This window comes from Corynebacterium pseudodiphtheriticum, assembly GCF_023509295.1.
Taxonomy (GTDB): domain Bacteria; phylum Actinomycetota; class Actinomycetes; order Mycobacteriales; family Mycobacteriaceae; genus Corynebacterium; species Corynebacterium pseudodiphtheriticum.
Genome location: NZ_CP091864.1, coordinates 1,153,430 through 1,211,100 on the forward strand (window position 1 = coordinate 1,153,430; position 57,671 = coordinate 1,211,100).

Below are 57,671 nucleotides of genomic sequence, written 5' to 3' on the forward strand. Positions count from 1 at the left end.
AAACGGTATCGACGGTGTCGCTATCACCAAGCATGCCGATCTTGATGGCATCGATTTCGACGTCGTCAGAAACGCTAGCGAGTTGCTCGCGCAGAAATTCCTGTGGCGGGGTATGGATACTGCGCACACCCTGTGTGTTTTGCGCTACCAGGGCGGTGACTACGGACATGCCGAAACCGCCGGCAGCAGCAATAGATTTCAAATCAGCCTGAACACCAGCACCACCTGTGGGATCAGTGCCAGCAATGGACAAGATACGAGCATTCGTCTTCATGCTCACCAGGCTAGCGAAAATACTGGGAATTGTTAGCCCTGCACGGTGATTGTGACCGGAATATTGTTCAAGAATGCGCTCAACAATCTGCGCAGCAGTGTCTCAGCAGTGTCTCAGCAGTGTTCTCAGGAATGTTCCCAGCATGGAGTTCAGAGTATTTAGTGCCCCGCATAGCCTCCGGCTGTGCTATGCGGGCGTTGGGTTTTGCCTTGTGGCGTTATTCCGTTGCGGAGTTTTAGCCGATGCGCTTGGTGTCTTTAACTTCGACCGGTTGGTCTTTCTCATCAGTGCTAAGTTCGCCCAGCTTCAGTAGAGCGTTTCGGCCGTGACGCTGTTGCTCGGTGATCTCCAGGTTGCCCCGGTTGCGGGAAAGTACATTGCTGGTCCAGTTCAAGACGGTAAACAGGCGGTTACGCACACCAGTGAGGAACTGGGCGTGCACAACGAGCCACATTAGCCAGCCGACAAAGCCAGTGATCTCGCTGTTTTCCATTTTCACCACAGCGTTACCGCGGTTGATGATTGCCATCGAGCCCTTATCGAAGTATTCGAAAGCTTCCTTCGGATCCTGCTCGGAATTATCGCTGGTCTTGGCGTCGATGAGCTTGGCTACGTGTTTACCCGTTTGGATGGCAACCTGAGCCACACCAGGCAGACGATTCAGTGACATCATGTCACCGATGAGATAGACGTTGTCGTGGTCGCCAACGGTGAGGTCTTCGTTGACCGATACGCGGCCACCACGATCGAACTCGACATTAGCCTGTTCCGCAACCATCTTGCCCAACGGGGAAGCTTCCACACCAGCGGACCAGACCTTGGTTGGGGACTCGATGGTGTGCACGGAATCGTCGGCCATGTTCTTGTACACGACCTTGTCGTCATCAACTTCAGTGACCATGGCATTCAGACGTACCTCGATGCCTTGCTTCTCCAAGGTGCGCTGTGCCTTCTTGCCCAGTTTCTTACCGAACGGTGGAAGCACCTGAGGTGCGCCGTCGAGAAGGATGATCTTTGCTGATTCCGGCGAAATGTTCTTGAAGGCACCTTTGAGGCCGCGCTTTGCCAGTTCAGCCAGCTGACCAGCCAGCTCTACGCCGGTTGGTCCTGCACCAATGATTACGAATGTCAGCAAACGCGCGCGCTCTTCGGGATCATCGGTCAATTCTGCGCGTTCGAATGCTCCCAAAAGGCGTGAGCGGATCTCCAGAGCGTCGTCGATGCTCTTCATGCCTGGTGCGTGCTGTGCGAAGTGGTTGTTACCGAAGTATCCCTGCTTGGAACCAGCGGCGATAACCAGGGAGTCATAAGCGAAATCTTTCTTGATGTCACCCTGGGATGCGCTCACGGTCTGTTTCGCAATATCGATTGCAGTCACCTCACCGCGCACTACATCAACATTGTTCTGCTTACGCAACAGTTGGCGAGTTGACGGGGCGATCTCACCCGCGGAGACGAGGCCGGTAGCAACTTGGTAGAGCATCGGCTGGAACAAGTGGCTGTTGGTGCGGTCAATCAAGGTGATATCGACGTCAGCGTTGGCCAAACCTTGGACCGTGTTCAGGCCACCGAATCCGGAGCCAATGACGACGACATGGTGACGATCACCTGCGGGACGGTGTGCTTGAGACATAGATACCTCTTCGTAGAAAATGCGTGGCGTATTTGATTAAGTACACAGTTAAATATACGCCTACACACTCTAGTGGCCAGAAACACTTTGCTAAAATCATTGGGGCTGAACAGTTCCACCTACCGTCCCGAATCGTTGGCAAGGAGTAAGTGTGCACGAGCAACATTGGGCTCATCTTGCAGCGATCGATGCACAGGCGTGGCCGTCAATCGCCTCTGTGCCTGGTGGGGCCTTACTGTCGCTACGCGCACGTGTCGCGGAAGCGCACCTTGCTCGTGCCTGCCGGACCGCCGGCCTTGAGCTCGATCCAGATGCTTCACCGGATTTAATTATTGACCACGAGCTTTTGTTTCATCGTATCGCACACGCTGGTTGGTTGGGCTTCGCAGAATCCTATATGGCAGGAGAGTGGCGTACCCCAGATTCAACCGCCTTGGTTCGGGTGCTCACTCGTTTGCTCGCCACTGGCTATGCCCCACGTGCAAAGCAAAAAATCCCGGTTACGTTGTTTGACGGCGGGCAAATTCCGGCGGAGCTAGTTCGGTTATATTCCGCTGAAAAGAGTAGTGGTTTCGCCGGAATCTTTTCGACGGGCGTGGCGACGACGGTCCGGGAGTCCGTACCCAGTTATGTTCCTTCCCAGCACCGCGGGAGTGAGTCAAAGCAGCACTTTGTGGATGTTACAGAGATTTCCGAGCCGCAGAATGTGGAACGCGATGACTTCCAGGACGCCCAGGCACGCGCCGCACGGTTTTTGCTTGACGATCTTGGCGTGACTGCCTCCAGCCACGTGCTGGAGTTTCCTGCTAATGGATCCGTCACGGCGGAAGTTGCTGGCCGACGTAAAGCAGTCGTCGATGCCCTCAGCAATGACGCGGAACACTTGGCGGCGGTGCGCGAAGATTTGGTTCTTGCCGGGGTAGAAGACTTTGTGCACACACAACATATCGCGCATCCCTTACCGACGCCGAGTGACTGGCAAGGGCGTTATGACGCTATTGTGTCCATGGAAGCATTCGAATTCTTGGCGCCTGCAGATCGGGTATATTTCTTGCGGCATGCGGGCAGGCTACTGGCTCCTGGCGGAAAGCTGGGGATACAAACCTTGGTGGCGACTGATGGTATGACTGCATCTGCACGCAATGCCTTATTGGCCTTGCGGGCCTATATTTGGCCAGGTTTGGATTATTTCGATACCAATGGTCATCACAAACTCTTCGATCAAAAGTCTGGTTTGCGCATCATTAAGCAAAGCCATTTTGGCTCACACTACCGGAAGTCATTGCAACTGCAGCGCAGCTTTTTTGAAGGGCATTTGCGTGAAGCGGCGGCAAGTGGATTCGATGCCGTATACCGGCGGTTGTGGATATTCCAACTAGCTTTGCGTGAAACATTGCTGGACTTGGGCATGCTTGACGCTGTGCAGTTAACCGCAACCCACCGGCATCGCCGAGGCCGACGCTAAATATTTGGCGCATCGGCCATTGGTTTCGGTTGGCATTAGTGCAGCGGTAATTCACTCCACGGTGATTGCTTTGACGCTAATGCTCCAGCGGTGGAAGCCATCATGCGTTGTTGTAGACCGTCCACCTGGCCACTTTCACATAAACGGCCAACTAAGAAACCATCGCCATAATCACGCCAGTTGGTGTGATGCGCCTTCGCTAGTTTTGCACCTTCTGCGGCGAATGCATTGGCTTCGTCCTCCGTGAACAATTCGGTGGCATAGCCCATAGCTGCTAGACGTACCCCCTGTGCAATTCGCCAGCCTGCTAGTGAGGTGGGTAGATTTTTCGGCAGGAAAAGGTCGATGTCTTCGAGTGATAATAAGACGGCCAACTGTCCAGCGGCTGCGCTAATTTCCTTGTCGGCGCTCTGCGGGTCTGCGGCGTGGGCATATTCGTCTCGCAGGGCAGTGATAATTTTTTCTAAGCCATGTGCCTGTCGTTCGTCGAGTTCCCAGCCTCGGATTTCTTGCAACACAGTACGCACTGCCCGGTAAGCCTCGTGATCTGGATCATTGAGATATTTGCTAATAACAGCGCGTAAGCTCGTGGCATCCGAGACCTGGTGCTGCTTCTCTAAGTGCTTCCAGATCTCTTGTACGCGTTGCTCATCGTAGCTAGCTGGGGCATCCAGCGGAATCTTGCTGCCAATCAAATACGGTGCTTGTAACGACCAGCCCAGGCGCAAATCGTCGGCAAGCTTACCCATAACTGCGACAGGAAGCTGTTGCGCATTAGCTTGCATTGACGAGAAGATCTCTTCATAGCTGTTGGACTTAATCGGTGGGAAAGACTCAGTGTGCAAGGGGAGTTCTACCCATGGAGAACCCGGGTCGGTAAGCATCGCAGCTGCATTATGGAAAATGAAGCGGAAGTGCTCACCAATTTTGCTGGCCATCATGGCTTCACCATAAACGAGGGCAGCGACGTATTCTTCCCAGGTGTCGTAAGCGCGCGCGATACCGAGTACGCATTTCACGATGATTGGCCGAACCTCATCGGGTTTAATTAAGCCGGCACCTGCGCCCAAGTTGAGCTGGCGCACCGCAGCAGCGAAATAGAACCCGGCTAAGGTGTGAGGTAGTTGCTGCGGAATTAAGAGTTCGGCCTCCGGATTAAGCAGGGGTTTTAATAGGCGCTGCGCCTCGGTTTCCAAAGTGGCGAAGGGAACTTCGGGAAGTGCGCCGGATAATTCGTTAACGAGCACACTGCTTTGCCCGGAACGCTGGTTTAAAGGCAAATCGCGGATCTGTTGCAAAGTGCTTCGAGCCACTTCATAAGCACGGTCGTGGGTGCGCTGAGAGGCTTGTTGCGCTGACTTCAGCAGATCTTCGCGGCTATTAATATTCCAGGCCTTCGATAAAAATTGTGCGAGCTGCGGGTTTGCAGTCGCCTTGATGATGTTGCCTTCTTCGTCACGCTCGATTTTCGGCATGGCTGGCAGTGGTCCATCCGGAGCGATGTTGGGACGCAAGAAATATGGAGCGACGACTGACCAGCCGCGGCGGAGCATTTCATCCTGTAAGCCAGATTTCTTGAGTTCGAAATCAAAGCCGCGAGCTTGGGCTTTAGAGAGGTAATCCTCGTAACTGGAGGCCTCGGACAGGGCAAGTGCGTCAATCTTTCGTTCAGCCATGCTTGTCATCATACCCGTGGTAGCTGAGCCACCAATGATGCTGAAGTTTGCCGACAATAGTCGGGAATAAGGGAGAGACCTAATCGCTAAAGTGACATAATGTCAATTATCGGACAATTGCAGAAGTGGGCTTTACCCACCGGTTGTGAGCCAAACTTGTGCGGACCGCAACCTAATCGTCCGCTGTCTAATGGGTCGTTTATTTATTTGTCCGTTTTCGCGAAACTCAATCGAATGTCCACCGTGCCTGTTTCCGCAATCTTCGCAGCGATCAAATCTGGTGAATGCACGCCAAAGTCTTCGCGGTTGATCTCTATCGTGCCGGAAACGACGAGCAGCTCGCCATCGCGCAGAGCTTGGAATCGTGCCTCAACAGGTTCGGAGTGATCTTTGATTGTTAATTCGCCAGCGACATCGATCTCTCCCGCAGTGCCATCTTCTGGTAGTTGTGAGACGTCTACTGGTTCAGTGAGAGTAAACGTGGATATCGGAAATTTGCTGGTCTCAAAAAGTTTGTCTTTCATGTTGACATCGCGGACATCACGATCAGTGGTCAACTGATTCATGTCTACCTCAACGGTTGCAGAGGTCAATGTCTCATCACTAATTTGTGCTGCACCCGTGACATAACCTGTAGAGCCGGAAGTTACGCGTTCGTCACCAGGCAAAATCTCCGAAAAAGTAAAGCCTACCGAGGTGATATTTGGGTTCTTTCCTTCGACGATTTCCCAAGTGCCATTCACCGGAACGGAGGCTGCTGCCGCACCTGAATCATTCAAGGCTTCAGTCTTGACGCCCGGTCCAGTGATGAGCCGGTATAGCAAAGGAACGACGCTAAGCAATGCCAACAGAACAATGAGTACGACGAAAACCGCGATGACAGATTTACGGCGTTTCATGGGGGATTTTTTCATCATTACCTCAACTTCTCTATGGAGCGCGCCAAATCAATTAATTCCGTGCACAACTGCCCCAGCTCCTCCGCTGAAGCTTCTTCGGCTGCTGCCCGTGCGATGTCCTCGGCTGCGCAACGCAACTGGAATAATGAATCATGCAGCATATCTGCTTTAGTTTTGCTCAATATTACGGCATCTGGAGAAATTTCCGTTCCCGATAAATTTTGGCGTTGCTCATAAGCTCGTTGCTTGCACGACGTACTGCAGTACTTGCGTGGGCGCCCACGTCCTTGGTTTGCGACTGCTGTACCACACCATTGGCACGGTTTGGGACGGTTTTGTTGGTAGGCAGACACTCCAGTGACTTTAGTCCATTGACGAAAAGACATGAAATATCCCGTGAAATGTTCCTAGCGTGAGTCCACGAATGCGAGGAGACAGAAAGCGAAGCCCGAATTGAGAATTCTTGTAGGATGATCGGGAACAAAACCGTGGGTTTGTGCGTTATAGTGGTAGATCGTTATCCCCGATGAATTTTTGGTGCTTAACCAGCGCCACGAATGTTATCGATGCCCCCGGAATGATATAAGGATGTGTCCCACTTATGGCAGATCGCGTATTGCGCGGCAGCCGCATGGGTGCTGTCAGCTACGAAACTGACCGCGACCATGACCTGGCACCACGCCAAATGGTGAAATACCGCACCGAAGACGGTGAAGTTTACGAGGTACCTTTTGCCGATGATGCGGAGATTCCAGAAGAGTGGCTGTGCAAGAACGGTAAATGGGGAACGCTGGTAGAAGGCGAAGGTGTTGAATCGAAGCCGGTGAAGCCGCCTCGTACCCACTGGGATATGCTGTGCGAACGCCGTAGCATTGAAGAACTCGATAAGTTGCTTGAAGAGCGTATCGAACATCTGCGCAAGCGCCGCCGTACCGCTGCGAAACTGCTCAAAGAGCAAAAAGAACAGCAAGAAGCCGAAGGAAAATAAACTTCTTGGCTAAGGCTTAGCTGTTTAAAGTTTTTTAAGGTGCCAGTCTCCCACCAAAGAATGTGGGGCTGGCACCTTTCGTTTATAGCGTGGTAGTCCGCTAGCTAGTCTAGCTAGCGGAGCTATTTCTTTATTTGCTTGGACAGGTCGCGCAAAACTGTAGAAAAACTACTTGCTGTGGAGGAAACCCGCTCCGGGAGTTCTGCCAGCGCAGAGTCCCGTAGGCTGTGCGCCCCGAAAGAGACCAGCGTCGAGCTCATTTCCTTTACTTGTTTGCTGCGGTGCGCAAGACCCCATTTCGTGACCTCAGCTAAAGAATCCGTGACAAACGAACCATCCAACTTGGATTCGCCATATTCACGCTCAGTAAAAGTAATTGGAACTTCAGCAATCACGAAGCCAGCTCTGATAGCACGACGAGCCAGATCCACTTGGAAAATATAACCGGCATTCGAGAGCTCTTCTAGGTCTATAGCCTCGAGCACCTCGCGACGATATGCGCGGTAACCAGCTGTCATGTCAGATAACCCAGCGCCGAGGGCCAGAGAAATGTACGCATTGCCACCGCGAGAGAGCCATTCCCGATTTTTCGGCCAATTGACTACTTCTCCGCCTGGAACATAGCGAGAACCGATGACTGCGTCTTCCCCATTATCGATTGCATCCAGAAGTAGATGAAGTTGCTCTGGAGCGTGCGAGCCGTCTGCATCCATTTCGCACAGAACCTGATAATCGCGCTCCAAGCCCCAGACAAATCCCGCCACATAGGCACCGCATAAGCCACCTTTGCCAGCGCGGTGCAACACATGTACTTGTTCATCGGAGCCAGCGATTTTGTCTGCAAGCTCGCCAGTTCCATCTGGCGAATTATCGTCGACTACAAGCACGTCGACGATAGACTGTGCCTTGCGCAATCGACCGATAATCCGAGGTAAATTTTCTTTTTCGTTATAGGTCGGAATGATTACGAGAGTCTTCGCAGACGGTGTGGCGGACTCTGCCATGGCGGGTTTACTCCTTCACGCGACGACGTATCACAGCAAGAATACCCAATATTACTCCCATGAGAACCATCGCCAGTTCAAGCATCTGCCCCACGCGCACTGCTGGGGTTATACCTGAGCGTAACGGTAACGTAGCGACGAGATGATTCGCTTCGAAAATTTCGGTGTCAGCCAGTACGTTTCCTGCTGGATCAACTAACGCGGAAACTCCGCTAGTGGCGGGTACAACCATCGCCCGGTCTGTTTCAATTGCTCGCATTCGCGACATGGCTAACTGCTGATAAGTCATATCTGTAAAACCGAAAGTCGCGTTGTTTGTCGGAGACGTCAGGATACTCGCACCGTTATTTATGGACCGGCGAAAAGCTTCGTCAAAAGCTACTTCGTAGCAGGTGGCCACACCTACCGCTACATCGCCGTGGTCTGTCGTGATATCAGCGCCGCCAGTAGGGATTTGCAACACACCATTGCCATCACCAGGGGCGAAGTTGCCGGCCATCTCGGCGTATTCCGATAGTTTTTCGAAGAAACCACGCATGGGCAATGTCTCACCGAAAGGCTGCAGATAAACCTTATCGTGGAACTCCCCTGGCCTCATGCCTTGTACTTGATGTGTGCGCGGTGGTTCTGAAGAATCTGCTCGAGTTTCTTTCGATGATTGACCGTATTCCGGTAGAAAGGTTTGCATCGTGTTATATGGGCGCCCTTCGCGATGAGTAATAGTACCAACGACCACAGGTGTGCCAACAGCTGAAACAGCGCTAGCAATCGCCTCGTAAGCTTCCCGGTCACTAAAAGGATTAACATCGGAAGAATTCTCTGGCCAGATCACGAGATCAAGTTGGTCGGCCTGCTCTGCAAGCTTCTTGGTTTCCCGCACGTGGTTATGCAAAACAGCGCTTCGCTGCGCCGCGAAATCGAGGCCTAACCGAGGAACGTTTCCTTGCACAGCTGCAACTTTGATCTCAGCAAAAGTATTTTCAGGTCGGTGCAAATTAAAGGTGGCAATCGCACCACCAAGTAAAGGCACAATGATCATAGCGACGCTCACGGTACGTAACCAGGTAGTTCGACTAGGTGATGTACGTGATCGCGTTGAGACGGCAAGCCGGGTTACTCCCACACCGATCAACAACGTTGCGACGGTCACTAACGCCGGACCACCCCACTGCGCCAGCCCGGCTAGGGGGCCGGCAACCTGCCCCCAGGCAAGACGTACCCAGGCAAACCCACCGAACGGAAATGAGCTGCGTGCAAATTCAATAGCCAAATACCAGAAGGGGAATGCCAGGAAACCCCACGTGGAACGTGCAAGAGCGACACCGCCAAGACCAGTAAGAATTGCGTACAGCGAACACACCACTGCTAATGCGATATATGGTGGACTGCCGACAAATTCTCCGATCCACGGCAATAGCAGCAAATAACAGGCCATCGCGTGCACAAAACCAAACAATGCACCTTGCGCCATGCTCGGGCCGCGCGGTCGATGGCGTGTCGTTTGGGGTATGCGGCTTGGGGACCGGCCGGGTTTTTCCCGGCTAGCACTTCCCGGCCACGGCATAAGCACAAAATAAAACAGACCAGCAGCGATTATGCCAGCAGGCCACCAACCAAGTGGTTCATAAGACGTATACGCCACGGCACCGGATAGCGTGGCCAACAATATGCGGAAAACGAATGCGAACATCGTGAGTTTCGGGCCTAATCAACAGTGTTAACAGTGATGGACGTTAAGGTTCATTCCGGCTTATTATCGCCGGAAGCACTAGATTCTCCCCCACCGTCCCGGCGGTCAGAAAAATCCTCTGGGCTCATTGACTCTGACCATTTGCGAAGTTCATCTTCATCAAGCACATTATTGTTGCTAGTCGATGAGCCGCTGGCGGAAGTAGCTGACTGTTGATTGCTAGAGCTAGCAGCAGCTCCCATGGGAAAACCGAAGCTACCGTAGCTAGAGTGTTTTCGAGCAGTGGGCGACGCTTGGAAAAAACGCACTCCGAGTTTTTCCACTCTGCGATACATCCGGCCTAGCAAAAAGCCGCGGATAATTGGTCGGGTCAGCGGAAAAACCAATAATAAACCAAGGATTGCGGTAGCAAACCCCGGAATGCTGAGCAATAACGCACCAGCTAAGGTCAGGCCAATATCTCCGGCAGATTTTCGGTTCTGACCATATGCACTCATGTTTTGCGCATCGTCGGTAACAGTATGACGTTGAGCGTGCAGACGCTGCACTAATGATGCTTGCGTGGTTGCGATACGGCGAATTTCGCTCCGGGTGATGATAACTCCAAGCACCACGGTGCCGAACAACGCGATCAACGCCCACCCAAAGCCAATTAGGCTCGCTACTGCCCAAAAAGTAAAGATCTCGGCAAGCATGTAGAAAAAGAACATCACGAATGGCATGTTCACTACCCTACCTGCAAGTTCTTAACTTCCAATAGCCACCACGCCGCGGTTAATCGAGGCAATGGCTTGGCCCGCTGTCCGCTTTATCTCGGAGCTATAACCTGTCTTCGCTACCTGCTGCAGCAGGTCGATGACCTGGCGGCACCAACGTACAAAATCACCCGGGGTTAGCTCTGCGCCGGATTCAGCAGCCGCCGCCAAACAGTATCCCAACGGTGCTCCCGCACACCATTGGTGGATGGCGATGCTAAAGCCTGGTTCTGGTTCGCGAGTATGCGGGAGACCATGCCGAGATTCGTCGCTAATGAGTTCTTCCCACAACCGCATGGTGTTCTCCATGGCGCTGGTCATGGCATCGGTGACGCCGTCGAAAAGCTGGCCGCCGGTGGCTCTCCGGTTCTCGAACGTACACAGAGAAACCACGCCAGCTAATTCTGCTGGATCTAATTCTTGCCAAATGCCCCGTTTAAGGCATTGCGCAATCAGCAAATCGGAAGCATTGTGCACCTGGGCCAGTTTTTCGCCTTCAATACTCACCACCGGCTCGCCGTCGACGATATCGACGTAGTCGAGTTCGGTCAGCAAATCGACAATGCGCCGAAGCATATCGCCCAAAGTTTCAGTGGCTTTGTCTACGGTGGCTCGTAGTTTGTCGAGCTCACCTTTTCTGCGCAAGTATTTTTGTGCCAACTGCGTGAGTTGCTCGCGTTCCATCGCCGGCCACGCATGCGCTGGGTGTTTCTTCATCTGGGTGCGTAGATCCTTGATGCGCTCAGTGTCGCGGATCCGGGCGCGTAGCTTCATTTTCTTTGGCCGCGGGTAATCCTCCCTGGCGAACTTGTCGACGACGATGTGGTTGTGGCGTCGCGGATTCTTCAAGGCTTTGCCAGGTAGCTTCATCTTTCCTACCAGCGCGGGAGGATTGTCGAAGCCGCTCGCGTCGATGCGAGCTGACCACCCTTTTTCTGTGGTGATCCAGGGGCGCGGGTCTGCGGTTTGGTTGGCTGGGGTGTTGACCACCGCCAGAACGGGACGCTTTTTGCTCGGTAGCGCGATGACATCGCCGGGTTGTAGCTTTGCCAAAATAGCCCGGGTTTCGTCGCCTCGTTCGTCTTTGGCGCGTGATTTCAGCGATTTTTCTTCTACACTGAGTCGCTTGCGTAACTCAACATATTCAGACAGCAACTGCGCCGGATCTTGGTCATCGAATGACGGCGGCGCGAAGGCAGCGATTGCCTCATTAAGTTGCTCGCGTAGCTTTTCGACGCGATGCACAGCGCGCTCAATTTCGCGGGTTTCTTCCACTACGGAGCCATCGGCCTGATACTGCGCAAAAGATTTCTCTAGTAGCCGCAGAGAATCATCCATACCCAGATTATTGAGCAAATTGATTGCCATGTTGTAGCCAGGCTCAAACGTGGAAATCAATGGGTACGTACGTGTAGATGCCAGCCCTGCTACGCGTTGTGGATCCATTGCCGGGGCCCATTGCACAATGGCATTGCCCAAGGTATCGATGCCTCGCCGGCCAGCACGGCCGGTCAGCTGAGTGTACTGTCCTGGGGTGAGATCAACGTGTGCTTCACCGTTAAACTTCACGAGTTTTTCAAGCACGACGCTGCGGGCGGGCATGTTAATGCCTAGCGCAAGGGTTTCTGTGGCGAAGACCGCGCGGACTAAGCCTCGGACGAATAGCTTCTCGACGATATGCCGGAATGCTGGCAGCATGCCGGCATGATGAGCTGCAAAACCTCGGATTAATGCCTTGCGCCACTGTGAGAAACGGAGAACTTCCAGATCTTCGTGTGGAATACCCTCGACGCCTGCATCGATGACTTCGGCGATTATACGTTGTTCGTCTTCGTCAGTCAGAACCATCTTGGACCGCAAACACTGGTGCAAAGCACCATCACAGCCGGCTCGAGAGAAGATGAAAATGATCGCGGGCAGCATATTTTGACCCTGCAGGATCCGGAGTACTTCTGGTCGGCCCAATGGGCGGTAACGGTCTTGTGGGCGAATGTTTCCGCTGCGAGAATTTCCCGTGCCTGCCGTAGTACGAGAACGAAAGCCCTGTCCTGGGCGGAAATCATCACGACCGTCGGCCGCATCGCCTGCTTCTAGGCGAGCAACGCGTCGCTGTAGCTCTGGGTTTACTCCGGCTGGTTCACTCGTCGTCGGCCCCTCAATAGCTGGTGTTCCCGGGGCGAATAGTGGATAGACTTTTTGTCCGATTAGCATCCACTGCTCGAGGGGCACTGGGCGGTGTTCGGAAACGATGACTTCGGTATCGCCCCGTACGGTAGAAAGCCAGCGACCGAATTCTTCCGAATTCGATACTGTGGCTGATAATCCGATGATCGAGATATGCTCCTCAAGGTTGAGGATCACCTCTTCCCAGACAGCACCACGGGCTTGATCTGCGAGAAAATGGATTTCGTCCATCACCACATGCGTGAGTCGATCAAGCGCTGGTGATTTCGCATAGATCATGTTGCGCAGGACTTCGGTAGTCATTACGACGATGTCAGCATCCGGTTGGAAAGAGACATCGCCGGTAAGTAAACCGACCGCATCTTCACCGTGAATCGCTACTAGATCGTGAAATTTCTGGTTGCTTAAGGCTTTAATCGGCGTTGTGTAAAAGCATTTTGTGCCGCGCGACAACGCTAACGAGACGGCAAATTCTCCGACGATAGTTTTGCCAGCACCAGTGGGTGCGCATACCAAAACACCGCGCCCGTTTTCGACTGCCCTGCACCCCTGGACTTGAAATGGATCGAGCTCATAAGTGAGTTGGCTGCGGAAGGTTTCAAAATGGGTGCTTGTCATAATTACCTAGGCTACAAAATATCGTCGAAACTAGAACCGTGGCCCCGGGAGTATTGCAGATTGCCCCGTGATTGACTGCTGGAGTCAACCACTGCTTCCGGGGTGGCAACAGAACCTGCTGCAGGGGTGCGTTCTGGCTGATAATCCAGCGGGGAAGCTTCTTCGTCGTCGAGCTGCGACCAATCTGGCTCGTTTTTTGCCCGCCGTTTGTCATTGATTCGGCAGAACTGGAAGGAAATCTCAACTAGCAAAATAATCGCGACCGCTAGAATCGTCAGCGAATATGGATCCTGCGCAGGGGTGATGAGCGCAGAAAAAATGAAGATCAGCACGATTGTATGGCGGCGTTTTGTCCGCACTGCTTCATAGCGCAAAATGCCGACAATGTTCAGCATGACGATGACCAGCGGGATTTCGAAGCTAACCCCAAAAATCACCATGATTGCGACTACAAAACTAAAATATTCTTGACCGGTCAATGCCGCTGTCTGGAAGTCCGATCCAATGGTAAGAAGATAATTCAGGCCAAGAGACAGAGAAAAGTAAGCCAACACGGTACCAGCCAGAAACAGAGTAACCGCGATGGTCACGAAGCTGAAGGTCCAGCGCCGTTCATTACGCAGCAACCCTGGAGTAATGAATTTCCAAATCTGGTAGAGCCACACCGGAGCAGCCAAAACAGTGCCTGCGAGCGCACCAATCTTCAGACGCAACATGAACATTTCCATCGCACTTGTTGCCAAAAGACGACACTCGCCAGAAGCAGTAAAATCTGCGCGTAGCTCCGGGTCAACACCACAATATGGGCCGCGCAAAATCTCGCCGAGTGCTGGTATCGGCCCCGGCGCGTTTTGGTACCAGATAAAGCCGATGATGGCTCCAACTATTACCGCGAGTGTGGAGATAATCACTCTCCGGCGTAACTCTTTGAGATGCTCCACGAGCGACATGTCCCCGGTCGGAGACTTTTTCTTGCGTTTCGCGCGTACTCGGGATAGCAAGCTAGCTCTGCCGTGCAGCAATCCGCTGCGTTTGGCGCGCGAGACACGCTGAGATCGCCCCGGTTGGCTAGTGCCTGCCGGCGGCTGCGTGTTTGGGCGTGCCGGTTGTGGCTGAGATTGCGGAGACGTCATGACCTCACCAGTAAGAGACCCGTATGTGAGTCGAATGATTCGAACAGCGCTGTGTTGGCGCTGATAAAGTTAGTGCCGTTCTAGTTCTGCGACCGTGGTTGGTTTTCAGGCTTGTTCCAGAAGTCTTCAGCGTCTGTATTCGGTTGCTGCTGGGACTGATTCTGGTAGTTCTGCTGCGGCTGTGATTGCTGGAAATTCTGCTGGTTAATGGCCTGCTGCTGGTGTTGCTGGGCGTTATGCGTGTTCTGGTACTGAGCGTCGTCGTTACTCATCTCGCGCATTTCTGATTTCAGAATGCGTGTAGAGCGGCCAACCGAGCGGGCCAGGTCAGGCAATTTTTTTGCGCCAAAAAGCAGCAGGATAATGACCAGGATCAACAAAATTTGTGTGGGGCTGATAGTCATGAATCGCGCCTTTCTCAACGTCTCGACTATCGCTTTAACGTCGTGCGATAGTCAGGCGAGTATTTAAGATTTATTCGTATCAACCATACTATAACGCTGTATTCCAACCTGGGCGCGTTCGTGGACTGCGTCGACAAGATCTTGCGGGCCTAGCACTCGAACTCGGTCGGCGTGGCTGAGTGCGAAACGCGTAAACCACGAGGTGCTGCCAATAGGCATGGTGGCTTTCACCCAAGCTTTCTGATCATCGGCAGCGGGGCACGGGGGCGTTTCGTCTTGTCTTTTCATATCGTATTCATCGAGCATCCACAGCGCGTCTGGAGAAACTGCAAGCGTGGCTGTAGTGCTGTCCCGAAACCCGAAGGGGTCTTCGCTAGAGAACTGCAGCTTTCGCGTGCGTGGACGGGCTGGTTCTGGCAAAATTTCCACGTTTCTCATTCGGTCCACGCGGAAATTGCGATGTTCACCGTACTGTTCTACAAATGCCGTCAGGTACGCAACATTGCCTCGGATAAAAATCCGAGCTGGGTCTACTGTCCTGGTACTCGTACTATTTGACGAGGCTGACCAATAATCAAACTGCACTCGTCTTTTCGTGTGTAGTGCTTGCGCGATGCGGTATTGTACATCTTCTGTTGCAGAAGAATGTTCTGCAATACCGTCGTAGATTGCACGGGAACGGTCATCCATAATTGATCGCAATTTTTCTGCTGCTGAAGCGACAGCTGACCGGTCCACCAACCCGGGCATTGTTTCGAGCACTTCAACGGTTAGCAGAAGGGCCCCCGCTTCGGTCGGTGTGAGACGCAAAGATGAATCCATCCCTTGGTCATCGTGAATCACCACGCCTTTGGTCAGTTCGTAGCTTAGGTCGATGAGATCCTGTGTTTGCGTGCTAATTCCACTGCAGTGCAGCCTTTCTAAGGCTCGTACCAGTTCGTCTGGGCTGAGCCCGAGATCTTTCGCCGCTTCGAAGATACTCCGTTCGGGGTGTGCTTTGAAGTATGGCACCAAGTTGAGCGATTGGACTAGTGCCACAAGTTTTTCTGGTGAATCTGTATTCATCGGGCACCTGCTTTCTGCAGCAAACGGCTGACCTGCTCACGAATGTCTTTTGGTTGTTCTACGACAGATTCTGCAGCATAAGCGGCACATGTGCGTATCAACCATTCACGGTCGGCTCCTTTGATAAACAACCGGATCTCGTCAGAGGCATCTACTTCCTGGATTTCGTCTGCGGCTTCTTCTAGCGGCGGTGCTGCTTGTCGACGGCTGCGGATCGTAGCGTCGGCTACGTCGCGAACAGCCAGGGTCTTTTCGACGATTTCGCGCAGTGAGCCGCTGGGTTCAGTGTGTGTAGCGACTTCACGTGAGCGCCGGATGTCGCTTATCCGCGTAGAACGAAAAGACCGCTCAGCTTGTCGGTCTACATCCCATCCCACGACGTATAGCCGGTTGTGATGCGGGACAATTCCCCATAAGTCCATGGTGCGTCGTTGAATTTTTGCACCGGAATGGTGCTGGTAGTTAAAAGAAATGCGCAGCTTGTGTGCCACTCCAGTCAAGATCGCCCGTAAAACCTCTGGGTCCAAGCTTGTGATGTCGTTAATTGCGAGGTATCCGGCCCCCGGGGTGATCTCGCGGCGAGCGCCAGATGCTGCAAGCTTCGTCCACCCAGCGGCACTTAGCGCGCCTAACCCACTGTTTCGTCCGACTTCACTGGCGATTCCTAGGACGGTCGCTTCTTCTGGCGTAAACGACACTTCCGGCAGCCGATAGGACTCCGGGTTGAGCCGATAGCTCGCCCCATTCTCCCCCACGGAACTATCAATGTGTACGCCCGCTCGAGCAAGCGTTGCTACATCACGCTGTAATTGCATGCGAAAACTGTGCTTGTTTTCGTGATAACCCGCTACGTTGGCATGAATCCACTCCGCGCTACGGCTGGGATTGCCACCCGATTGGGCAGCTCCTTGCAGTGCAAACGTGAGGTTAGTCAACCGTTCGACAGCAGCATCATAGCGTGGGCCGGTTTTCGGTCGCTGTGCAGGTGTTGCGGCTGCCGCCATTAAGCTCACTCCGTATCGTTAGTGCCCCGGTCCATCAGAGCAAGCAACTCATCAAGCTCAGGGCTCTCGGTCGCGAAAGGGTCCCCAAAAGTATATTCCAGTTGCGTCGGTTCTGTGATTTTCATTCGGGACCAATCGACGGCGAATTGGGTATTGGTTTGCCGTGCCCGTGCCAAAAATTGCCCACGCTGATGTGCTCGAGTGGTAGCGGGTGGAGTAGACATCGCGGCAGAGATGGCCTCGTCAGTAGTCCATCGCTTTACCCTGCCTTTAGCTTCGAGTACCGGGAAGATACCACGACCAGGACGAATATCATGCATAGCGAGGTCGATCTGCGCCAGCTTCGGGTGCGACCACTCTGCATCGAGCCGAACTCGATAGCTTTCAAAGAGTTCTTTTTTGATTACCCAATCGATTTCCTGATTGACCTGGGAAAAATCTTGAGTTTCGATAGCGAGCAATGTCCGACGCCACAAATCCACTACGCGATGCATTTCGGAAGTTGATGATCCGGAATTCAGTTCCTTCGCGCGGTAATTATCACGTTCCTCTAACCAACGGGCAGCGTGTTCGCACAACGACTGCTGTACTTCAAGCGCAGTGACGGTGCCGCCGTTTTTAAGCCGTAGTTGTGTCTTTCCACTCAAGTCACGCGAGATCTCGCGGATCTGTCCAATCGGGTCTTCTAGCTCGAAATCAGGCAACTCCCGCTCTGCCTCGATCATCTCCAGTACCAACAACGCTGAGCCCACCTTCACCGCGAACGTTGGCTCAGACAAATTAGTATCTCCACCGATTACATGTAGTCGCCGGTACTGCTGCGAATCTGCGTGTGCTTCATCGCGTGAATTGATCATTGGACGTGCCCTTGTGGTTGCAGAAGACACGCCCTCCCAGACTTGATCTGCACGTTGTGAAAGCACAAACCGCGCAGGGTGTTCGTCAGTTTCTCTCTCAATGAGACCAGCCCCGCAGACCAACTGGCGCGTCACCAGCAACGGCTCGAGCGCGCGACCAATCGCACGCAACACCATCGACCGCGAAATCAAGTAATTTTCGTGGCAACCATAGGAATTACCATGCGAATCCAGGTTGTTTTTAAACAAATAAATATGCTTGCCGACGCCCTCACGCTCCAGTACTAGCTCCGCGCGGCGCGCTAATGCATCAAGGATTCGATCCCCTGCTCGCTCATAATTCAACAGCTGGGTAATGCTGTCGCATTCTGCGGTGGCAATTTCCGGGTGAGCTCCCATGTCGAGGTATACCCGTGAACCGTTATCACTGAAAATATTAGAGCTGCCGTGCTCCTCGACTACAGGAGCGAACAGGTAGCGAGCAACATCGGCAGCACCAAGGGTATGCGTCCCGTTTGCGGATGTCGCAGTAATTCCGTATTCAGTTTCTACGCCCATAATACGGCGCGTATAAACTTCACTCACTGTCCACCCTTTTGCACGTAGGAACGGACGAATTCTTCTGCGTTCGATTCCAATAGCCCGTCGATTTCATCGAGTAAGTCGTCAGTGCCTGAAACAGAAATCTGTGCTTGTCCACTTGCAAATTCGTCGTCAGCGGTGCCATCGTCGGCTCCACTGTTTGTCTGGGAGGCTTGCGAACTGGAATTATATGCTGAATTAGCCGCCATGATTAACACTTCCCTTGTTATCGTTCGTGGATTATTTTCTAGGCTAGTTTCTTTGAACTCGATATCGAGTGAGTGAAGCCTTTATTTCTTCAGTTTACTGCGTTTGGGCTCTGGAGTTGTTTATGCTCTGGACTTTTGAGTCGCGGAATTTACGAGCCGCTTCTGCTGCATTTGGTGAACTAGCGATGATGTCTTCCGCAGCTGCTTTATTCAATCCATCGACTTCGGTTAGGTCCACAAAGATTTCACCTCCGGGACTTTTTGGATCTGCAAAATGTAGTTCCTGCCAGTTCGCGGCCACTAGCTCATCAGCGAAGCGCTCGATCATACGTCCACGAGTCCAGGCCCGCGACTGCGTAGGTGGCATAGCAATGGCCGTGTTGATCTCTTCGTCTGTCACCAACGTCCGCATACGGCCCTTGCGTACCAAGGCGTGGTACAACGACTTTGAGGGATCAACATCGGTATATTGCAAATCGATCAATGCGATTTTGGGGTCACTAACCGCAACACCGCGGTCCAGAAAGCCCTTGATTAACGCATACTTTGCCGTCCAGTCTAAAAGGTGAGCCGTTGAGAGGGGGTCGTCGGCAAGCAAGTCCAAGACTTCCTCCCACAGTGCAAGTACCTTCTGCTCTGTTTCTGTGAGACTTACGACAGCTTCAGTGACGCGTCGAAGGTATTCTTTTTGAATCTCAATAGCCGTAGCCGAGGATCCATCGGCGAGAGTAATTTTATGCGTCAAGCTCAGGTCGTGGCTTACGGCCGAAATTTCAGAAACCGGATCTTTGGGGCGCAAATCATCGAAGCGAACGCCAGCGTCAATCGCGTCCAAAACCAGTGCTGTGGTACCTAATTTCAGCAGTGTTGAGGTCTGGGACATGTTGGCATCGCCAGTGATTACGTGCAATCGACCGTGTGTTTCAGGGTTCGTGTGCGGCTCATCACGAGTATTGATCAATCCTCGGTTGAGCGTGGTCTCGAGCGAAATTTCCTGTTCGATATAATCTGCGCGTTGTGAAATTTGGAAACCAGGGGTTTCGCCATGCTGCCCCAGACCTACTCGACCGGCGCCGATCATGATGATTCGGGTCACGAAAAACGGGATGAGTCCGTCCGCAATATCAGCAAACTCGGTACTGCGAGGGTACAGATAGTTCTCGTGCGAACCATATGAGGCCCCCTTTCCATCCACATTGTTTTTGTAGATTTTCAGAGGTGGGCACGCGCCGTGGTTAGCCAAAGCAGAGGTGCCACTTTGCGAAAAAGTCGCGACGTCGTTGATTGCTTGCAGCGCAATGCGGTCTCCGGCCTGGTCATAGACCATTGCCTGCCACGCATCTGCACATTCAGGCGAAGAGTATTCGGGGTGTGCGTGATCCACGTAAAACCGTGCACCATTATGGGTAACGACATTGGCAACACCAAGAGTTTCCGGATCCACCATCGCCCCGGTTCGGTATCGTCGCCGATCACTGCCACGAGTATCACGAGTTGGGTGTTCTGCCGCGAAATCCCACCGTGAGCGAGTACCGATGTTCCGGAGTGCATAACTCACGACAGCATGAGTCGAAGTGACGATTGGGCTCAGCTTCGGCTGCGTTGGGGTGGCAATTCCGAATTCTGTTTCGGTGCCCATGAACCGTCGAAATTTCTGTGTGCTCTTCATCTTCGCTACTCCGATGAACTCGATAATGCAGTTTGGTAATCCCAAACTCTATTCTGGCCCAGCTAGGTAAAAATTCTGATTCGGCATTGCCTCGACTATGCCAAGCTCCGTGCTGAGACTACAGATTGAGACAGTTTGACGATGCGGTTCCATTCTTCTGGGTTTGCAGTATTTGGAAGGTCTTCACTCTCATCTTGCTCTGTACGCACTGCAGCTTGGATGTGTCGCAATGAGATTCCGTGCTCACCGGTAGAACCGGCGGCTATATGGTCTTTGATAGCGAGCTTCTTCGCCCGATCAACCACATTGGCAATCAGGGCGCCAGAGACGAAATCACCGTAATGCAGTACAGCGGTGCTGCCGTCGCGAAGAGTTAGCTCAACGAATGGACGTGGCGCAAACAACGCATCTACCGCTCCGTCAATAAGTACTTCGAGTGGATCAGTATGTGGAACCCCCTCGTGGAGATAACGACTGATGATATCTGGCGCTTCGTGCTTGGTGGGACGAGAGATTCGGATCTTGATGTCCAGCCGCCCAGGACGCAGCAATGCGGGGTCAATGAGTTCTTCCCGGTTGGTCGCGCCGACCACTATGACGTTATCCAGGCCTTCTACTCCATCAATTTCGGTAAGTAGCTGTGGCACTGCAGTGGTTTCGATGTCTGAGGAGACTCCGGTACCGCGGGTGCGGAAAATGGATTCCATCTCATCGAAAAATACAATGACGGGCGCGCCCTCAGAAGCCAGCTCTCGGGCTCGCTCAAAAATCAGGCGGATCACGCGTTCCGTTTCGCCCACGTATTTATTCAGTAGCTCCGGGCCCTTTACATTCAAGAAATAGGAAGCTGAGCCGTTCCCCACGCGAGATGCCAGTGAGTGAGCTACTGCTTTGGCAATCAGGGTTTTCCCACAACCAGGTGGACCATAGAGCAAAACTCCCTTCGGCGGATGTAATTGGTAATCGCGGTAGAGCTCGGGGTGGTCGAACGGCATCTCGACAGCATCGCGAACTTGTTCAATCTGCGCATCTAAGCCACCGATGTCGTCATAGGTGACGTCCGGGATTTCTTCGAGCGCAAGCTGAGTAACTTCCGCTTGCGAAATCCGCTCGAATGCGAAGCCCGATTTCATGTCGGCCAGCACGCTATCACCCGCGCGAACCTGTCCAACCAGTGGCGCTGCCAAATGCAGCACGTGGGTATCACCTTGGGGGGCGGAAGCAAGCACACGAACATCACCGTGTGCAGACTCCTCCACAAATTCAGTAACCCGCATTAATACGCCATCGGAAGCGAAGCCACAATCTTCGACAATGACGCTGCCGTCACCCATTCGCACTTGTGCACCAGCTGGGATCTCATGACTTATTAACGGCGAAATACTGACACGCAAGCGCCGCGTTGAAGTGAACACGTCCGCTTCGCGAAGGTTACCTGGTGCGTAACGCAGAAACACGCCATAGGTAGAGACTGGTTCTTGCAGAGCATTGATCTCAGAGGTTAACTGGGCGAGTTTGTCTCGTGAAGTCTTTAGCAGAGTGGCCAATTGCTCGTTGCGCTTACGTAATTCGCGTACGTCGCGTCGGAGCTGTAGCTGTGGGTCCGGGGTAGTCTTAGTCATAGAAAATTCCGAACCTCCCTTCTGCGTGTTCAGGGTGTCTTTATCAGCAGCGTTTGTGCTGTCGAGTTGGTAAAACGGTGGCCACTCTAGTGCGTGACCATGCGGTTATTGTTCGAGTTAAGGCTAACAAACAAGGCTAGTGATAGCTACGTTAGGTCAGGCTAGTAAACCCGCACACTATTCAGGGGTAGCACGAGGGTGAAAAGCGCTGGATAAAGCGCAGCCTTAACGACGGGCTTTGCGCTTCGGGCGTGGCGGGACGACGCCGTCGGCAAGTCGGCGCGTCATGATCAAAAATGCCGTGTGTGCATTCATTCGGTGCTCCGGACGTGTTGCTAGCCCTTCTACCTTCCAATCACGCACCAATGATTCCCAGGCACGCGGCTCCGTAAAACACTTCTGCTCACGGATGCCCTCCATCACCTTCATCAGCTGGGGCACCGTGGCGACATAGGTAATAAATACTCCACCGGGGACCAGCATATTTTTCACGGTCTGAAGCATTTCCCAAGGCTCCAGCATGTCCAGAATTACTCGATCAACTGGGCCGTCGGTTGCTTCCGGTGTAAGCTCCCGGAAATCGCCGAGCCGCGGGCTCCACCACTCCGGCTGCTCACCAAAGTATTCCTTGACGTTATCAATGGCATAGCCAATATGATCGTCGCGAAGTTCGTAGGAATAGACATGACCTTCGGGACCTACCGCCCGAAGTAAAGCCATTGACAAAGCACCAGATCCCGCTCCGGCCTCTAAAACCTTGGCACCACGGAAAATATCGCCCTCAATCAAGATTTGGGCCGCATCCTTCGGATAAATCACTTGTGCGCCACGCGGCATAGAAAGCACGTGATCGACCATCAAGTGGCGAAACATAAGAAAGGGGCTGCCCAAACTTGAATTAACGACGGAGCCTTCCTCCATGCCGACGATGTCATCGTGTTCGACGATGCCATGGTGAGAGTGAAACTTGTTGCCCTCTTTGAGATACAGAGTGAAATGCCGACGCTTTGCATCGGTGAGCTGAACGCGGTCTCCGTACTGAAACGGGCCAGAATATGCCATTAAGCAGCCTTTCTTATCGTAAAATCGCTGGTGTACATGACCAACACTAGACCGTGCGGATACACGACCTTTCTCGCCACAGATGAACCTGCGGTCGTAGCAGCCTTAATTGATCAGGTAGGACTCTAGTGCTTGGGAGAGCCATAATTGATCCTGGATACCAATCATTTCTCGGGCAGAATGCATCGATAGCATTGGCACTCCGACGTCAACAGTATCGATGCCTAGCGCTGTAGCTGTTGCAGGGCCAATCGTAGACCCACAGGGTACTGAGTTCTTACTTACGTAATTCTGGATCGGAACCATCGCTGCGCGGCAGGCGTTTTCCCACATAGCGATAGTTCGCGCATTCGAGGCATAACGCTGTTTCGAATTGATCTTGGTGACAGGACCACCACCAATGATTGGTGGATTATGCGGATCGTGTTTTTCGGCATAATTCGGGTGGATCGAGTGAGCTGCATCCGCAGACACACATGATGAACGCCGTAGCATCTGCAAGTAGCTTTCGCGGTCAGCCCCAAGTGCGGTTGCTGTGCGCTCGAGTGTCTCGGCCAAAATCGGCCCTTGTGCCCCCGTTGTGGAAGCAGATCCGACCTCTTCGTGGTCAAACGCAGCTAAAACTGCGATATCAGAACTCAAATCGTCCGCTGCCACAGCCCGTTCTAGTGCGACCATGCTGGCGAATACGCTGGAAAGATTATCCATGCGCGAAGAAGCCAAGAGGTCCGCACTCACGCCAAACAAACTGGCTGGTTGTGCGGGTGCAGTAATAAGGCTCCATGAAGCAATGTCAGATTCCGCAACTCCAAGCTGCCCTGCAATTATCGATGCGATTCCTACCTGCTGCGCGTGCGCGCTCACAGCGTCGGCGGCGGCGTCGGCAAGTCCCATGACTGGGTGCAGATGTTGTTGCTTATCAACGGAAAATTCCTTCGAACTGTCCAGATGAATAGCTAAGTGTGGAATCCGGAGAATCGGACCGGTATTGACTAACCGTTCTGAACCATCGGTCAAGATCACCTGACCAGCTAAAGTAAGCTCACGATCAAACCAGGAGGGAATGATCGGGCCACCGTAAATTTCCACCCCCAACTGCTGCCATCCATGCTGCGTGCTATCTGGCTGCGGCTTGAGACTGAAGCCAGGTGAATCGGTGTGTGAGCCGATAATCCGGAAACCAGAATGCGGGCCAGCATCATCTGGCACGAACCACGCCAACACAGCACCATCACGGACAAGCACATGTCCGCCGGGGCTGGCATCCCACGGTTGATCCTCTACCTGTTTTTGGAAACCACTGGCGAGCAGACGATCAGCCACGGCATGTGCAGCATGGAAAGAACTCGGAGCGGCGTCCAAAAAATCCATGAACTGGTTAATTTCGTTCATCACAACTCACTTTCCCACTCAAATTCATCGATAACTCGGTTCCACCCAGCTTAGTGCTAACCCTGTGAAAGCGTTTAAGCTGGATAGCATTATGAGCACTTCGCGCAATACCTCAAGCACCGACGCTCCCCGGCACCCGAAACCGCTAGCCCTCTCTCCTTCGCGTGCCGGTGATTATCAACAATGTCCATTGCTCTACCGGTTTCGGGCCATAGACCGTTTGCCGGAACCGAAAACTCTCGCGCAAATCCGCGGAACATTAGTGCACGCAGTTCTCGAAGAAATGCACAAACTTCCCGCACGTGAACGCACATACCCTGCCGCGGTGAAAATGCTCAAACCAAGCTGGGAAAAAATGCGTTCCGACGACGAAGAACTTATAGAGTTGGTCCCAGACAGCGACACCTATGATTTCTTGGTGCAGTGTCGTAGCCTTGTCAAGGGCTATTTCCAGATGGAAAATCCACAGGGCTTCGATGCCGAGTCAGTGGAAATGTACGTTGATACGGTATTGCCGAACGGCGTACCTGTGCGGGGCTTTATCGACCGCGTGGATAAAGCCCCCACCGGAGAGGTGCGGGTTGTCGACTATAAAACAGGCAAAAAACCTATCCCGCGTTTTTCCCATAACGCACGATTCCAAATGCTGTTTTACGCATTGGTGTACTGGCGCTTACAAGACATCATTCCGCACCAGCTGAGGTTGATGTATATAAAAGTGATTGACGATATGGTGCTGGCTCCGTCCAAAGAAGAACTGGAATTTTTTGAACGAGATCTCGGCGAGTTATGGGCAAAGATTGAACGTGACGGGCAAACCGGTCACTTCCCCACAAAAACCTCGAAATTATGTGGATGGTGCCCACACCAAAAATTATGCCCGGAGTTTGGGGGAACTCCTCCCCCGTACCCCGGGTGGCCTGGTTCGGCAGCAGATCCTGCATAGTGCTCTCAGCGCAATGGGCTGCTAGCAGCAGTTAAAGCTTACGTAAACCGTAACGGGCCGGGATCGACGATGCTGTCTCGGCCCATCAGCGATTAAGACAATCCGCTGATAACACCGTCGTCAGTGATGTCGATTGCTTCTGCAGCAGGACGTTTTGGCAATCCAGGCATAGTCATGACGTCACCTGTGAGGGCAAGGATGAATCCTGCGCCAGTACGCGGAAGTAGCTTTCGCACATGCAGGGTGTGGCCTTTCGGTGCACCGAGCTGGGAAGGATCATCACTAAACGAATATTGTGTCTTTGAGATACATACTGGGAGCTGATCCCAGCCGCACTCGCGGAGATAATCCAGATCCTTCCGTGCGTTAACAGAATATTCCACACTACTTGCGCCGTAGACTTTGGAAGCGATCGTTGCTATGGATTCTTCGACTCCCTTGGACGGGTCATATAGTGTCGTGGATTGCCCGTCAAGATGCGCTAGGACCTTGTCGGCCAAGTCTTTTGCACCTGCGCCGCCATTTGCAAATACAGTGGATTCTGCCAGCTCTACGCCGAATTTTTGTGCCCAATCGTGCATGAAATCGATTTCTGCAGGTGAATCTGAACCAAAAATATTGAGTGCTACCACTGGTGTGACGCCAAACTGGCGAATGTTGTTGACGTGCTGTTCCAGGTTTGCGACCCCAGCCGATAATGCATCAACATTGGATTCTTCCAGGTCTGTTTTAGCTACTCCGCCATTAAACTTTAAGGAGCGAATGGTTGCCACGACGACAACGGCATCAACATTCAGGCCTGCGTGGCGGGCTTTAATGTCGAAGAATTTCTCTGCTCCCAGATCAGAACCAAAGCCGGCTTCTGTTAGCACGATGTCGGCTTGGTTCAGCGCTACTTTAGTCGCCAGTACACTGTTGCAACCGTGAGCAATGTTGCCGAACGGGCCTGTGTGCACAAGGGCCGGAACACCGCCTAAGGTTTGCACTAAGTTTGGTTGCAAAGCGTCTTTCAACAACACTGTCAAAGCGCCATCAGCACCCAACTCGCGTGCTGTAACCGGCTGTTTGTCGTAGGTGTACCCGACGGTGATGTCACCGAGTCGTCTGCGTAAATCTGCGAGATCCGTAGACAAGCCAACGATCGCCATGATTTCTGATGCTGCGGTAATGGTGAAACCAGACTCCCGTGGGGATCCATTTCCTGGACCTCCCAAGCCCGTGACTACTGAGCGCAATGAACGGTCATTCACGTCTTCGCAACGCTGCCAAGTCACGCGACGTGGGTCGATAGCCAAGTCATTACCTTGGTGAATATGATTGTCAATCAGCGCAGCGAGCGTATTGTTCGCTGAAGTGATGGCGTGAAAATCACCATTGAAATGTAGGTTGATTTCATCCATCGGGACGATTTGTGAATAGCCTCCCCCAGCAGCCCCACCTTTAATCCCCATAACTGGGCCCAGCGACGGTTCCCGAATTGCCACCATTGCGTTCTTGCCGGCTTGTGCCAATGCATCAGTCAACCCGATCAGCGTGGTGGATTTTCCTTCACCAGCTGGTGTCGGCGATACTCCAGTGACCAGCACTAGCTTGCCGTCTTTTCGGCTCCAGTCGAGCTTACTGGTATCGATCTTGGCTTTCTTCTCACCGTAAGGAATGAGAGCCTCAGCGGGAATTTGAGCTTTGCGTGCAATCTCTGCGATTGGCTCTAGCTGGTGGTTGTTTGCGATTTCTACGTCAGTAGGAAAAGAACTCATGCCCACCACTCTAGCCCTTCTGGGCTTAAGTGATGGGCATAATATTCGCACCAGTAATCTGATCCGGCAGTTCATCCCTAGGATGAATAGCTAGCTGAGCGGGCGCACGCCTTAATTAGTCGTCCATGTTTAATCGTCCAGGTAAAGTTTACCGCGGAACTCTGGGTGCATGAGGTTTTCTTTGGACAGAATACGGTCGACGGTTTCTTCATCCAGTAAACCTTTTTCGAGCACTAGCTCGCGGACAGATTTACCGGTTTTTGCCGCTTCCTTACCGATGAGATCACCTTGGTGGTGGCCGATGAGTGGATTCAAATAGGTGACGATACCGATGGAATTTTCCACGTACTCCCGGCAGACATCCGCGTTGGCAGTGATCCCGTCGACGCACTTCTCACGCAAAGCATCCACAGCATTGCCCAAAATACGAACGGACTGGAACAAGGCCTCACCCATCGCAGGTTCCATGACGTTAAGCTGCAGCTGTCCTGCCTCTGAGGCCATGGACACGGTCAAGTCGTTGCCGAAAACCTTGAATACCGTTTGGTTGACAACTTCGGGAATAACCGGGTTGACCTTGGCCGGCATGATCGACGAACCAGCTTGCCGTTCCGGCAAATTGATCTCGTTCAGCCCGGTACGAGGACCCGAAGACAACAAACGCAAATCGTTGCTGATCTTGCCCAGTTTGGAAGCCGCGCGCTTCACCGCGGAGTGCGCCAGTACGTAGGCGCCGGTATCAGAGGTAGCTTCGATGAGGTCACGTGCCGTCTTTAACTCTAGGCCCGAGACTTCCGATAGCGCTGCGGTAACCTGGTGCCGGTAGCCAGCAGGAGTGTTGACTCCCGTACCGATCGCTGTTGCGCCAAGATTGATTTCCAACAGGCGTTCCTGTGCTTCGCGCAGCACCGAAAGCTCTTCGGCCAGGTTAGCCCCGAATGCACGGAATTCGTCGCCAAGAGTCATCGGCACAGCATCCTGCAGTTGGGTACGACCCATCTTCAAAATGTCGGCGAATTCGTGCGCTTTCTTGGTGAAGGACTGTTCCAACTTGCCGATTTGTTCGATCAAGCGGTCCAGGACGGCATATAGCCCAAGCCGGAAGCCGGTTGGGTATGCGTCGTTGGTTGACTGAGACATGTTTACGTCATCATTGGGGTTGAGGACGTGGTAAGCGCCTTTTTCTTCGCCCAGGTATTCCAATGCCAGGTTTGTCACGACCTCATTGGTGTTCATGTTCAGCGAAGTACCCGCTCCCCCCTGGAATACGTCCAGTGGGAACTGATCCATGCAACGGCCTTTTTCCAAAATCTGGTCGCAGGCCCAGATGATAGCTTCAGCCTTCTTCTTCGGTAGCGTGTGCAAACGGCGATTGGCCATGGCTGCTGCCTTTTTCACCATCACCATGCCACGAATAAACTCCGGCACGTTGTTGATGGTCACCCAGGAAATTTGGAAATTGTCGATGGCGCGCATGGTGTGGACACCGTAATAGACGTCATTTGGAACTTCCATCTCGCCGAGTAGGTCGCGCTCAGTGCGAGTCTTCTTGGTTGACTTGCTAGCCGTAGTCTTTTTCGAATCCTCGTTCTTTTTCGCGTCGATATTTTGCGTCTGATCCGCAGAATTCTCGTCGGTCTTTTTAGCCATCTACAAGTCACTCCTTCGCGCCTAACGGCACCGTGAGGTCGTTAATCGTTTCCGTTTTCCAGAATACCTGGATTACTACATGCGGGCTATGCGAATATCAGAGGCCAAAATCGCCTCTGCGCCAACAGCTGAGAGTTTATCCATGAGATTGTTGGCTTCTTTTCGAGGGACGAGTGCACGTACTGCTACCCAATTATCACGGGCCAATGGTGATACCGTTGGTCCGGTTAGACCCGGAGTGAACCTGGCGGCTGCATCTAGGTTTTCCCGGGAAATGTTGTAGTCGATCATCACGTAGTTTTGTGCGTGTAAAATCCCCTGAATGCGCGAGAGCAAGATTTGCTGCTCATCAGTGACCTTGACCCCGCGACGGGAGATCACTACTGCTTCGGATTCAATGATCGGCTCGCCGAAAGCTTGCAGCCCCTGTTGCCGCAAGGTATTCCCAGTCGATACAACATCAGCGATAGCATCGGCTACGCCGAGCTTAATGGAGATTTCTACTGCTCCGTCGAGGCGGATCACTTCTGCGGAAATATCACGTTTCGCAAGATAGTCGCGAACCAAGTTTGGATATGAGGTCGCAATCCGTTTACCCGCTAGTTGCTCCACCTCCCATTGTTCGTCAGCTGGAGCTGCGAAAAAGAAGCGTGAGTCGCCGAACCCTAGTGGTAAGACTTCGTCTATCGCTGCGCGAGAATCTGCTGCCAGATCACGGCCAGTGATACCGAGATCGAGTTGGCCATTTGCCACATAAATGGGGATGTCTTTCGGCCGGAGAAAGAAAAACTCAATGTCATGCTCAGTATCAGCAACCGCTAGTGCTTTGCTGTAACCGCGAGTTTTATACCCTGCTTCTTTGAGAATGGATTGCGCGGTTTCAGAGAGTGAGCCCTTGTTAGGGATGGCAATTTTAATCATAAAAATACCTGGCTTAGCGGTTGTCTAGAGATAACGGTAAATGTCATTTGGATTAAGGCCACGGGCCACCATCATGACCTGGGTCCAATACAACAACTGCGAAATTTCTTCAGAGAGTTCCTCATCTGATTGGTATTCCGCAGCGATCCAAACTTCGCCGGCCTCTTCAATGATTTTTTTGCCGATGTGATGCACACCCGCATCTAAGGCCTGCACAGTTCCCGAGTCTTCGGGGCGCTGCTGTGCTTTTTGGGTTAATTCTGCATGCAACTCGTCAAAATTCTTCACGACAGCCATTCTAGGGCATAACCCTGGTCACTGGAGAGAAATTCCAAACAGTGAATCTAGCGCGCATGTGACGAGTGCAGCGGCCTCCGGATCATCCTCGCCGCGTGGGTGTTTCGCCCAGGTATCAACAGCCTGCAACGCTCCTGGTGAATCTAAGTCATCGGCGATGCATTCACGGATGCTGCGCACCAATTCTTCCGCCTTCCCCAGGCTGCCAGGCTGTTGCAGAGCCGCTCGCCAAAGGGCAAGCCGTTGTTCACTTTCAACCAAAAGTTCCTCGGACCAATCACGGTCGCTTCGGTAATGTTGGGAATAAACGCCTAAGCGGATTGCCGACGGTTCGTGTCCATTGGCGGTCAGTTTGTGGATGAAGACTAGGTTACCTAGGGATTTCGACATCTTGGTGCCATCTAGACCGATCATTCCCGCATGAACATAATGCCCAGCCATGCGATCAACCTCATAAGCTGCTTCGATGTGGGCTGCAGAAAATTCATGGTGCGGGAAAACTAAATCCGATCCGCCACCCTGGATATCAAAGCGTGCACCTAGGCGATTAGCAGCGATAGCTGCACATTCGATATGCCACCCCGGTCGCCCACGGCCAAACGGTGCCTCCCATGTCGGCTCGCCTTTCCGCTCTGCTTTCCAAATCAGAGCGTCCAGCTCATCGTGTTTTCCTGGGCGTTCAGGATCACCGCCACGTTCTGCGAAGACTTTTAGCATTTCTTCGCGTGTGAAGTTTGATTCATAGCCAAACTGTTTGGTTGCGGTAATCGGGGCGTAGATGTCGGGATATTCACCGTCTAGGACATAAGCTTTGCCCTGGTCTAATAAACTCCCCACAATATCTATGATTTCATCGACGGTTTCTGATACCGACATGAAATGCTGCGGTGGGATAACTCCTAGTTGCTCCATATCAGAGCGGAATAAATCGGTTTGCTCTGTACCTAGTTCGCGCCAGTCCTGGTTGTCACGTTCGGCACGCTCAAATAGAGGATCGTCGACATCCGTGACGTTTTGTACAAAATGTACCGAGCGCCCGTTGTCCAATAGTGCGCGATACACGAGGTCAAACGTCAAATAGGTAGCCGCGTGTCCCAGGTGTGTCGAATCGTAGGGAGTGATACCGCAGACGTACATGCCTGCGGGGCCCTCTGGGTTCTGGAAGCTGACTTCGCGGATACGTTGATCAGCGGTGTCATAAAGCCGCAAAGGTACTGGGTTACCGTGGCGCGCTGGAATGGTGGGGACAACTGGAGAAGGCCAAGATTTCATAATGTCCTACTGTAACGGCATTCAGACTGGTTGTAGAACTCCAAGCCCCAATAGCAGCATGACCAGCAATCCGAGGGGGATTCGGTAGGCCGCAAACCAGGCAAAGGAATGATTAGCAACGAACTTCAGCAACCAAGCAATCGCTGCATAACCGACCAAGCCCGCTACTAACGTACCTACGGCTAGCTGCGCAGCGCTTGCAGCCTGCCCAGAAGCTGGACCGAAGGCGTCGGGAAGCGAAAACAACCCGGATGCCATCACCGCCGGAATTGCCAGCAGAAAGCTGAAACGGGTTGCCACTTCTCGATCCAGGTTTAAGAATAAGCCGGCCGAAATCGTGCCACCGGAACGCGACACCCCGGGAATCAGCGCCAAGCATTGTGCCAGTCCCATGATGATGGCATCACGGAAATTCAGCTCACCGCTCTCACGAGTCTTTTTACCCCAGCGCTCTGCGGCGATGAAAACAAAGGAAAACAAAATCAGCACGGCTGCAGTAATCCACAGGTTGCGTAGGGAGTCTCGGATGAAATCTTTTGCTAAAAACCCAACTACGCCGATCGGGATAGAGCCCACGATGATCATCCAGCCCATTTTCCAATCGGCACCGCGCGAGTTTTTGTCCATGAGCCCGCGTAACCAGCCGCGCGCAATCTGCACAATTTCGCGCCAGAAAAATATCACCACGGCAATCTCTGTGCCAAGCTGAATTACCGCGGTAAACGACGCTCCGGCATCTGCATCCCAGAAGAACTCAGAAAAAATCCGGAGGTGCCCCGACGAAGAAACCGGAAGAAACTCAGTTAAACCTTGAACGATGGATAATACGATCACTTGTATCCACGTCATATCCAACGCATCTGCATTCGCTGTGACTTCCGCGGCGTAGCTGGTGGTACCGGAGGTTAAATCGGTCGTAATCACGGCTACTAGAATATACCCATAGGCAAGCATTACGTGCTTGTTGTAGCGTTCGGCGGCGCTAGCCTGCACTGATAAGCTATGTAGTTGTGAATATTCGATTTCGGTCGACGCATTTTCGTCCATACGCAATTCCTGCCCTTGTTTTCGTAACCGGTGCCGCTTTGGCTGCTTGCGCGGACAATCCGGCGATACCGGGTGCAGACGTTCCAGAAATGGGAAACGCTACCCCGGTCCCAAGTTCGACTCAGGTAGACGCTTCAGGGCTTGTTGGCGAGGTGATTGCACGGCCAGAGTTCAGCGAGGTTTCTGACATGGCTGTTGCGGGCAAAAATTTGGCCCTGCGCATGCCTGATTCTCTGTGGCTGGGCACTGTTGATGAGCTTGCCGACGCTGGCAGCGTCATCGATATCGCTGCAGAATGCGGTGAATTGACCGCTACTGAGCAGCATTTTATCCTCGCCTGTGGTGATTCTCTGCAAGTTATTCCAGCTGGCGAGGCGAAAGCAGAGAGGCTTACCCCAAAGGTTGATTTTCCAATTACTGCTGCAACCCGCATGAATAATGGTGATCTAGTGGTCGCATCTGAAAAGTCAGCAGAAGTGGCAATGGTGACCCCAACTGGAGAGGTCATCAGCAGGTTTACTGCGGCTGCTCCGACTGATCAGTTAGTGCATGTGGAATCGAAATCACACGGCGAGCAGCTAGTGCGTACCTGGCGCGAGGACACGACCATTCAAAACTTGGATTGGCGCAATGAACGCGGCGGTGGAACCTTGCGCGTAGGACTGGGAGTCGGCGAAATTGCTGTGGGTGATGAGGGGCTTGTTTTAGCCACCGACGTACGCGGTGAACAGCTAGCTGTCTATACTGCGTTGGACGTCATCCGTTTGCATCAGACGGTCCCAGCACCTGCAGGTCCTTGGGCTGTTGCCTGGGATAGTGAACGGGATGTCGCTTGGACGGCGTCGACAAAAGAAAATCTGTTGACAGCTTTCCGCATTTCTAGTGGTGTCCCACAGCAAGCAGGGCAGCTTAAGACCATTCCCGATGCTCAGTCGCTGGTGGTAGCTGATGATGGAACGGTCGTGCTCGCCTCCGCAACAGGTCACGGTATTCAGGTAATAACTGAGCCGGAATTATCTAATTCAGAACTTTCCGAACAACCCGAGGAGAACGGATAATCATGGCACCAGAGTTTCGGCAAGCACAGAAAACCATGCGAGCCGCGGTCATGAGTTTCCGATCGACCGCGTACAGCAAGGCTTATAACGCGGCATTGCGCGTGATGTTTCGCATCGATCCGGAGCGCGTACACCACGGCGCTGATAACGTGATGGCTTTGGTGAATTCTTCCCGGCTGCTTCGAAAAGCGCTAGCAACGGTACTGAGCACTAATGATCCCCGACTGGCTCAGGAAGTGTTCGGTGTGCGATTCCCACGTCCTCTCGGATTGGCAGCCGGGTTTGATAAGAATGCGCGAGCTGCTAAAGCTTGGTCGGCTATCGGCTTCGGTTACGCGGAACTAGGGACTGTCACGGCTGACGCGCAACCAGGAAACCCGCAGCCGCGCTTGTTCCGCCTGAAAAAAGATCGTGCAATTCTGAACCGTATGGGCTTTAACAATGACGGCGCAGCCCAGGCAGCACAGAATCTCCGAGGGCACATCATTAGCGGAGATGCTGCGCAGCGCGGCATCATCGGTATCAATATCGGAAAAACGAAGACAACTCCCGTTGAATATGCAGCCGACGACTACAGACGGTCTGCTTCTGTGCTTGGATCAGCGGCAGATTATTTAGTGGTTAATGTCTCTTCGCCGAACACCCCTGGACTGCGCGATCTTCAGGCCGTGGAATCACTTCGCCCAATATTGCAAGCCGTAACAGAGGTATGTACCAGCCCGGTGTTATTAAAGATTGCACCGGATCTTTCTAATGCTGATGTCGACGCTTGTGCGGATCTCGCGGTGGAACTTGGGCTTGCAGGGATCATTGCCACAAATACCACGATCTCGCGTGCAGGTTTACAGACGCCGGCTTCTGAGGTCGAGGCTGCAGGAGCAGGAGGCATATCTGGTCCGCCCGTCGCGCAGCGATCGTTAGAGATCTTACACAGGCTGCATGACCGCGTTGGTGACAAGCTGGTGTTGATTTCGGTTGGTGGTATTACCACGCCACAGCAAGCTTGGGAGCGGATTACCGCGGGTGCGACACTTCTGCAAGGGTACACTGGCTTGATTTATGGTGGACCGGGCTGGATTACCAGCATCCACCGGGGCTTGCTAAATCAGCTTGAGGCACACGGCCTGGACAATATCTCTGCGGCCGTAGGATCTGGTTTGGAGTGGCGGGAAAACTAAATTTTCGGCATGATCGAACGCCTTAAAACCAGTGCACAAATGACGCATAATATCGCATACATGAACAGCCAATGCTGTCCCATGAAACCAAGCGGTGTTTTGGGCAGGAATTGGCTGGCAATAATGAATGCGACCGCAATGGACAGTGCGACGACCTGAGCCACACTAGGTTTTTGTGCGCGGTTAACAGTGGCAAAAGCGCCAAATAATACTGCCGCCACACAGATTCCTAAAAATGCTGGGGTGATGGCGAATGGTACTGCCCAACCATCAGATAACCAGGCGATGATACCGAAGATCGCCAGTGCTACCGCCAATGCGATAAAAGCGCCGCCAGCTCGTAAAGCCAGCGGCACTGTAACTTCGCGTCTAGCGGAGTTAGATTCTTTTGAAGAAGAGTTTTTCGCTGCCATAGATCAACAGCATAGTGCCCTTCTTATTTAGTTTCGGCCCAGCCCCACAAGATTGCGCGCCCAATTGCATGGAAATGCAGATTGAAGCCCAGCACGGTAGGTGTTGCATCATCAGGGATGTCTAGCTCTTCAGTGTCTACCGCGTGTACTGCGTAGAGGTAACGGTGTGGTCCGTGGCCTTCTGGAGGCTGTGCACCGAAGTGAGTGCGCTCGCCAGAATCATTGGTCAGCGACTGCACACCAGTAATCCCCAAATCTTCCGCGGCTCCAGCATTGGTTGGGAGCTCGTTGACATCAACAGGAATGTTGAATGCAGCCCAGTGCCAAAAACCGGACGCAGTCGGCGCGTCAGGATCAAAGCAGGTAACTGCCAATGATTTGGTACCTTCCGGCAGATTAGACCATGCAAGTTGCGGTGACTCGCTGCTGGGCGCACGAAACTTCTCGGGAATCTCGTCACCGTCGACAAGATCAGTGGAAGTAAGGGTGAATGAAGGAAGATCATTCAACGGTGCGTAAGGGTCAGGTCCAGGAAAACGGGAATCGTTTGCGTAATCGGTCATGACACTATTTGTACCTGAATGCAGCAGAAATCTCTGTGGGGTGGCTAACCGCCGTGCATCTAACCGGGCGAATCGCTGCCAGACACAAGCCCTTTTCAGGATCCAGATGGGAAATAAACGGTGCTTTAGTAGGTTTAACCTGCCTGTTTGTGCTTATTTACCCGGGTGACTATAGTAAATCAGCGTTGCCGAGTTAAAAATCGGGAAAGCATTGACTTCTTTTGAAGCTTCAACTGAAGGTTCAATTTCTCGAATTTTTGCTGCACCCTGCCCGGGTGGCGGAATGGCAGACGCGCTGGCTTGAGGTGTCAGTGTCCTATTAACGGACGTGCGGGTTCAAGTCCCGCTCCGGGCACGTTTTCAATCTCGAGGCATCTTTTAAGGTGTCTCGAGATTTTTTGTCTACTCCGATTTGCTTTCGGAGAGCCCGTCTTGGGCCCTCCTACGAGGAAATTAGTAACGCACAGCCTGCAATGGTGCAATCAGCGGAACGTCTCCGTGGAGTAGAATATCTGCCTCGACGTGGTATACGGATTCAACTAACTCCTGGTTCAGCACGTCTTTCGGGACTCCCTGTGCACGGATACACCCATTGTTGAGCACCATAAGCGTGTCACACATTCGCGCAGCAAGGTTGATGTCATGGATGGCAATTAGGCCTAGACTCCCCTCTTTCTGTGCTTTTGCGCGTACCTGAGAAAGGACAAATAGTTGATGGTGAAGGTCCAAAGCGGAAGTCGGCTCATCTAAAAGCATTAGCCCCGGCCGCCCCACCAGCATTTGTGCGAGGGCAACTAGCTGGCGTTGGCCCCCCGATAGCTCATTGAGGTACCGGGTGGCGATGTCGTCGAGACCTAGCTCGTGCATCACCTCTCCAGTTCGGAGTACCGGATCTTCGCATGATTCTCGTCGTGCAGCGATAAGCACGGCTTCGAATGCCCGTAAGGCTGCGGTGCTTGGCAGATCCTGTGGCACATAGCCAGTCAGCTGTCTCTTCGTCTTTCCACGTGGCGCGATTCCGTCGACTAGAAAATGTATGTCGCCCGCATAACTACGGTGAACGTCGGCAAGTGTTTTAATCAACGTTGTTTTCCCCGAAGCATTTGGTCCTAGCAGCCCAACAACTTGACCTCCAGTCAATGCTTCAACATTGACATTATGTAGTACTTGGTGTGCCCCGTAGGTAGCGCTCAGACCAGTAATTGCGAGTTCCACTTCCATCGGCGCATGAGTCGCAGGCGTTGGTGTTGCATTTTTTAGCTCCACAGCGCCCTCCTCTTAGCCATAACGATCGCGATAAAGAAAGGTACACCTAGCAGCGAAGTTACGATGCCAATTGGAATTGCTAGCCCAGGTTTGACGATCAAGCTCAACGCATGTGCGGTACACATCACTGCTGCACCGGCAGCCATGGAGGCAGGTACAAAATACCGTTGGTCTTCTCCAACCAGCATGCGGGCAATGTGTGGCCCCACGAGCCCGATGAAGCCAATGATCCCTGCAAAGGCCACGGTGGTTGCTGCCACCAAAGAGACCACAACCAACACGATCACCCGTAGCGCGGAAGTATTCACGCCCATCGCTGCTGCTCGGGCATCTCCCAGCCGAAGCGCCGTCAATTGCCATGACAAAGCCCAAAGAATGGGAAGCGCAATTACCAGCACCCCCGCTAACACCGCATTTCCGGTCCAACTGGCGCGGGTCAGCGATCCCATTGACCAAAATACGATTTGTTGCAGAGCTTCTGCTGATGACCGGTATTGAATTAATGCCAGCATGGCTTGGAAGAAAAATACCAACCCAATGCCTAACAGCACCATCGTTTCTGCTCGTACGCCACGCAGCACGGCAGCAATGACAATGATGCCAGTAGCGACTACCGACGATAACCAAGCTACTAACGCCAGGTTGAGCTGCGGCTGCGTGACAATCTGCCAACGCAGAACAATCGCGCTGGCGCCGCCAAATGCTGCAGCAGCTGAAATTCCCAGAGTAAAAGGTTCTGCGAGTGGGTTGTTGAGGATTGTTTGCATCTCTGCGCCCGCGAGAGACAAACTAACCCCAATTAACAACGCCATCACTGCCATTGGCAGGCGTAGCCGCCAGAGAACAGTGTGGGTTTGTTCGTCCAAACTCGATGGGTTAACTATTCCAGTGATAACTTCGCCAGGGCTGATATCAATCGCACCTACGAAATTACTCGTAACGAAGGCGGCGATCGCAACTGCGCAAAGACCAGACACAATACCAATGCGTTGCCAGGTCAGCTTTCTATGCTGCCGACTGAGCTCTAAAACTGCCTTGTTTGCCACCTCTACTTTGTCGACAGCAGGTGGTTTAGCTGGGGACTTTGGTGCAGAGACGCCTCGTGTCACAGTCCGCTGTGTCTCGTTCATCATCATTAATTAGTGCTAAACAAAGTACCCTCGCCAGAGATTGGCGAGTACTTCTTTTGTGAATCCAGCCACTTCTGCTCGACGTCAATGTCTTCGTAGGCTTCTGGGTTAATCCACTGCGCAATCTGTAGCAGAGCCAGATAGTTGAAAGGAGAGTTGTAGAACTGGTGCCACAATGCGTGCAGCTGGTTATCTTTGACGGCGCGTAGGCTTTCAAAACCAGGCTGTACTTCCGGTAATTTAGCGATACTAGCTTTTGCTTCGGATTCGTCGATTCCGTAGCCGACAGCGGCATAGCCCACTGGGTTACCTTGGTCGTCTTTCTTTTCAGACCAATCTCCCCCGGTAGCGATGATCATGTCTGGGTCGGATTCCAAGACTTTTTCTGGTGTCAGTGCGCCGGATTCACCTTCGATCACGTGATCGCCAACATTGTCTCCGCCTGCGGTATTAACCAGTTGCGAAATATTTGAGTCATTCCATGAGCCACAGCAATCCAAGACACCAGCAGCGCGCCACACAAAGGTCTTAGGCTTCTCAGTAACTTTGGCTGCGCGTTCCTGCACCAGGTCCACGACTTCTTGCCAGTCCTTGTTGAATTCTTCCGCGCGCTGTTCTTGACCAAAAATTTGGCCAAACAGCTCCATCGATTTTGTGGTGTTTTGTAATGGTTTCGCACGGAAGTCCGTGACGACGTATTCCACACCGGCTTCGTCCATCTTTGTGGTCAAGCCAGCTTTTTCCGAAGCTTCGTAGGTATCCATTGACAAAACAACCAAATCTGGCGCCATGCTCAAAAGATTTTCCACGGTGACGTCCCCTTTGGATAGGCCACCGATCTCAGGAATTTCACTGACTTCTGGAAGCTTTTCTTCCAATCGGTTGTAGTAGTCTGGCACATTTTGTTTCAGGTCAGTGCCGATACCGACGATCTTGTCCAAGGGGTTTTCGGTATTCAAAATACCGGTGGCAAATAGCGAGCGTCCTTCGCCGAGGATGATGCGCTCGGGTTCTTCTTCGAGGGTAACCTCCCGGCCGGCAATGTCGGTCAACGTGATAGCGCCAGATTTATCGCCGTCGTTGTTACCGGTAGAAGAATCGCCATTGGCTTGTTTGGCTTCTTCTGAACTGCAGGCAACAAGAACCGTTGCAGACACGAGGCCAGCTGCCATCGTCGTCAAGATTTTTCTGGTATTGCGAGACATTTTTCTCCTTGAACTAAAATTCCAGCCAATGTCAGGATAAGGGTAGGCTTATACTACCCATTTAGGCAAGTCTCAACAATACGTTTTTGAATGTTTCCTATCATATGTTGCGTATCACAAATATAGCTGTGCGAGGGCTTGTCTCTGCCCCGCCCTGCCCCTGTCCCCCGTACGCATAATTAGAGGTTTCCTAAACATTCTGAGCACAGTTAACACTCTTAACACCAGCCCCGCATTGCTCCAGAGTTGACGGACAACCACTAGACTGGATACTCATGGATTCAGAAGGAAGCCACACGCACCAGCCCCAGCAACAGTCAGAAAAAATCGGACGCGCACGACGACGCACTCCGTGGATCAAGAGCTTCATGCATTTTTGCACCACCATTCGTCGTGATGCATGGGCTTCCATTCGACGCTGGTCCCTGGCACGTTTCTTGACCGTTGGTGCGATTGCGGTCAGCTTGCTCGTGTTATTCATCCTGATCGATTTCCCTACGCTGAGCTCGTTACGCGAATCTGCCGATTCTGCAGGAAGCGGGTTTATGCTGCTGTTTTGGTTGGGGTACGTGTTTTTCACGCAATTCCCCTTGCCGAGGACGGTGTGGACCGTGGCATCGGGAATCTTGTACGGTCCCTGGACGGGCTTGCTTATAGCATTGACCGCACTTACGGCGTCGGCAGCTATTTCGCTGTTGCTTGTTCGTTGGCTACTGGGCGACTGGATGGCTCCTCGCCTCAAACACCCTGCGGTTGCCGGTATCAATTATCGGTTGCGCAAACGCGGATGGCTCGCAGTTGCGTCCTTAAGACTCATCGCAGGCGTACCGTTTTCTCTCGTCAACTACACCGCAGCGCTAACATCGATCCCCTTTATTCCTTTCGTAATCGCGACTCTCATCGGATCTGCACCAGGAACCGTCGTCGGGGTGCTGTTTGGGGATACGTTGATTGCTGGTACCAACCCGCTCGTCGTTGTATTGCTGGCAGCTATTGCAGTTGTTGGTATCGGCGGACTGATTCTAGATGCTCGCATGCCAGTCCAGACCCGTACGGTAATCAAGTCTGAGGTATAGACTAGCTTCCAGATTGATCGCGGAATGCACGGTGGTTGTTGCCACCAGCCCGCTTCCCGCTAATTGTTTTGTTGCCCGTCTAGCTGTTATCTAGGAGGCGTTATGCTCGCTGTCCACGCCCGATACCGTGGGAGTGCATCCCGTCGTGCCGATTTGGTTCAGCGCTCTGCTGCTGCTTTATCAAGTTTGGACGGCGTTGATGGCTTTGACGTCGTGGGTATAGAAGACATCGTCTCCACCATGGCTGACCCATCCACGGTGTGCGATATCACTATGGCTTTGCTTGCCGACGGTGAATGGTCGGTGGGGATTGGGATTGCCCCAGAACACGAAGCTGCACGGTCTGCTGCACAGCGCACGCTGCCGAGGAATGCCCGCGCCGGAACTGTACGTGTGGCAGTGGTTTCGGCACCGCCTGCCACTGCCGAAGACGTCGCGGCATGTTTTGCATTGCTCGGGCAGGTACTCAACAAGCGCACCTATGAAGGCAGAGAAGCTACCGCACTGGTTCGGCGAGGGTTAAGCCAGAATGAAGCAGCCGAAGAATTGGGGATTTCGAAACAGGCAATTTCACAGCGCTTGCAAGCCGCTGGCTGGGCTGCGGAGACCGCAGGCTGGCGTTTAGCCGTCAACCTATTGTCTAAAGCAGATCAGATTTCTGCAGCTCAGGATTAGTAACGAAATCCACCAAACGCTCGACTGCGCCGATTAGTGAAATGTCTATATCCCGGAAGGAATGCACTGAGTTATAAATCCGATGCCAGGCTTCTTTCGGGTCAGACCAGCCCACAGCCTCACACACGCCGGTTTTCCAGTCTTGCCCCCGTGGAACTTTTGGCCAATTTTCTAGTCCGACACGCTCAGGTTTTACTGCTTCCCAAATATCCACATACGGGTGTCCCGTAACCAAAACATGCGGGCCGACCTCCTCTGTTAAGCGAGCCTCCTTGGTGCCAGCAATTAAGTGATCCGCAAGTACTCCGATACGGCGCTGCTCCGTCGGCTGAAATTCCGCAAGGCGTTCTGCTAGGTTGTCTAGCCCTTCTAAGTACTCCACGACTACGCCTTCGACGCGCAAATCATGGCCCCAAATCTTTTCGACGAGTGCTGCATCGTGGATCCCTTCCACCCAGATGCGCGATGGGGCGGCCACCTTGGCGCTAATATCGTGCACGCGACGAGATCCTGACTTCGAATGGGTCGGCATTTGTGGGGTGGGTTGCTGGAGACTTTTCGACAAACTAACCCGCTGACCTTCAAATAGAAAACCTCCGGGAATAATTGGGAAGACCCGGCGGGTACCATGACGATCTTCTAATCGTGCTAAGTGCCCGGAAAATGTCTTGTCTATATCGATAAGTGCCCCAACAAAATCTTCTCCAACGACTTCCAAGACCATACCTGGTTGTGCTTTTAGGTCGGGGAAACTTGGTGCTTGTTTACGCTTGTGGCCCTGCAAAATATCGCCACTATACCGCTTACTGTTCATAGCCTGTCAGTGTATCGATTAGGATGGCCAACGATGTCTATCCGCGCCGAAGTTTATTCCCCCGTGCAAAATACCGCAGTCTGGCTTGCCGCTTGGCTTTATGGCTACGAATCAAGCGACGCCACGATCGATGCATTACAAGAATTAGGCGGTACTAATACTCTGGAAGGTACCGCAATTATCGAGCTTCTGTCTGGCCTACGTACAGCCACTTCGGAAATCCTGACAGAGCCAGAGCCTGTACTGAAACTTGTACTAGCAGGCCCTGGTGAACCACCGGCTCTTCCCGTTGCTGGAGAGTCTGCCCAAAATCTAGTGCACGATCCTGCCCCTGGCGCAATTGTGGTTAAAGACAACGATCCAGAGCTACACCACGTTCTTATCCCACGCTATTTTAACGGGACCACTGAATGGACTTGGATTCGTGAAACCTTGCCACTACCAGCTACCTCTGGCCTGCTTGCTGGTGATGCGGATTATTATCTAAGCCAAGCAACCAATACTGCGGCTGAGCTAATTGAAAAATCTGGGCATACCCCAGCAGATCTTCCCAATGCCCGTATGACCATTGGTACGCTGGCTGATTTTTACGATATCCCCGGGCTTCCCGGCTCTGTTCCACCCAGGGTCGCGAAGTTGTTTGCACGCGCGGATACTGTCGCCGCAACCATCGAAATGCTGACGGATAAACTAGGCGACCACAGCCTTGATCCTTATCTATTCGGGCTGTTTCGTCATCTGCGGCATGCACGCATGGCTGGGGTTGAACGGGCATGCGCAGAATTCGCGCGCAGTTGGCGCTAGCCCACCAAAATCGAGAACGGACAAACCTAGAACCTGGCTCGCCATACTCAGTTTGTTAAGCGCTAAGCTTTTGTCCAAATGTCGCAGCAACCGGGAGCACACGGTTCCCCGTTGTCTGTATTTCCTTGGACCGTCACATTTCCAAGCTTTTCAATAATTTCACCAGCAGCGGACTCTGCAGCAATGTCGACCACCATCTCTGCGAATTCTTGAGTTAGCCCTGCAGTCCGCGCACGCTCAACATGGACGTCTTTTTCTTGCGCAGCTTCTACGAGTTCTGTGTCCAGATCCCACAAAACCTCCATGTGATCGGTGATAAATCCGATTGCACAAACAACGACGGCTTTTGTTCCTTGGCTGTCCGCCAAGTGCTCAGTGTGGTCGACAATATCTGGTTCTAACCACGGCACTCGAGGGTCACCGGAACGTGATTGCCATACGAGATCATAATCCTGGATGCCCGCCTTGTCCGCAGCCAAGCGGGCGGCTTCTGTAACCTGTCGTGAATACAGGTTTTTATCACCGTCAGCACCACCAACGTCATCGTGGCGGTTCGGCACAGAATGCGCAGTAAACAACATCCGAGTGTGATCACGCCGTTCACTTGGGATTTTTTCATAGGCTTCTTCGATCGCAGCAGCGGTCTCTGCTATGAAAGTTGGGTGCGAAAAGAATTGGCGGATCTTGGTGAAATGAATTTCCGGAAGGTTCTTCGCTGCTAGATGTTCGCGGACTCGCTTAATATCTTCGTTGTACTGGCGGCATGCTGAATACCCACCCCAAGCAGAGGTTGCTAACACGAGTACTTTGCGATGCCCATCGTGAGCAATTTTTTCAGCTGCATCTTCCGCGAATGGATGCCAGTTGCGGTTGCCGAAATACACCGGCAAATCAATCTCTCTCCGAGCAAGTGCTTCCTCTAGATTTGCAATCAGCGCGCGGTTTTGCTGGTTAATGGGGCTAATTCCCCCAAAATTGAAATAGTGTTCACCGACTTCTTCTAGGCGTTCGCGTGGAATTCCCCGTCCGCGAGTCACGTTCTCTAGAAATGGCACAACCTCGTCTGTTCCCTCGGGGCCGCCAAAGGAAAGGACGAGGAGTGCGTCGTAGTCAGTCAAGGGATGCAAATCAGTCATGCCCTTAGCCTAGCAAGGGAATTTTCCTGATAAATTATTTTGCTTGGTTATCCCAGGAGGCGAACAGCGTGTTCGGTCATTCCAGTGTGTCGCACTGGGACTTCCCGTACGTGCGAGCCGGAATGCGGGGCCTCAATCATCATTCCATTGCCAGAATAGATAGCAACATGCTGTGATCCACCAGGTCCATAGAAAATCAGGTCACCTGGTTGCAAATCAGTTGTTGATACATGAGTGCCGTGCCGGTATTGACCTCCGCTGTAGTGTGGCAAAGAAATCCCTGCACCGGCGAACGCATATTGGACCAAACCAGAGCAGTCAAAACCAACTTTGCCAAAGTCACCGTTGCTATCTGCGTGGCCACCGTCACGGATGCCAGCGGTCGGGCCTTGCGCGTTGCCACCGCCCCAAGCGTAATCCACACCGAGTTGAGACCGTGCGCGAGATAAAACGGCTTGCGCTTGCTGTGACGGAGCTACGTTGGCAAAACCCGCTGAAGCATCTTCTGTCACAGATTCATTGGTATCGAGTTCTTCCAGTACGCCACTGAGCTCCTCAACAACGTCGCTTTGTGTGCTATCGGTTGCTGAGACACCGTCTGCGTTTGAAGAATCGCCATCAGGAGACACCGAATCTGCAGTGTCTGTCGCGGTCTCTGCCACGGTAGTGCTGTTCTGCGGGGCACTATCCTCTGATTCCAATGCTGAAGCGGCTTCCCCTTCCGCTTCAGCATTGGTGTCAGTTATTGACTCCGCTGTGGTTTCTTCTCTAGTTATATTTCTTTGTAGTGCTGGGATTTGACCAGGTGGATCCTGAGATTCCTGTTCCGATGTGGGAGTGTCCGGCGGCGTAGCTTCTAAGGCTGTGTGGTCAGGCAAGTGTTCAGCAACAGCGTCGGCAGCTTGGTCAATTAACTCACGGAGTTCAGCTGAAATTGCGTCAGGGTCCTGAGAAGCTTCTGTTGAGCTGGAGGCGCGGTTTCCGGTCGTCCCGGATGGTTTTTGTTCGTCTAGTTCGACTGCGGAATCCGCAGTTTCTGAACCGATGTTGTTTTCTGGTGCGTGACTTGCAGTATCTGGAGCAGAATTGTGTTTTGGAACGGCCAAGTCGTCTTGCCGTGATTCTGTACTCACGGAGCCCGAGCTAGAGGCGGTTTCCCCGCTTCGTACTGCGGCAAGTTCCTGCTGCGCTTCATCTCGGTCTTGTGCAACCGCGGCACGTTCTTGCTCAACTTGGGCCACTTTAGCAGTGGTTGCTTCCAATAATTTGCGGGCTTGTTCCTCGGCAGTGGCAGCCTGCTCAGCCCGTTGTTCGGCGAGTTCGTGAGTTTTGCGTAACTGTGATTCTTTGTTGGCCTTTTCAGTCCGCACCCGGTCGAGCTCATCAATAGTAGACAGCTTTTCTTCCGCCTGCGTTCGCAGGATCGATTTCCGGAATAGCTCGTCGTCACGGTGATCCCCACCGCTTATCTCCCTCAAACCGGAGGCCCCAGCAGCACGACGATACTTGGAACGCGAGAGCTCATCTAGCTCGGACTGCGCTGTTGCGATATCCGATTGTGCAACAGCAAGTTCTTCTTTTGCGGTGCTAACGCCACGTTGTGCTTGTGAAGCCTCCGTACGAGAATCTTGCAAAATAAGCAAAGCTTCGTTAACGGATTCACGGAGTTCACCGATCTTCAAATCCAAGTTGTTGAGCTCTGATTCAGCATCAGTAATCGTCGAAATTAGCTTGGAAACTGCAGGCTGTAGTGAGCCATTCGGCGACGCTTGCGCGATGGATGAGGACCCAAATAACGATAGCGATGCGGTACAGGCAATCGCTGCGCTAAAACTGCGTACGCGAAAGGTACGCCGGTGAGACGATGAAGGCACGACACACTCCTGACAGGCGTAGTCAAGCCAAATGACTTGACTACGCATTAGAATTTACGACAGTGGGTACCGACACGCAGGACGCACAGAAAATCAACGGCCGCAATACGTGCGGCGCCCCAAAATGACCCATTCTCCATATCTGCAAATCTCATGGCGTGCTTCCCCACATGCCCGTGTTTGCAGTTATCCAAAGATTAAAAGCCATTGTTTGCGACTCTCGGCGATGTTCCACCACCGTGTCTGGATTTTCTGTTATGACCCGCGAGCCAATAGCCAAACCATATGTCACTAAGGGCAACATGAACACACCGATTCACAATATTCCCGACTGTAACGTCAAGTGCTTAGCGTGGACTAACGCCATGGCCTGGGAAAAGATGGAAGCAAATCCATGGTGTGCTTTTTGTCACAGTTTGTAACGACACGCCGAAAATGGACTCAATTATGTAACGATTTAGTTACCGCGTTCCAGGTTAAAATCAAGGCTGTGCCAATGACTGCGGCGATCACTACTGCGAAGACGAGCCACGAGGGGTTGGGCGACGAAAGCTCCTCTGCGTAATTACGCAAACCAACATCGGTCGATACTCCTGCAAACGCCGATTCTGCTGCCTCTAGATCTGCCCTCGAGTAACTATCACTGACGGCAGCTCCACCTTGTGGAGTCCGCACAATGACTGTCTCAACTCCAGTGCGCAACTGTAATTCCTGGGCCACATCACGCAAGTCTGCAGCCTTGTCATAAGGCGTATCTATGAGCGCTATCCCAAATTTTCCATCGCCAGTAGGAGTATCCGTGTTGTCATTGTCCTGGTTCGCCAGTTCCCCGCTACTGCTATTAATTTCTGCGATGGCTTGCCGCAATTGTGACTGTTGCATACGTGCGAATTCAGCATGTTCCCCTATAGCCACATGGTCTTGCAATAACTGTGCACTGAGATCATTTAGGTCGACGCCAGCTGGAATCATGATAGCTACTTTCTGTTTAATCTTTCTGGGGGTAACAAAGTGGGCGGAACATGAGTAACTTGGGCATGTTTTGCCCAGCTTACAGTTATGTAGCCACGCGAATAGGTTACCGACTAATAACAGAACAGTTGTACTGTTATACTTTTGGCAGGACGAGGGGTCGTCAACCTACACTGGGGCAGTGAACCCCGTGTTCTAGGACTTTTTGGTCTTACAATTTTGCACAACAAGGAAATGGAGCTCCCTGTGACTGAAAGCTTGAACTCCTTCAACGCTAAGAAGAAACTCGAGGTCGGTGATAAGTCATACGACTATTTCGCGCTCGATGCAGTTGACGGACTGAAGAAGCTGCCTTATTCCCTTAAGGTTCTGGCAGAAAACCTTCTTCGCACAGAAGACGGAAAAAACGTCAACAAAGACCACATCAAAGCCATCGCTAACTGGGATCCAAAATCGGAACCTGATACCGAAATCCAGTTCACGCCTGCACGCGTGTTGATGCAGGACTTTACTGGTGTTCCCTGCGTCGTCGACTTGGCTACTATGCGCGAAGCTGTATCCAACCTGGGCGGCAGCGCGGATCAGGTTAACCCACTGAATCCTGCTGAGATGGTTATTGACCACTCGGTCATTACAGAAGCATTCGGTGACGCAGACGCTTTGACCAAGAACGTTGCTATCGAATACGAGCGCAACGAAGAGCGCTACCAGTTCTTACGCTGGGGTGCGGAAAACTTCTCCAACTTCCGGGTAGTTCCTCCAGGAACCGGTATCGTTCACCAGGTAAATATCGAATACCTGGGCCGCGTTGTTTTCGACAACGATGGTCTGGCATACCCGGATACCTGTATCGGTACCGATTCCCACACCACTATGGAGAACGGCCTAGGAATCCTAGGCTGGGGTGTCGGTGGTATTGAGGCCGAGGCTGCCATGTTAGGGCAGCCGGTATCGATGTTGATTCCGAAGGTGGTCGGTTTCAAGTTGACTGGAGAGATTCCAGTTGGCGTGACTGCCACCGACGTTGTGTTGACTATCACAGACATGCTGCGTGAGCACGGCGTCGTCCAGAAGTTTGTCGAATTCTACGGCAACGGTGTCAAGTCTATTCCACTGGCGAATCGTGCAACTATCGGCAACATGTCGCCGGAGTTTGGCTCAACCGCCGCGATCTTCCCTATCGACGAAGAAACCACCAAGTACCTTGAGCTCACCGGTCGCCCACAAGAGCAGATTGACCGCGTCGAAGCTTATGCCAAAGCTCAAGGCATGTGGCTGGAAGAAGATGACGAAGAAGCCGAGTACTCCGAGTACATCGAGCTTGACCTGTCTACTGTTAAGCCTTCCATCGCCGGACCAAAGCGTCCACAGGACCGCATTGAGCTGGACAAAGCCAAGGAACAGTTCCGCAAGGACCTGGTTAACTACACAGACGACAAAGTTTCAGCAGACGGCAAGAAACCTGAGGTCCGTCGCATGAACGCCGAAGGCGGCGTGCAAAGCTATGCTGATGCCGATATCACCGATGGTCACAACGTTTCCCGTAAGGGACAGGGCGAAGATGCCTCTGAAGGTGCCGAAGGTCGTCCATCCCACCCAACCTTGGTGCAGTCACCAGCCGGCGGCGAGTACACCCTAGACCACGGCATGGTCGCAATCGCTTCCATCACCTCGTGTACCAACACCTCCAACCCTTCGGTCATGATCGGTGCAGGTCTGATCGCCCGCAAGGCAAACGAACTGGGACTGACCTCCAAGCCTTGGGTGAAGACCATTTGCGCGCCTGGTTCTCAGGTTGTCGACGGTTACTACAAACGCGCTGACCTGTGGAAAGACTTGGAAGCTCTGGGCTTCTACCTCTCCGGATTCGGATGTACCTCTTGTATCGGTAACTCTGGCCCGCTGCCAGAAGAAATCTCCGATGCTATTAACACCGAAGACCTAGCGGCGACCGCGGTTCTGTCCGGTAACCGTAACTTTGAGGGCCGTATTTCGCCGGACGTCAAGATGAACTACCTGGCATCGCCAATGATGGTAATCGCCTACGCCATTGCTGGCACCATGGACTTCGACTTCAATGAACAGCCATTGGGTCAGGACAAAGATGGCAATGATGTCTTCTTGAAGGACATCTGGCCTTCCCCAGAAGAGATTGAAGAGACCATCCAGTCTTCCATCTCGCGCGAAATGTACGAAGCTGACTACGCCGATGTTTTCAAGGGCGATGAACAGTGGCAGAACCTGGATATCCCGCAGGGTAAGACCTTCGAATGGGATGATGCCTCCACCTATATCCGCAAGGCGCCATACTTCGACGACATGCCGAATGAGCCAGCAGACGTTGAGGACATCAAGGGTGCACGCGTTTTGGTGAAGCTGGGCGACTCAGTCACAACCGACCACATCTCCCCTGCTTCTGCCATCAAACCTGGTACCCCAGCGGCTCAATACCTGGAAGAAAATGGCGTCGAACGCCAGGACTTTAACTCGCTCGGTTCCCGTCGTGGTAACCACGAGGTAATGGTTCGCGGTACCTTCGCGAACATCCGCATGCGCAACCAGCTCGTAGAAGAATCCGGTGGCTATACCCTGGACTTCACCAAGGACGACAAGCCACAAGCATTCATCTACGATGCTGCACAGAGCTACAAGGAAGCAGAAACTCCTTTGGTAGTGCTAGGTGGTAAAGAATACGGCACCGGATCTTCGCGTGACTGGGCTGCGAAGGGAACCTTGTTGCTGGGTGTCCGCGCCGTAATTACTGAGTCCTTCGAGCGTATCCACCGTTCGAACTTGATCGGTATGGGCGTTGCGCCATTGCAGTTCCCCGAGGGTGAGTCACACGAATCCCTTGGATTGACTGGTCATGAGTCCTTCGATATTGAGGGGCTGACTGAGTTCAACAACGGTTCGATTCCGAAAACTGTTAAGGTGACCGCACACAAAGAAGACGGCGAAACCATCGAGTTCGATGCCAAAGTACGCATCGATACCCCTGGTGAGGCCGAGTATTACCGCCACGGCGGTATTCTGCAGTACGTTCTCCGTCAGATGGTTAAATCCTAGCTAGTACTAGCTAGCCCTAACCATTAGGATTCGCGGGGCTGCATAACCTCTCGCTACGACTATTGATCCCAGTTACGGAGAAATCGATCGTGGCAGGGGCTTAGCAGCCCCGTTTTCGTATTTCCGGACTGAAAGGTCGCTTCCTCTATGCCAGTAGTAAGTGAAAATGAACTCAACCGTCGTCGCCAAGAAATTTTGGTCGGCGCGCGAAAGTGCTTCGCTGAATATGGTTACGAGGGGGCGACTGTTCGCCGTCTCGAACAAGCAACAGGAAAATCTCGGGGTGCGATTTTTCATCACTTTTCTGATAAAGAAAACTTGTTTCTCGCTCTAGCGCGGGAGGATGCCGCACGGCAAGCGGAAGTAGTTGCCCGTGAAGGGCTGATCGAGGTAATGCGTGATATTATTCGGAATCCTAAGAAATACGATTGGCTGGCTACTCGCTTAGAGATTTCCAAGATGCTGCGTACTGATGCCTCTTTTCGTGCACGCTGGGAAGAACATCAAGCAGTCCTTGATCAAGCAGTACACGATCGTTTAGCAAAAAATGCTGCGGAGGGTCGCATGCGGGTCGACGTACCAATCGATACCTTGCAATATTTTTTGGAAATGGTGATGGACGGTTTGATCACGCGTAATGCCATGGGAATGGCCACCGATGAAGCCGTCCTTGATATTGCAGAACAAGCTATCAGACGCGATGGTAATGATGTTTAAGGCATAAGGTATAACAGTAGCCACTATGGTTAATCTTCTATTGGTCTCATTGCGCTATGGAGAGACCGCACCGGCAGTTGCTGCCGCCGAGTATCGTGATATCTGTGAAGCCACAGGGCTGAGCCAGGAGCAAACCACGCACCTAGTCATTGATTCCACAGATGTTGTGCTTCCTGATCTAAGCAATTTTGATGGCGTCATCGTGGGCGGCAGCTCATTGAACATCACGAACCAAAATTGGAGCAGCTGGCAACTTCATATTCATCGTCAGCTGGAAATTCTCACGGCTTCAGAGATACCAGTCTTTTTAATTTGCTTCGGAGCTTCCTGGCTTGCGCATCATGTAGGTGGAATTGTTGGTCACACGCACGCAGAAACCTCTGGACAAACCGTGGTTCGGCTGACCTCAGATGCCTCCGAGGATGTACTCGCCCGTCATCTCCCACAGGAATTCACGTCTCTGACTGGCCACACGGAAGCCGTCGAAGAATTAGCTGTGTCCGACAGCAGTGAAGTCACGATTCTTGCCGACGGGCCAACCTGCCCTGTGCAGTTAATTCGAGTAGGTAACTCGACATGGGCGAGCCAGTTTCATGCAGAGATGGATGCCGTGGCCATGAAAAAACGCATGGATTTTTTCTATGACTACGGCTATTTCTCCCCCGAAGATTACCTGGATATTGTCAACAGCTTGCCATCAATTGACACGAAATGGAGCAATGAGTTGCTCGCTATCTTCGTGCGGTACTGCGCAACACGCGCAGCTGCCAGCTAAATGGAGCTCACTGGATCGTTGCCATCATGGAAGGCAATGAAGTCCTGGTTTGGCAGCTCCGCCCGCCCAGCCAGCTCGAAGATGACCTGACCGACGAGCTCACGGGACGTTTTTTCCCCGGCTTTTTCTGGTGTGTTTTCGGTGACGGTAATGCCCTGCGCTGGATCCAGGGTTAGCAACGTGGGGGCCAGGATGATGTAGTTTAAATCAGAATCAAGCAGGCGCTTGTCGACGGTCTTTTTTGACTCCACGTATGCCAGCCATGCGCCTTGATCGTCGGTTTCGTTGTCCAACGACCCCATATAGGACACCATGATGAGCCGAGGCGCACGATCTTTACCAACCTCATCGTGGACTTTTTCCAAGCCCTTGATGCATTCCAAGGCAGCATCGCGGTCCACGGCATAGGTGACGTCGGCACCGGCACGCCCGCCGTTACCTGCGGTCCACACCACAACATCAAAATCACGGACCAGCGCCGCCCACTGATCCGCAGACACAGTAGTTACGTCTTGGACCAACGGCGTTGCGCCGTTCTTCCGCGCCTCCTCTGCTTTTTCTTCACGACGCAGCATCGCGGTGATCTCGTAATCGTTCGCGTATTGGGGAATGGCAATGCTGGCAACTTTGCCAGATCCACCGATAACCAATACTCGTGTGTTTGTGGCAGTTACGTTCTCTTGCGACTGAGTTGCTGTCATGTACACAATTCTACGCTTCGTAATAAGCTTTTTGCCCCGGCTAAAAAGAATGCTGGATAGGCAGTTAAGATGAGTAATATGTATGCCATCATGACCGTGACCGGCGCGGACAACACCGGAATTATCGCCTCAGTCAGCACTGCTCTTGCGGAGCTTAATGTCAATATCGTCGACGTTTCACAAACTCTTATGTCCGGTTATTTCACTATGATTCTGCGAGTGGAATTCGATGATGAAGCCTTGTCGATACCGCAGATTCAAAAGCGTATGGAAGCCGTAGAAAAAGAAACCCACCAAGTTATTCGCATTCAGGCTGAATCGCTGTTTACCGCGATCAACGAAATTTAGCACCACCTAGCGCAGGAAAACTACACTATGCCATTTTCTTTTAAGAATGCTCAGATCGTCGATACGATCGAGATGATCGAAAAATATCGTCTTGATATTCGTACTGTGACCATGGGTATTTCATTACTCGGTTGCACACGTCCGACGATGTCTGCCACCTGTGATGCGGTGTATGACCGAATCGTTACCCGTGCGTCACGGCTAGTTGAAGCATGCGAAGGAATCGAAGCTGAACTCGGAATTCCGATCGTAAACAAGCGGATTTCAGTTACGCCAATTTCTTTGATTGCAGCCGGTGTTGAAGGCAACCCCGCCGATTTAGCGCAGGCACTTAACAAAGCAGCCAATGAAGTCGGGGTTAACTTTATAGGTGGATACTCCGCACTCGTTGAAAAAGGTACCACCGAAGCAGACCGTCGACTCATCGAGTCCATCCCGGAAGCTCTGTCGCAATCGGAAGTGGTATGCGGCTCAGTGAACATCGCATCCTCCCGCGCGGGCATCAATATGGATGCTGCCCGACACATGGGTGAGATTATTAAATCCGCCGCCGAATTAAGCAAGGACGATTCTGCAATCGCCTGCGCCAAATTAGTGGTGTTCGCCAACGCTGTTGGCGATAACCCGTTTATGGCAGGTGCTTTCCATGGCGTGGAAGAACCTGATTGCGTGGTTTCCGTCGGCGTATCTGGCCCTGGTGTCGTCGATCGCGCATTGGGCAACCTGGAGGGTGCCAGCCTGGATCAAGTTGCGGAAGAAATCAAGAAAGCAGCTTTCAAGATCACCCGCGCCGGTCAACTAGTTGGCAATTTGGCTTCACAACGGTTGGGTGTTCCGTTTGGCATCGTTGATCTGTCACTGGCTCCGACCGCCGAACTCGGTGACAGCGTCGCTCATATCCTCGAACACATGGGATTAGAACAAGTCGGAACCCACGGCACAACCGCTGCCCTGGCATTGCTGAACGACGCGGTGAAGAAGGGCGGCATGATGGCGTGCTCGCGTGTCGGCGGCTTATCAGGGTCGTTCATTCCTGTCTCTGAGGACAAAGGAATGATCGATGCTGTGCGTGCTGGCAGCATCAGCATGGACAAGTTGGAAGCAATGACCGCAATTTGTTCGGTCGGTTTCGATATGATTGCACTTCCTGGTGCCACGTCAGCAGAAACTATCGCAGGCATGATCGCAGATGAGGCCGCAATTGGTGTGATGAACCATAAGACCACGGCGGTGCGTGTTATTCCTGTACCTGGTGCTGCGGTAGGCGACGAAGTTGATTTTGGTGGTCTTCTCGGCTACGCACCGATCATTCCGGTTAACACCGTCGGCAACCGCGAGTTCATCCACCGTGGTGGGTTCATCCCGGCCCCGGTACACGGATTCCGAAACTAGTAGTTGGGTTATCGGGCCTGTCAGCTTGGCAGGCCATTACGCCGCTGCACAATAGCCAACTATGCAGACAGTTCCTTGCGTTGGGGAATCCGGGAGTTGCCGAGGTCGACGCGGCGTCCTTCTTCACTGCCCGCGTGCATCGCTTCTGGATCTACCGCCCGCGAATTCTGTCGTCCGTTGCGCAGTACCAAGCCTGCCTCGTGGACATAGTCGTGCATGAGTTTTTCTGCAGCGCTGGCGTCATCAAGCAATGCGACCTCTGCTCCCCGACCAACTTGGGACGCGGTGTCTTGGTCAGCCTGCTCAAGCAAATCAAAGACGCTACTTGAAAACCCCATCATCCAGGAAGTTTTCAATCGTTTCGTATGCGTGGCATCGCGCGCGCCGTGATTCGCAGCGTATTTTGTTGATCCCGCCGACATGTGCAAGTTAAGCATTGGAAAGAGCATTTTCACCCTCTCAAGATGCCGGGGCACACCAAAAACCAATCCGAAAGAGTTGTGCCGACCGGTGCCGCTACGTTCATAAAGGACCCGGCAATGCAGGGCACTAGCGATATGTGCAAGCAGTTCTCGCTGCTGTGGCTTATAGCTACCAGTTAATTCCCATTCCCACACGGTCTGTCCTGCCGAGTCCGCATCTGCTTGCTTGCGTACATCATCGGGATCTAAGGCGTATTTTGCTGCCAACTCAAAAGCTTTAACCCGGCACAAATCGCCTTCCGGTGTGCCTTCACAAGCAGCAGCACGGTCCAGCAAGTTCTTAATGCGGTTCCGATATTTATCGAGGCTCAATGGATAGTCCTTTCTCGTGTCCTATCCCAATAGACTGTGCGCACCAGGCTGTGGTTCCATGACCACAAAATCACACACACATCCCGCGTGGTTGTGCCAGCTTAGGCCAATTCCACGATCTCCATATATTCGTCGCTCCACATATCTTCATCACCGTCTGGCATGATGATGACCCGCTCCGGTTCCAGGGCTTTGACCGCGCCGGGGTCGTGGGTAACCAAGACGACGGCACCAGTATAAGTGGCCAATGCATCCAATACCTGTTCCCGCGATATTGGATCCAGGTTGTTGGTGGGCTCATCTAACAACAAAACATTCGCCCGGGAAGAAACCAAGGTAGCAAGCGATAAGCGCGTTTTCTCACCGCCGGACAGTGTACCTGCGGGTTGTTCCAGTTTGTCACCCGAGAACATGAAAGCACCGAGCAGACTGCGAAGCTCCTGCTCATGGGCGTCAGGGCAGGCAGAAATTGTGTTTTCCCAGACTGTCCGATCAGGATCGATGGTGTCGTGTTCTTGGGCGAAATAGCCAATGCGTAAGCCATGTCCGGTGACGATGCCGCCTTCGCCGTCGGTGCGTTCCTCGCCAGCAAGTAATTTCAGCAAGGTAGTTTTACCGGCGCCGTTGTACCCAAGAACGACGACGCGGGAGCCTTTATCAATCGCCAGATCGACACCAGCGAAAACTTCCAACGAACCATACATTTTGGTCAGTCCCGTCGCATGCATCGGGGTCTTGCCACACGGAGCTGGCTCTGGGAACTTAATGGATGCGACCTTGTCGTCTAGGCGGACCTCGTCCAGATTGCCCATCATTCGCTCTGCACGAGCAAGCATTTGTTTTGCAGCGGCCGCTTTCGTAGCTTTGGCACCCAATTTTGCTGCTTGCTTTTGCAGCGCCGACGCTTTCTTTTCAGCATTCGCCCGCTCACGTCGACGGCGTGCTTCATCGGTGGCGCGCGCGTCAAGATATTTCTCATAACCCATGTTGTATACATCGGCTTCCGAGCGCACGGCATCCAAAAACCATACTTTGTTGCAGACGTCGCGAAGCAGTTCAACGTCGTGACTAATCATGACCAAGCCGCCTTCGTGCTTCGCCAAAAACGAACGCAACCAGGAAATGGAGTCAGCATCCAAGTGGTTGGTTGGCTCATCGAGCAACAACGTGGTTTGTGACTTTCCTGCCCCGCTGGTGGCAGCAAACAAAATCTGTGCCAGCTCTACACGACGACGCTGACCACCCGACAACGTCTTGAGTGGCTGGTCCAAAATTCGTTGTTCGAGCCCTAAGTTGTCGCAGATCGTGGCTGCTTCCGAGTCCGCTTCATAACCACCAAGGCTGTGGTATCGCTCTTCCAATTTGGAGAACTTGGTGATGGCTTTGTCTCGCTTGTCATCATCCAAGGTGGTTTCCATAATCTGCTGTTGTTTATCCAAGGACTTGCGCAGCTCATCAAGCCCGCGTGCTGACAGGACGCGGTCGCGAGCAGTTTGCTCGATGTTTCCCTCACGAGAATCTTGCGGAAGGTAGCCGATATCTCCCGAAATGCGTACTTCACCAGCATAAGGTTGGGTCTCGCCAGAAAGAATGCGCATGGTGGTGGTTTTTCCCGCACCATTGCGGCCGATCAATCCGATGCGATCCCCCGGCTGCACCCGAAGGTGCTGGCCAGGAGCATGCAATAAGGTACGGGCACCGGCGCGGACTTCGAGGTCTTGGCTAACAATCACGACCAGCCAGTTTAGCAGTCGCCACGGTTTATTAATAACCGTAGTGAGCTGGAAGTTTGGCGCGATATATTGAGCAAACGCTATAGTGAAAACGTTGCCGCAGAGTCCTGATCGGATTTCTGGGCAACAACGGGCTGTAGCGCAGTTTGGTAGCGCACCACACTGGGGGTGTGGGGGTCGCAGGTTCAAATCCTGTCAGTCCGACAATAGCCCTGCTCAGAGCAGGTTTTTAGGATAACCTAACACTCTGTTTTTCAGTTGTTTCTCCCGGTGATAAGGCGAAAACACCTTACGGGGAAAATTTACCACACCACCAAGCGCCGGGTGTGGTTTGAACCCGTTTCTGCACCGGATTGGGCACAAATTGGGCACAAAAAACACGGGAAACGTGAGACAACTATCCTCCGGCAACTGGCAAGCCAGATACACCGGACCGGACGGGCTACGCTACACAGCCCCAAACACTTTTGCGAGCAAAGCGCTAGCCCTGGACTACGTGGAAACCCAACAGGCCAAAATCAGGTTGAACCTGTGGGAACCACCGGCACCTGCCAAACAGCCAACCGGGAACCTCAGCGTTGCGCAATGGTGCCAACAGTGGCTAGCCAGCCACAGGCCACAGCTACGGGATTCATCCCACACCACGTACCAAACGGTTATGAAAACCCGGATAGCGGGGTATCCCCCGTTCCACAAGCTCAGGATCAGCAAACTATCCAAAGACCACGTACGCACGTGGTGGCAGGCGATGGTGGCACTCACCCCGGAAACAGGCAACCGAAACAACAAGGCGTATAAGCTACTCAGAACAGCCGTAGACGCGGCTGTGGACGCCGGGATACTGGAAACCAACCCGGTGGTCATCAAAGCCTCACACAGGCGCACAGCGCCGCTAAAACACAAGCAGCTACCCACCGATCAGGAACTGTTGGCGATACTCAACAACACCCCGGCGCGCTACAGGCTTGCCGTAGCCTTGTGCCTGTTCCACGGGTTGCGCGTGGGTGAATGTTTGGCGTTGCAGCGTCGCCACGTGGTGCGCGTGGCACACGGTTGGGTTGTCAGGGTCGAAGCAACCCTGGTTCGTGTTCCCGATCACACCGGGCACATGGTGATGAAACGGCAACCACCCAAAACACGGGCAGGCTACCGTGATGTTCCGATACTCAAAGAACACCGGAGCCTGGTTGTCAAGCACCTGGCAGAATACGTTGAACCCCGTTCCGAGGCTCTGGTAACCACCACAGCCACCGGTGGCACCGTGATGGACACAAGTTTTAGGTCAGTGTTTCACCGTGCCAAAAGCAAAGCCGGGGTTAGCAGCGAAATCACCCCGCACTACGGACGCAACTGGCTTATCACCCGGTTGGCAGAACAACAGGCAACACCCACCGAAATAGGCAGAATCCTTGGTCAATCGGATCTGTCCACCATTTTGCACACGTACATGCGTGTGCGAGAGCACAGGCCGAGTGAGCTTATGGCTGCTGTGAGCATAGAATCCACAGACCACCACCGCGCCGGGTAGCTTGTGCACCCGTCGAAAACCTAAACCAAAGCCCCGTGGCTTGTGCACGGGGCAACCATCAACAACCCCGGTGGTGTTATCCACCGGGCTGTTAGTCAGGTAGTTTTTCCCCAAACGGGGGAAAAGTCTGTCAGTGATATAAAACACATTGGGCTACGGTGGCAGCCGTAGCACACGGTTGGTGTTGGACACTGTTGGCTTCGGCAACGGTGGACAACCAATGTTGTGTAACGCGGGCCTGTTTGGCCCGCTGTTGGCTTATGAGACACAGGGGTTTAGATCCCCTGTGGATCAATCAATCAACAACCGTAAGCCCTACGCTCTTGTGGCTTCGGGCTAACCATAAACAACCACAGGCCGTGTTGGTCCACGGCCGTA

At 52.9% G+C, this 57,671-nt stretch carries 51 protein-coding genes and 2 tRNA genes (1 of these 53 cut by a window edge); 16 read left to right on the forward strand and 37 right to left on the reverse strand.

Annotated features, from left to right (window positions below; genetic code table 11):
• On the reverse strand, positions 1-274 hold the 5' portion of the coding sequence (locus tag L9H78_RS05130) for a bifunctional hydroxymethylpyrimidine kinase/phosphomethylpyrimidine kinase (RefSeq protein ID WP_430622747.1). The gene continues 1,235 nt to the left of window position 1, outside the view; the window shows 274 of its 1,509 coding nt (coding positions 1-274); its start codon is at positions 272-274; the stop codon falls past the left edge of the window.
• A gap of 235 nt (positions 275-509) precedes the next feature.
• Positions 510-1,907: an NAD(P)/FAD-dependent oxidoreductase gene (locus tag L9H78_RS05135; protein ID WP_249620678.1), complete on the reverse strand. Its 1,398-nt coding sequence runs from the start codon at positions 1,905-1,907 to the stop codon at positions 510-512.
• Positions 1,908-2,058: 151 nt separating this feature from the next.
• Between L9H78_RS05135 and L9H78_RS05140 the strand changes: the two genes are divergently transcribed.
• Positions 2,059-3,372 carry a class I SAM-dependent methyltransferase gene (locus L9H78_RS05140; protein WP_249620679.1) on the forward strand — a complete coding sequence of 438 codons (1,314 nt, stop codon included), beginning with the start codon at positions 2,059-2,061 and terminating at the stop codon, positions 3,370-3,372.
• Between the two features lie 35 nt (positions 3,373-3,407).
• Here the strand turns inward: L9H78_RS05140 and L9H78_RS05145 are convergent, their stop codons facing one another.
• The 3 genes from L9H78_RS05145 to L9H78_RS10595 all read right to left on the reverse strand — a co-directional run bounded on the left by L9H78_RS05145 (position 3,408) and on the right by L9H78_RS10595 (position 6,108).
• Positions 3,408-5,048, reverse strand: coding sequence for a DUF1266 domain-containing protein (locus L9H78_RS05145; protein ID WP_249620680.1), 1,641 nt, complete (start codon positions 5,046-5,048; stop codon positions 3,408-3,410).
• 203 nt (positions 5,049-5,251) lie between these two features.
• A complete protein-coding gene (locus tag L9H78_RS05150; RefSeq protein ID WP_249620681.1) occupies positions 5,252-5,965 on the reverse strand; it encodes a YceI family protein in 714 nt (237 codons plus the stop codon).
• The gene (locus L9H78_RS10595; protein ID WP_347276374.1) at positions 5,965-6,108 is read right to left on the reverse strand and encodes a hypothetical protein; all 144 of its coding nucleotides are present in this window, start codon (positions 6,106-6,108) and stop codon (positions 5,965-5,967) included. The genes L9H78_RS05150 and L9H78_RS10595 overlap by 1 nt, the downstream gene beginning before the upstream one ends.
• A gap of 440 nt (positions 6,109-6,548) precedes the next feature.
• On the opposite strand from L9H78_RS10595, the gene L9H78_RS05160 reads away from it, so the two are divergent.
• Complete coding sequence (locus L9H78_RS05160) at positions 6,549-6,935, forward strand: RNA polymerase-binding protein RbpA (protein WP_249618737.1); 387 nt, start codon at positions 6,549-6,551, stop codon at positions 6,933-6,935.
• Positions 6,936-7,057: 122 nt separating this feature from the next.
• Here the strand turns inward: L9H78_RS05160 and L9H78_RS05165 are convergent, their stop codons facing one another.
• The 14 genes from L9H78_RS05165 to L9H78_RS05230 all read right to left on the reverse strand — a co-directional run bounded on the left by L9H78_RS05165 (position 7,058) and on the right by L9H78_RS05230 (position 24,185).
• Positions 7,058-7,939: a polyprenol monophosphomannose synthase gene (locus L9H78_RS05165; protein WP_249618738.1), complete on the reverse strand. Its 882-nt coding sequence runs from the start codon at positions 7,937-7,939 to the stop codon at positions 7,058-7,060.
• 7 nt (positions 7,940-7,946) lie between these two features.
• Complete coding sequence (lnt, locus tag L9H78_RS05170) at positions 7,947-9,629, reverse strand: apolipoprotein N-acyltransferase (RefSeq protein ID WP_249618739.1); 1,683 nt, start codon at positions 9,627-9,629, stop codon at positions 7,947-7,949.
• A 50-nt stretch (positions 9,630-9,679) separates the two neighbouring features.
• On the reverse strand, positions 9,680-10,351 hold the full coding sequence (locus tag L9H78_RS05175) for an FxsA family protein (RefSeq protein WP_249618740.1): 672 nt from the start codon (positions 10,349-10,351) through the stop codon (positions 9,680-9,682).
• A gap of 24 nt (positions 10,352-10,375) precedes the next feature.
• Positions 10,376-13,186 (reverse strand): DEAD/DEAH box helicase, encoded by a 2,811-nt coding sequence (locus L9H78_RS05180; RefSeq protein WP_249620683.1) that lies wholly within the window; start codon positions 13,184-13,186, stop codon positions 10,376-10,378.
• 11 nt (positions 13,187-13,197) lie between these two features.
• A complete protein-coding gene (gene tatC, locus L9H78_RS05185; protein WP_249618822.1) occupies positions 13,198-14,136 on the reverse strand; it encodes a twin-arginine translocase subunit TatC in 939 nt (312 codons plus the stop codon).
• A 263-nt stretch (positions 14,137-14,399) separates the two neighbouring features.
• Complete coding sequence (tatA, locus tag L9H78_RS05190; protein WP_249618742.1) at positions 14,400-14,723, reverse strand: Sec-independent protein translocase subunit TatA; 324 nt, start codon at positions 14,721-14,723, stop codon at positions 14,400-14,402.
• A gap of 63 nt (positions 14,724-14,786) precedes the next feature.
• Positions 14,787-15,788: a helix-turn-helix transcriptional regulator gene (locus tag L9H78_RS05195; RefSeq protein ID WP_249620684.1), complete on the reverse strand. Its 1,002-nt coding sequence runs from the start codon at positions 15,786-15,788 to the stop codon at positions 14,787-14,789.
• Complete coding sequence (locus tag L9H78_RS05200) at positions 15,785-16,792, reverse strand: helix-turn-helix transcriptional regulator (protein WP_249620685.1); 1,008 nt, start codon at positions 16,790-16,792, stop codon at positions 15,785-15,787. Before L9H78_RS05200 ends, L9H78_RS05195 begins: the two co-directional genes overlap by 4 nt.
• Before the next feature lie 5 nt (positions 16,793-16,797).
• Positions 16,798-18,234, reverse strand: a complete 1,437-nt coding sequence (gene pafA / locus L9H78_RS05205) for a Pup--protein ligase (RefSeq protein ID WP_249620686.1) — start codon at positions 18,232-18,234, stop codon at positions 16,798-16,800.
• Positions 18,231-18,440: a ubiquitin-like protein Pup gene (locus L9H78_RS05210; protein WP_249620687.1), complete on the reverse strand. Its 210-nt coding sequence runs from the start codon at positions 18,438-18,440 to the stop codon at positions 18,231-18,233. The genes pafA and L9H78_RS05210 overlap by 4 nt, the downstream gene beginning before the upstream one ends.
• Before the next feature lie 94 nt (positions 18,441-18,534).
• Positions 18,535-20,109 (reverse strand): depupylase/deamidase Dop, encoded by a 1,575-nt coding sequence (gene dop, locus L9H78_RS05215; RefSeq protein WP_249620688.1) that lies wholly within the window; start codon positions 20,107-20,109, stop codon positions 18,535-18,537.
• A 95-nt stretch (positions 20,110-20,204) separates the two neighbouring features.
• Positions 20,205-21,731, reverse strand: a complete 1,527-nt coding sequence (gene arc / locus L9H78_RS05220; RefSeq protein WP_249620689.1) for a proteasome ATPase — start codon at positions 21,729-21,731, stop codon at positions 20,205-20,207.
• A 225-nt stretch (positions 21,732-21,956) separates the two neighbouring features.
• On the reverse strand, positions 21,957-22,793 hold the full coding sequence (locus L9H78_RS05225; protein WP_021353907.1) for a tRNA (adenine-N1)-methyltransferase: 837 nt from the start codon (positions 22,791-22,793) through the stop codon (positions 21,957-21,959).
• A gap of 105 nt (positions 22,794-22,898) precedes the next feature.
• On the reverse strand, positions 22,899-24,185 hold the full coding sequence (locus L9H78_RS05230) for a M18 family aminopeptidase (RefSeq protein WP_249620690.1): 1,287 nt from the start codon (positions 24,183-24,185) through the stop codon (positions 22,899-22,901).
• 91 nt (positions 24,186-24,276) lie between these two features.
• Between L9H78_RS05230 and L9H78_RS05235 the strand changes: the two genes are divergently transcribed.
• Positions 24,277-25,131: a RecB family exonuclease gene (locus tag L9H78_RS05235; RefSeq protein WP_249620691.1), complete on the forward strand. Its 855-nt coding sequence runs from the start codon at positions 24,277-24,279 to the stop codon at positions 25,129-25,131.
• Positions 25,132-25,223: 92 nt separating this feature from the next.
• Here the strand turns inward: L9H78_RS05235 and L9H78_RS05240 are convergent, their stop codons facing one another.
• The 6 genes from L9H78_RS05240 to L9H78_RS05265 form a co-directional block, all read right to left on the reverse strand.
• Entirely contained in the window at positions 25,224-26,888 is a 1,665-nt protein-coding gene (locus tag L9H78_RS05240; RefSeq protein ID WP_249620692.1) for a formate--tetrahydrofolate ligase, read from the reverse strand.
• Between the two features lie 129 nt (positions 26,889-27,017).
• Positions 27,018-28,538 carry an aspartate ammonia-lyase gene (aspA, locus tag L9H78_RS05245; RefSeq protein WP_021353911.1) on the reverse strand — a complete coding sequence of 507 codons (1,521 nt, stop codon included), beginning with the start codon at positions 28,536-28,538 and terminating at the stop codon, positions 27,018-27,020.
• A 75-nt stretch (positions 28,539-28,613) separates the two neighbouring features.
• Positions 28,614-29,459 carry an ATP phosphoribosyltransferase gene (gene hisG, locus L9H78_RS05250; protein WP_249619467.1) on the reverse strand — a complete coding sequence of 282 codons (846 nt, stop codon included), beginning with the start codon at positions 29,457-29,459 and terminating at the stop codon, positions 28,614-28,616.
• Between the two features lie 24 nt (positions 29,460-29,483).
• Positions 29,484-29,756 carry a phosphoribosyl-ATP diphosphatase gene (locus L9H78_RS05255; protein WP_249619468.1) on the reverse strand — a complete coding sequence of 91 codons (273 nt, stop codon included), beginning with the start codon at positions 29,754-29,756 and terminating at the stop codon, positions 29,484-29,486.
• Positions 29,757-29,774: 18 nt separating this feature from the next.
• On the reverse strand, positions 29,775-31,028 hold the full coding sequence (mshC, locus tag L9H78_RS05260) for a cysteine--1-D-myo-inosityl 2-amino-2-deoxy-alpha-D-glucopyranoside ligase (protein WP_249619469.1): 1,254 nt from the start codon (positions 31,026-31,028) through the stop codon (positions 29,775-29,777).
• A 21-nt stretch (positions 31,029-31,049) separates the two neighbouring features.
• A complete protein-coding gene (locus L9H78_RS05265) occupies positions 31,050-31,877 on the reverse strand; it encodes an undecaprenyl-diphosphate phosphatase (protein WP_126850224.1) in 828 nt (275 codons plus the stop codon).
• A 161-nt stretch (positions 31,878-32,038) separates the two neighbouring features.
• Between L9H78_RS05265 and L9H78_RS05270 the strand changes: the two genes are divergently transcribed.
• Both L9H78_RS05270 and L9H78_RS05275 read left to right on the forward strand, forming a co-directional pair.
• A complete protein-coding gene (locus tag L9H78_RS05270; RefSeq protein ID WP_249619470.1) occupies positions 32,039-33,133 on the forward strand; it encodes a hypothetical protein in 1,095 nt (364 codons plus the stop codon).
• A gap of 2 nt (positions 33,134-33,135) precedes the next feature.
• Complete coding sequence (locus tag L9H78_RS05275) at positions 33,136-34,311, forward strand: quinone-dependent dihydroorotate dehydrogenase (protein WP_419762724.1); 1,176 nt, start codon at positions 33,136-33,138, stop codon at positions 34,309-34,311.
• On the opposite strand, the gene L9H78_RS05280 is transcribed toward L9H78_RS05275, so the two are convergent.
• The gene (locus tag L9H78_RS05280) at positions 34,308-34,724 is read right to left on the reverse strand and encodes a hypothetical protein (RefSeq protein ID WP_249619471.1); all 417 of its coding nucleotides are present in this window, start codon (positions 34,722-34,724) and stop codon (positions 34,308-34,310) included. The genes L9H78_RS05275 and L9H78_RS05280 overlap by 4 nt on opposite strands.
• 23 nt (positions 34,725-34,747) lie before the next feature.
• Positions 34,748-35,287: a YbhB/YbcL family Raf kinase inhibitor-like protein gene (locus tag L9H78_RS05285; RefSeq protein ID WP_249618758.1), complete on the reverse strand. Its 540-nt coding sequence runs from the start codon at positions 35,285-35,287 to the stop codon at positions 34,748-34,750.
• A 269-nt stretch (positions 35,288-35,556) separates the two neighbouring features.
• Between L9H78_RS05285 and L9H78_RS05290 the strand changes: the two genes are divergently transcribed.
• A tRNA-Leu gene (locus tag L9H78_RS05290) sits at positions 35,557-35,642 on the forward strand.
• 98 nt (positions 35,643-35,740) lie between these two features.
• Here L9H78_RS05290 and L9H78_RS05295 read toward each other — a convergent pair.
• Genes L9H78_RS05295 through L9H78_RS05305 form a run of 3 tightly spaced genes read right to left on the reverse strand, consistent with a single transcriptional unit; the run spans position 35,741 to position 38,888 of the window.
• Positions 35,741-36,508, reverse strand: coding sequence for an ABC transporter ATP-binding protein (locus tag L9H78_RS05295; protein WP_249620741.1), 768 nt, complete (start codon positions 36,506-36,508; stop codon positions 35,741-35,743).
• Positions 36,509-36,543: 35 nt separating this feature from the next.
• Positions 36,544-37,689 (reverse strand): FecCD family ABC transporter permease, encoded by a 1,146-nt coding sequence (locus L9H78_RS05300; protein ID WP_249618759.1) that lies wholly within the window; start codon positions 37,687-37,689, stop codon positions 36,544-36,546.
• On the reverse strand, positions 37,689-38,888 hold the full coding sequence (locus L9H78_RS05305) for an ABC transporter substrate-binding protein (RefSeq protein WP_249619472.1): 1,200 nt from the start codon (positions 38,886-38,888) through the stop codon (positions 37,689-37,691). The genes L9H78_RS05300 and L9H78_RS05305 overlap by 1 nt, the downstream gene beginning before the upstream one ends.
• Positions 38,889-39,256: 368 nt before the next feature.
• On the opposite strand from L9H78_RS05305, the gene L9H78_RS05310 reads away from it, so the two are divergent.
• The gene (locus L9H78_RS05310) at positions 39,257-39,964 is read left to right on the forward strand and encodes a TVP38/TMEM64 family protein (RefSeq protein ID WP_081820597.1); all 708 of its coding nucleotides are present in this window, start codon (positions 39,257-39,259) and stop codon (positions 39,962-39,964) included.
• 102 nt (positions 39,965-40,066) lie between these two features.
• Positions 40,067-40,639: a helix-turn-helix domain-containing protein gene (locus L9H78_RS05315; RefSeq protein ID WP_249617164.1), complete on the forward strand. Its 573-nt coding sequence runs from the start codon at positions 40,067-40,069 to the stop codon at positions 40,637-40,639.
• Here the strand turns inward: L9H78_RS05315 and L9H78_RS05320 are convergent.
• Complete coding sequence (locus tag L9H78_RS05320; RefSeq protein WP_249619473.1) at positions 40,605-41,453, reverse strand: DUF3097 domain-containing protein; 849 nt, start codon at positions 41,451-41,453, stop codon at positions 40,605-40,607. The two genes, L9H78_RS05315 and L9H78_RS05320, sit on opposite strands and share 35 nt — an antisense overlap.
• Before the next feature lie 33 nt (positions 41,454-41,486).
• Here L9H78_RS05320 and L9H78_RS05325 point away from each other — a divergent pair, with 33 nt between their 5' ends.
• Positions 41,487-42,257, forward strand: a complete 771-nt coding sequence (locus L9H78_RS05325; RefSeq protein ID WP_249619474.1) for a hypothetical protein — start codon at positions 41,487-41,489, stop codon at positions 42,255-42,257.
• A gap of 62 nt (positions 42,258-42,319) precedes the next feature.
• Here the strand turns inward: L9H78_RS05325 and L9H78_RS05330 are convergent, their stop codons facing one another.
• The 3 genes from L9H78_RS05330 to L9H78_RS05340 form a co-directional block, all read right to left on the reverse strand.
• On the reverse strand, positions 42,320-43,393 hold the full coding sequence (locus L9H78_RS05330) for a ferrochelatase (protein WP_249619475.1): 1,074 nt from the start codon (positions 43,391-43,393) through the stop codon (positions 42,320-42,322).
• Positions 43,394-43,440: 47 nt separating this feature from the next.
• On the reverse strand, positions 43,441-45,267 hold the full coding sequence (locus L9H78_RS05335; protein ID WP_249619476.1) for a DIP1281 family NlpC/P60 protein: 1,827 nt from the start codon (positions 45,265-45,267) through the stop codon (positions 43,441-43,443).
• Positions 45,268-45,708: 441 nt separating this feature from the next.
• Positions 45,709-46,239 (reverse strand): Rv1476 family membrane protein, encoded by a 531-nt coding sequence (locus L9H78_RS05340; RefSeq protein WP_249619477.1) that lies wholly within the window; start codon positions 46,237-46,239, stop codon positions 45,709-45,711.
• Positions 46,240-46,485: 246 nt separating this feature from the next.
• On the opposite strand from L9H78_RS05340, the gene can reads away from it, so the two are divergent.
• The 3 genes from can to L9H78_RS05355 all read left to right on the forward strand — a co-directional run bounded on the left by can (position 46,486) and on the right by L9H78_RS05355 (position 50,797).
• Positions 46,486-49,305: an aconitate hydratase gene (can, locus tag L9H78_RS05345; RefSeq protein WP_249619478.1), complete on the forward strand. Its 2,820-nt coding sequence runs from the start codon at positions 46,486-46,488 to the stop codon at positions 49,303-49,305.
• 147 nt (positions 49,306-49,452) lie between these two features.
• Positions 49,453-50,022, forward strand: coding sequence for a TetR/AcrR family transcriptional regulator (locus L9H78_RS05350; RefSeq protein ID WP_249619479.1), 570 nt, complete (start codon positions 49,453-49,455; stop codon positions 50,020-50,022).
• A gap of 25 nt (positions 50,023-50,047) precedes the next feature.
• Positions 50,048-50,797, forward strand: a complete 750-nt coding sequence (locus L9H78_RS05355) for a glutamine amidotransferase-related protein (RefSeq protein ID WP_249619480.1) — start codon at positions 50,048-50,050, stop codon at positions 50,795-50,797.
• On the opposite strand, the gene L9H78_RS05360 is transcribed toward L9H78_RS05355, so the two are convergent.
• The gene (locus tag L9H78_RS05360) at positions 50,794-51,498 is read right to left on the reverse strand and encodes an SDR family oxidoreductase (protein WP_249619481.1); all 705 of its coding nucleotides are present in this window, start codon (positions 51,496-51,498) and stop codon (positions 50,794-50,796) included. The two genes, L9H78_RS05355 and L9H78_RS05360, sit on opposite strands and share 4 nt — an antisense overlap.
• A 78-nt stretch (positions 51,499-51,576) precedes the next feature.
• On the opposite strand from L9H78_RS05360, the gene L9H78_RS05365 reads away from it, so the two are divergent.
• Positions 51,577-51,846: an ACT domain-containing protein gene (locus tag L9H78_RS05365; protein ID WP_027017955.1), complete on the forward strand. Its 270-nt coding sequence runs from the start codon at positions 51,577-51,579 to the stop codon at positions 51,844-51,846.
• Between the two features lie 27 nt (positions 51,847-51,873).
• Positions 51,874-53,238, forward strand: coding sequence for a PFL family protein (locus L9H78_RS05370; protein ID WP_249619482.1), 1,365 nt, complete (start codon positions 51,874-51,876; stop codon positions 53,236-53,238).
• Positions 53,239-53,297: 59 nt separating this feature from the next.
• On the opposite strand, the gene L9H78_RS05375 is transcribed toward L9H78_RS05370, so the two are convergent.
• Positions 53,298-54,032, reverse strand: a complete 735-nt coding sequence (locus tag L9H78_RS05375; RefSeq protein WP_249619483.1) for a DUF7168 domain-containing protein — start codon at positions 54,030-54,032, stop codon at positions 53,298-53,300.
• Between the two features lie 101 nt (positions 54,033-54,133).
• Positions 54,134-55,765, reverse strand: a complete 1,632-nt coding sequence (locus L9H78_RS05380; RefSeq protein WP_249619484.1) for an ABC-F family ATP-binding cassette domain-containing protein — start codon at positions 55,763-55,765, stop codon at positions 54,134-54,136.
• Positions 55,766-55,895: 130 nt separating this feature from the next.
• Between L9H78_RS05380 and L9H78_RS05385 the strand changes: the two genes are divergently transcribed.
• Both L9H78_RS05385 and L9H78_RS05390 read left to right on the forward strand, forming a co-directional pair.
• A tRNA-Pro gene (locus L9H78_RS05385) sits at positions 55,896-55,969 on the forward strand.
• A 184-nt stretch (positions 55,970-56,153) separates the two neighbouring features.
• The gene (locus tag L9H78_RS05390) at positions 56,154-57,293 is read left to right on the forward strand and encodes a tyrosine-type recombinase/integrase (RefSeq protein ID WP_488211980.1); all 1,140 of its coding nucleotides are present in this window, start codon (positions 56,154-56,156) and stop codon (positions 57,291-57,293) included.
• Positions 57,294-57,671: the final 378 nt, after the last annotated feature.

Bases quoted from the DNA above. Each gene is read 5' to 3' on its own strand.
- L9H78_RS05370 (WP_249619482.1), top strand. From the start codon at position 51,874: ATGCCATTTTCTTTTAAGAATGCTCAGATCGTCGATACGATCGAGATG.
- L9H78_RS05160 (WP_249618737.1), top strand. From the start codon at position 6,549: ATGGCAGATCGCGTATTGCGCGGCAGCCGCATGGGTGCTGTCAGCTAC.
- L9H78_RS05230 (WP_249620690.1), bottom strand. From the start codon at position 24,185: ATGAACGAAATTAACCAGTTCATGGATTTTTTGGACGCCGCTCCGAGT.
- L9H78_RS05355 (WP_249619480.1), top strand. From the start codon at position 50,048: ATGGTTAATCTTCTATTGGTCTCATTGCGCTATGGAGAGACCGCACCG.
- L9H78_RS05150 (WP_249620681.1), bottom strand. From the start codon at position 5,965: ATGATGAAAAAATCCCCCATGAAACGCCGTAAATCTGTCATCGCGGTT.
- L9H78_RS05320 (WP_249619473.1), bottom strand. From the start codon at position 41,453: ATGAACAGTAAGCGGTATAGTGGCGATATTTTGCAGGGCCACAAGCGT.
- L9H78_RS05360 (WP_249619481.1), bottom strand. From the start codon at position 51,498: ATGACAGCAACTCAGTCGCAAGAGAACGTAACTGCCACAAACACACGA.
- dop (WP_249620688.1), bottom strand. From the start codon at position 20,109: ATGAAGAGCACACAGAAATTTCGACGGTTCATGGGCACCGAAACAGAA.
- L9H78_RS05240 (WP_249620692.1), bottom strand. From the start codon at position 26,888: ATGAGTTCTTTTCCTACTGACGTAGAAATCGCAAACAACCACCAGCTA.
- L9H78_RS05295 (WP_249620741.1), bottom strand. From the start codon at position 36,508: ATGGAAGTGGAACTCGCAATTACTGGTCTGAGCGCTACCTACGGGGCA.
- L9H78_RS05325 (WP_249619474.1), top strand. From the start codon at position 41,487: ATGTCTATCCGCGCCGAAGTTTATTCCCCCGTGCAAAATACCGCAGTC.
- mshC (WP_249619469.1), bottom strand. From the start codon at position 31,028: ATGAAATCTTGGCCTTCTCCAGTTGTCCCCACCATTCCAGCGCGCCAC.
- arc (WP_249620689.1), bottom strand. From the start codon at position 21,731: ATGACTAAGACTACCCCGGACCCACAGCTACAGCTCCGACGCGACGTA.
- L9H78_RS05365 (WP_027017955.1), top strand. From the start codon at position 51,577: ATGTATGCCATCATGACCGTGACCGGCGCGGACAACACCGGAATTATC.
- L9H78_RS05280 (WP_249619471.1), bottom strand. From the start codon at position 34,724: ATGGCAGCGAAAAACTCTTCTTCAAAAGAATCTAACTCCGCTAGACGC.
- tatC (WP_249618822.1), bottom strand. From the start codon at position 14,136: ATGTCGCTCGTGGAGCATCTCAAAGAGTTACGCCGGAGAGTGATTATC.
- L9H78_RS05300 (WP_249618759.1), bottom strand. From the start codon at position 37,689: ATGATGATGAACGAGACACAGCGGACTGTGACACGAGGCGTCTCTGCA.
- L9H78_RS05235 (WP_249620691.1), top strand. From the start codon at position 24,277: ATGAGCACTTCGCGCAATACCTCAAGCACCGACGCTCCCCGGCACCCG.
- L9H78_RS05200 (WP_249620685.1), bottom strand. From the start codon at position 16,792: ATGGCGGCAGCCGCAACACCTGCACAGCGACCGAAAACCGGCCCACGC.
- hisG (WP_249619467.1), bottom strand. From the start codon at position 29,459: ATGATTAAAATTGCCATCCCTAACAAGGGCTCACTCTCTGAAACCGCG.
- L9H78_RS05195 (WP_249620684.1), bottom strand. From the start codon at position 15,788: ATGAATACAGATTCACCAGAAAAACTTGTGGCACTAGTCCAATCGCTC.
- lnt (WP_249618739.1), bottom strand. From the start codon at position 9,629: ATGTTCGCATTCGTTTTCCGCATATTGTTGGCCACGCTATCCGGTGCC.
- L9H78_RS05180 (WP_249620683.1), bottom strand. From the start codon at position 13,186: ATGACAAGCACCCATTTTGAAACCTTCCGCAGCCAACTCACTTATGAG.
- L9H78_RS05210 (WP_249620687.1), bottom strand. From the start codon at position 18,440: ATGGCGGCTAATTCAGCATATAATTCCAGTTCGCAAGCCTCCCAGACA.
- L9H78_RS05310 (WP_081820597.1), top strand. From the start codon at position 39,257: ATGCATTTTTGCACCACCATTCGTCGTGATGCATGGGCTTCCATTCGA.
- tatA (WP_249618742.1), bottom strand. From the start codon at position 14,723: ATGACTATCAGCCCCACACAAATTTTGTTGATCCTGGTCATTATCCTG.
- L9H78_RS05305 (WP_249619472.1), bottom strand. From the start codon at position 38,888: ATGTCTCGCAATACCAGAAAAATCTTGACGACGATGGCAGCTGGCCTC.
- L9H78_RS05175 (WP_249618740.1), bottom strand. From the start codon at position 10,351: ATGCCATTCGTGATGTTCTTTTTCTACATGCTTGCCGAGATCTTTACT.
- L9H78_RS05285 (WP_249618758.1), bottom strand. From the start codon at position 35,287: ATGACCGATTACGCAAACGATTCCCGTTTTCCTGGACCTGACCCTTAC.
- L9H78_RS05330 (WP_249619475.1), bottom strand. From the start codon at position 43,393: ATGACTGATTTGCATCCCTTGACTGACTACGACGCACTCCTCGTCCTT.
- L9H78_RS05275 (WP_419762724.1), top strand. From the start codon at position 33,136: ATGGCACCAGAGTTTCGGCAAGCACAGAAAACCATGCGAGCCGCGGTC.
- L9H78_RS05340 (WP_249619477.1), bottom strand. From the start codon at position 46,239: ATGATTCCAGCTGGCGTCGACCTAAATGATCTCAGTGCACAGTTATTG.
- L9H78_RS05265 (WP_126850224.1), bottom strand. From the start codon at position 31,877: ATGACGTGGATACAAGTGATCGTATTATCCATCGTTCAAGGTTTAACT.
- L9H78_RS05315 (WP_249617164.1), top strand. From the start codon at position 40,067: ATGCTCGCTGTCCACGCCCGATACCGTGGGAGTGCATCCCGTCGTGCC.
- L9H78_RS05135 (WP_249620678.1), bottom strand. From the start codon at position 1,907: ATGTCTCAAGCACACCGTCCCGCAGGTGATCGTCACCATGTCGTCGTC.
- L9H78_RS10595 (WP_347276374.1), bottom strand. From the start codon at position 6,108: ATGCTGCATGATTCATTATTCCAGTTGCGTTGCGCAGCCGAGGACATC.
- L9H78_RS05165 (WP_249618738.1), bottom strand. From the start codon at position 7,939: ATGGCAGAGTCCGCCACACCGTCTGCGAAGACTCTCGTAATCATTCCG.
- L9H78_RS05350 (WP_249619479.1), top strand. From the start codon at position 49,453: ATGCCAGTAGTAAGTGAAAATGAACTCAACCGTCGTCGCCAAGAAATT.
- aspA (WP_021353911.1), bottom strand. From the start codon at position 28,538: ATGGCTAAAAAGACCGACGAGAATTCTGCGGATCAGACGCAAAATATC.
- L9H78_RS05255 (WP_249619468.1), bottom strand. From the start codon at position 29,756: ATGGCTGTCGTGAAGAATTTTGACGAGTTGCATGCAGAATTAACCCAA.
- L9H78_RS05145 (WP_249620680.1), bottom strand. From the start codon at position 5,048: ATGGCTGAACGAAAGATTGACGCACTTGCCCTGTCCGAGGCCTCCAGT.
- L9H78_RS05225 (WP_021353907.1), bottom strand. From the start codon at position 22,793: ATGGCATATTCTGGCCCGTTTCAGTACGGAGACCGCGTTCAGCTCACC.